The organism is Streptomyces sp. NPDC004435 (assembly GCF_042873895.1).
Taxonomy (GTDB): Bacteria; Actinomycetota; Actinomycetes; order Streptomycetales; family Streptomycetaceae; genus Streptomyces.
The window spans coordinates 1-54,416 of record NZ_JBIAMB010000022.1 but is presented as its reverse complement, the minus strand read 5'-3'; the positions used below and the strand labels follow the sequence as shown (position 1 = coordinate 54,416).

Annotated in this window: 59 protein-coding genes and 1 rRNA gene (1 of these 60 running past the window's edge); 33 read left to right on the top strand and 27 right to left on the bottom strand. The window is 72.4% G+C overall.

The window, feature by feature from the left end; genetic code table 11:
* Positions 1 to 33 carry the start of a TetR/AcrR family transcriptional regulator gene (locus ACFYT9_RS31805; protein ID WP_389169229.1) on the bottom strand. 750 nt of this gene lie to the left of the window's left edge, so only the first 33 of its 783 coding nucleotides appear in the window; its start codon is at positions 31 to 33; its stop codon lies beyond the left edge, outside the window.
* Between the two features lie 115 nt (positions 34 to 148).
* On the opposite strand from ACFYT9_RS31805, the gene ACFYT9_RS31800 reads away from it, so the two are divergent.
* Both ACFYT9_RS31800 and ACFYT9_RS31795 read left to right on the top strand, forming a co-directional pair.
* Positions 149 to 1,090, top strand: coding sequence for an ATP-binding cassette domain-containing protein (locus ACFYT9_RS31800; RefSeq protein WP_389169227.1), 942 nt, complete (start codon positions 149 to 151; stop codon positions 1,088 to 1,090).
* A complete protein-coding gene (locus tag ACFYT9_RS31795; RefSeq protein ID WP_387272517.1) occupies positions 1,083 to 1,853 on the top strand; it encodes an ABC transporter permease in 771 nt (256 codons plus the stop codon). Before ACFYT9_RS31800 ends, ACFYT9_RS31795 begins: the two co-directional genes overlap by 8 nt.
* Positions 1,854 to 1,887: 34 nt before the next feature.
* On the opposite strand, the gene ACFYT9_RS31790 is transcribed toward ACFYT9_RS31795, so the two are convergent.
* Together ACFYT9_RS31790 and ACFYT9_RS31785 are read right to left on the bottom strand one after the other, a co-directional pair.
* Positions 1,888 to 3,144: a GNAT family N-acetyltransferase gene (locus tag ACFYT9_RS31790; protein WP_389169225.1), complete on the bottom strand. Its 1,257-nt coding sequence runs from the start codon at positions 3,142 to 3,144 to the stop codon at positions 1,888 to 1,890.
* Positions 3,145 to 3,204: 60 nt separating this feature from the next.
* The gene (locus ACFYT9_RS31785) at positions 3,205 to 3,819 is read right to left on the bottom strand and encodes an ABC transporter substrate-binding protein (protein WP_387272521.1); all 615 of its coding nucleotides are present in this window, start codon (positions 3,817 to 3,819) and stop codon (positions 3,205 to 3,207) included.
* 128 nt (positions 3,820 to 3,947) lie between these two features.
* Here ACFYT9_RS31785 and dtd point away from each other — a divergent pair, with 128 nt between their 5' ends.
* Positions 3,948 to 4,373, top strand: a complete 426-nt coding sequence (gene dtd / locus ACFYT9_RS31780) for a D-aminoacyl-tRNA deacylase (protein ID WP_376598076.1) — start codon at positions 3,948 to 3,950, stop codon at positions 4,371 to 4,373.
* An 18-nt stretch (positions 4,374 to 4,391) separates the two neighbouring features.
* Here the strand turns inward: dtd and ACFYT9_RS31775 are convergent, their stop codons facing one another.
* The 6 genes from ACFYT9_RS31775 to ACFYT9_RS31750 all read right to left on the bottom strand — a co-directional run bounded on the left by ACFYT9_RS31775 (position 4,392) and on the right by ACFYT9_RS31750 (position 9,162).
* Positions 4,392 to 5,357, bottom strand: a complete 966-nt coding sequence (locus ACFYT9_RS31775; protein WP_387272523.1) for a YgfZ/GcvT domain-containing protein — start codon at positions 5,355 to 5,357, stop codon at positions 4,392 to 4,394.
* A gap of 9 nt (positions 5,358 to 5,366) precedes the next feature.
* Positions 5,367 to 5,804, bottom strand: a complete 438-nt coding sequence (locus tag ACFYT9_RS31770) for a Fur family transcriptional regulator (protein WP_387272525.1) — start codon at positions 5,802 to 5,804, stop codon at positions 5,367 to 5,369.
* Positions 5,805 to 5,844: 40 nt separating this feature from the next.
* The gene (locus tag ACFYT9_RS31765; RefSeq protein WP_376598072.1) at positions 5,845 to 6,417 is read right to left on the bottom strand and encodes an FABP family protein; all 573 of its coding nucleotides are present in this window, start codon (positions 6,415 to 6,417) and stop codon (positions 5,845 to 5,847) included.
* Positions 6,418 to 6,671: 254 nt separating this feature from the next.
* Positions 6,672 to 7,535, bottom strand: coding sequence for a hypothetical protein (locus ACFYT9_RS31760; protein ID WP_389169222.1), 864 nt, complete (start codon positions 7,533 to 7,535; stop codon positions 6,672 to 6,674).
* Positions 7,532 to 8,329: a hypothetical protein gene (locus ACFYT9_RS31755; protein ID WP_389169220.1), complete on the bottom strand. Its 798-nt coding sequence runs from the start codon at positions 8,327 to 8,329 to the stop codon at positions 7,532 to 7,534. The genes ACFYT9_RS31760 and ACFYT9_RS31755 overlap by 4 nt, the downstream gene beginning before the upstream one ends.
* 17 nt (positions 8,330 to 8,346) lie before the next feature.
* On the bottom strand, positions 8,347 to 9,162 hold the full coding sequence (locus tag ACFYT9_RS31750) for a hypothetical protein (protein ID WP_389169218.1): 816 nt from the start codon (positions 9,160 to 9,162) through the stop codon (positions 8,347 to 8,349).
* Positions 9,163 to 9,267: 105 nt separating this feature from the next.
* On the opposite strand from ACFYT9_RS31750, the gene ACFYT9_RS31745 reads away from it, so the two are divergent.
* Complete coding sequence (locus ACFYT9_RS31745; protein WP_389169216.1) at positions 9,268 to 9,630, top strand: DsrE family protein; 363 nt, start codon at positions 9,268 to 9,270, stop codon at positions 9,628 to 9,630.
* Between the two features lie 27 nt (positions 9,631 to 9,657).
* On the opposite strand, the gene ACFYT9_RS31740 is transcribed toward ACFYT9_RS31745, so the two are convergent.
* The 8 genes from ACFYT9_RS31740 to ACFYT9_RS31705 form a co-directional block, all read right to left on the bottom strand.
* A complete protein-coding gene (locus ACFYT9_RS31740) occupies positions 9,658 to 9,921 on the bottom strand; it encodes a DUF3099 domain-containing protein (RefSeq protein ID WP_376598064.1) in 264 nt (87 codons plus the stop codon).
* 131 nt (positions 9,922 to 10,052) lie between these two features.
* On the bottom strand, positions 10,053 to 10,343 hold the full coding sequence (locus ACFYT9_RS31735) for a DUF1416 domain-containing protein (RefSeq protein ID WP_030750551.1): 291 nt from the start codon (positions 10,341 to 10,343) through the stop codon (positions 10,053 to 10,055).
* 34 nt (positions 10,344 to 10,377) lie between these two features.
* Entirely contained in the window at positions 10,378 to 11,223 is an 846-nt protein-coding gene (locus ACFYT9_RS31730; protein ID WP_376598062.1) for a sulfurtransferase, read from the bottom strand.
* Between the two features lie 164 nt (positions 11,224 to 11,387).
* Entirely contained in the window at positions 11,388 to 11,468 is an 81-nt protein-coding gene (locus tag ACFYT9_RS31725) for an Ms5788A family Cys-rich leader peptide (RefSeq protein ID WP_351102991.1), read from the bottom strand.
* A gap of 205 nt (positions 11,469 to 11,673) precedes the next feature.
* Positions 11,674 to 12,360, bottom strand: coding sequence for a DUF2993 domain-containing protein (locus ACFYT9_RS31720; RefSeq protein WP_376598060.1), 687 nt, complete (start codon positions 12,358 to 12,360; stop codon positions 11,674 to 11,676).
* 163 nt (positions 12,361 to 12,523) lie between these two features.
* Complete coding sequence (locus ACFYT9_RS31715; RefSeq protein ID WP_389169213.1) at positions 12,524 to 13,843, bottom strand: hypothetical protein; 1,320 nt, start codon at positions 13,841 to 13,843, stop codon at positions 12,524 to 12,526.
* A 10-nt stretch (positions 13,844 to 13,853) separates the two neighbouring features.
* Positions 13,854 to 14,108 carry a MoaD/ThiS family protein gene (locus tag ACFYT9_RS31710; RefSeq protein ID WP_376599518.1) on the bottom strand — a complete coding sequence of 85 codons (255 nt, stop codon included), beginning with the start codon at positions 14,106 to 14,108 and terminating at the stop codon, positions 13,854 to 13,856.
* A gap of 45 nt (positions 14,109 to 14,153) precedes the next feature.
* Entirely contained in the window at positions 14,154 to 15,014 is an 861-nt protein-coding gene (locus tag ACFYT9_RS31705) for an alpha/beta hydrolase (RefSeq protein WP_387272538.1), read from the bottom strand.
* A gap of 246 nt (positions 15,015 to 15,260) precedes the next feature.
* Between ACFYT9_RS31705 and ACFYT9_RS31700 the strand changes: the two genes are divergently transcribed.
* The 5 genes from ACFYT9_RS31700 (at position 15,261) to ACFYT9_RS31680 (ending at position 20,685) form a co-directional block, all read left to right on the top strand.
* Positions 15,261 to 16,094 carry a response regulator transcription factor gene (locus ACFYT9_RS31700; protein ID WP_389169210.1) on the top strand — a complete coding sequence of 278 codons (834 nt, stop codon included), beginning with the start codon at positions 15,261 to 15,263 and terminating at the stop codon, positions 16,092 to 16,094.
* Positions 16,095 to 16,166: 72 nt separating this feature from the next.
* Positions 16,167 to 17,189 carry a LacI family DNA-binding transcriptional regulator gene (locus ACFYT9_RS31695; protein WP_376599524.1) on the top strand — a complete coding sequence of 341 codons (1,023 nt, stop codon included), beginning with the start codon at positions 16,167 to 16,169 and terminating at the stop codon, positions 17,187 to 17,189.
* A gap of 246 nt (positions 17,190 to 17,435) precedes the next feature.
* Positions 17,436 to 18,530, top strand: a complete 1,095-nt coding sequence (locus ACFYT9_RS31690; RefSeq protein ID WP_389169208.1) for a S1C family serine protease — start codon at positions 17,436 to 17,438, stop codon at positions 18,528 to 18,530.
* Positions 18,531 to 18,550: 20 nt separating this feature from the next.
* A complete protein-coding gene (locus tag ACFYT9_RS31685; RefSeq protein WP_376599528.1) occupies positions 18,551 to 19,285 on the top strand; it encodes a response regulator transcription factor in 735 nt (244 codons plus the stop codon).
* Positions 19,282 to 20,685 carry a sensor histidine kinase gene (locus ACFYT9_RS31680; RefSeq protein WP_387272544.1) on the top strand — a complete coding sequence of 468 codons (1,404 nt, stop codon included), beginning with the start codon at positions 19,282 to 19,284 and terminating at the stop codon, positions 20,683 to 20,685. Before ACFYT9_RS31685 ends, ACFYT9_RS31680 begins: the two co-directional genes overlap by 4 nt.
* A 16-nt stretch (positions 20,686 to 20,701) precedes the next feature.
* Here ACFYT9_RS31680 and ACFYT9_RS31675 read toward each other — a convergent pair whose 3' ends face one another.
* On the bottom strand, positions 20,702 to 21,277 hold the full coding sequence (locus tag ACFYT9_RS31675) for a DinB family protein (protein ID WP_389169206.1): 576 nt from the start codon (positions 21,275 to 21,277) through the stop codon (positions 20,702 to 20,704).
* A gap of 142 nt (positions 21,278 to 21,419) precedes the next feature.
* Entirely contained in the window at positions 21,420 to 23,228 is a 1,809-nt protein-coding gene (locus tag ACFYT9_RS31670) for a bifunctional metallophosphatase/5'-nucleotidase (protein ID WP_389169204.1), read from the bottom strand.
* Positions 23,229 to 23,754: 526 nt separating this feature from the next.
* Here ACFYT9_RS31670 and ACFYT9_RS31665 point away from each other — a divergent pair.
* From ACFYT9_RS31665 to pstB, 12 genes are all read left to right on the top strand, one after another.
* Positions 23,755 to 25,254: a hypothetical protein gene (locus tag ACFYT9_RS31665; RefSeq protein WP_389169203.1), complete on the top strand. Its 1,500-nt coding sequence runs from the start codon at positions 23,755 to 23,757 to the stop codon at positions 25,252 to 25,254.
* A 9-nt stretch (positions 25,255 to 25,263) separates the two neighbouring features.
* Positions 25,264 to 26,193, top strand: a complete 930-nt coding sequence (gene mshD / locus ACFYT9_RS31660) for a mycothiol synthase (RefSeq protein WP_389169201.1) — start codon at positions 25,264 to 25,266, stop codon at positions 26,191 to 26,193.
* A 96-nt stretch (positions 26,194 to 26,289) separates the two neighbouring features.
* A complete protein-coding gene (locus ACFYT9_RS31655) occupies positions 26,290 to 26,682 on the top strand; it encodes a GntR family transcriptional regulator (RefSeq protein WP_376599539.1) in 393 nt (130 codons plus the stop codon).
* Positions 26,679 to 27,521, top strand: coding sequence for an ATP-binding cassette domain-containing protein (locus ACFYT9_RS31650; RefSeq protein ID WP_389169199.1), 843 nt, complete (start codon positions 26,679 to 26,681; stop codon positions 27,519 to 27,521). The genes ACFYT9_RS31655 and ACFYT9_RS31650 overlap by 4 nt, the downstream gene beginning before the upstream one ends.
* On the top strand, positions 27,518 to 28,459 hold the full coding sequence (locus ACFYT9_RS31645) for an ABC transporter permease (RefSeq protein WP_389169197.1): 942 nt from the start codon (positions 27,518 to 27,520) through the stop codon (positions 28,457 to 28,459). The genes ACFYT9_RS31650 and ACFYT9_RS31645 overlap by 4 nt, the downstream gene beginning before the upstream one ends.
* Before the next feature lie 278 nt (positions 28,460 to 28,737).
* Positions 28,738 to 30,996 carry an RNA degradosome polyphosphate kinase gene (locus ACFYT9_RS31640; protein ID WP_387277889.1) on the top strand — a complete coding sequence of 753 codons (2,259 nt, stop codon included), beginning with the start codon at positions 28,738 to 28,740 and terminating at the stop codon, positions 30,994 to 30,996.
* Positions 30,983 to 31,999, top strand: a complete 1,017-nt coding sequence (locus tag ACFYT9_RS31635) for a CHAD domain-containing protein (RefSeq protein ID WP_387277887.1) — start codon at positions 30,983 to 30,985, stop codon at positions 31,997 to 31,999. The genes ACFYT9_RS31640 and ACFYT9_RS31635 overlap by 14 nt, the downstream gene beginning before the upstream one ends.
* Entirely contained in the window at positions 31,996 to 32,442 is a 447-nt protein-coding gene (locus tag ACFYT9_RS31630; protein ID WP_389169195.1) for an NUDIX hydrolase, read from the top strand. The genes ACFYT9_RS31635 and ACFYT9_RS31630 overlap by 4 nt, the downstream gene beginning before the upstream one ends.
* 244 nt (positions 32,443 to 32,686) lie before the next feature.
* Positions 32,687 to 33,826 (top strand): phosphate ABC transporter substrate-binding protein PstS, encoded by a 1,140-nt coding sequence (gene pstS, locus ACFYT9_RS31625; protein WP_389169193.1) that lies wholly within the window; start codon positions 32,687 to 32,689, stop codon positions 33,824 to 33,826.
* A gap of 109 nt (positions 33,827 to 33,935) precedes the next feature.
* Entirely contained in the window at positions 33,936 to 34,916 is a 981-nt protein-coding gene (pstC, locus tag ACFYT9_RS31620) for a phosphate ABC transporter permease subunit PstC (RefSeq protein ID WP_376602700.1), read from the top strand.
* Entirely contained in the window at positions 34,913 to 35,986 is a 1,074-nt protein-coding gene (gene pstA, locus ACFYT9_RS31615) for a phosphate ABC transporter permease PstA (RefSeq protein WP_387277881.1), read from the top strand. The genes pstC and pstA overlap by 4 nt, the downstream gene beginning before the upstream one ends.
* Positions 35,987 to 36,011: 25 nt before the next feature.
* On the top strand, positions 36,012 to 36,788 hold the full coding sequence (gene pstB / locus ACFYT9_RS31610; protein WP_376602702.1) for a phosphate ABC transporter ATP-binding protein PstB: 777 nt from the start codon (positions 36,012 to 36,014) through the stop codon (positions 36,786 to 36,788).
* A 125-nt stretch (positions 36,789 to 36,913) separates the two neighbouring features.
* Here pstB and ACFYT9_RS31605 read toward each other — a convergent pair whose 3' ends face one another.
* Together ACFYT9_RS31605 and ACFYT9_RS31600 are read right to left on the bottom strand one after the other, a co-directional pair.
* Complete coding sequence (locus tag ACFYT9_RS31605; RefSeq protein ID WP_189853120.1) at positions 36,914 to 37,912, bottom strand: inorganic phosphate transporter; 999 nt, start codon at positions 37,910 to 37,912, stop codon at positions 36,914 to 36,916.
* Positions 37,913 to 37,918: 6 nt separating this feature from the next.
* Positions 37,919 to 38,539 (bottom strand): DUF47 domain-containing protein, encoded by a 621-nt coding sequence (locus ACFYT9_RS31600; RefSeq protein WP_030495503.1) that lies wholly within the window; start codon positions 38,537 to 38,539, stop codon positions 37,919 to 37,921.
* Positions 38,540 to 38,735: 196 nt separating this feature from the next.
* On the opposite strand from ACFYT9_RS31600, the gene ACFYT9_RS31595 reads away from it, so the two are divergent.
* Entirely contained in the window at positions 38,736 to 39,089 is a 354-nt protein-coding gene (locus tag ACFYT9_RS31595) for a metal-sensitive transcriptional regulator (protein WP_229883913.1), read from the top strand.
* Between the two features lie 18 nt (positions 39,090 to 39,107).
* Here the strand turns inward: ACFYT9_RS31595 and ACFYT9_RS31590 are convergent, their stop codons facing one another.
* Together ACFYT9_RS31590 and ACFYT9_RS31585 are read right to left on the bottom strand one after the other, a co-directional pair.
* Positions 39,108 to 39,281 carry a hypothetical protein gene (locus ACFYT9_RS31590; RefSeq protein WP_389169190.1) on the bottom strand — a complete coding sequence of 58 codons (174 nt, stop codon included), beginning with the start codon at positions 39,279 to 39,281 and terminating at the stop codon, positions 39,108 to 39,110.
* A 114-nt stretch (positions 39,282 to 39,395) separates the two neighbouring features.
* A complete protein-coding gene (locus ACFYT9_RS31585; RefSeq protein ID WP_387277876.1) occupies positions 39,396 to 40,223 on the bottom strand; it encodes a hypothetical protein in 828 nt (275 codons plus the stop codon).
* Positions 40,224 to 40,255: 32 nt separating this feature from the next.
* Between ACFYT9_RS31585 and ACFYT9_RS31580 the strand changes: the two genes are divergently transcribed.
* Entirely contained in the window at positions 40,256 to 40,483 is a 228-nt protein-coding gene (locus ACFYT9_RS31580) for a hypothetical protein (RefSeq protein WP_387277874.1), read from the top strand.
* An 11-nt stretch (positions 40,484 to 40,494) separates the two neighbouring features.
* On the opposite strand, the gene ACFYT9_RS31575 is transcribed toward ACFYT9_RS31580, so the two are convergent.
* Both ACFYT9_RS31575 and ACFYT9_RS31570 read right to left on the bottom strand, forming a co-directional pair.
* Entirely contained in the window at positions 40,495 to 41,226 is a 732-nt protein-coding gene (locus ACFYT9_RS31575) for a phosphatase PAP2 family protein (protein WP_389169188.1), read from the bottom strand.
* A gap of 201 nt (positions 41,227 to 41,427) precedes the next feature.
* Positions 41,428 to 42,468, bottom strand: coding sequence for an NlpC/P60 family protein (locus ACFYT9_RS31570; RefSeq protein ID WP_376598880.1), 1,041 nt, complete (start codon positions 42,466 to 42,468; stop codon positions 41,428 to 41,430).
* Between the two features lie 338 nt (positions 42,469 to 42,806).
* Between ACFYT9_RS31570 and ACFYT9_RS31565 the strand changes: the two genes are divergently transcribed.
* The 6 genes from ACFYT9_RS31565 to ACFYT9_RS31540 all read left to right on the top strand — a co-directional run bounded on the left by ACFYT9_RS31565 (position 42,807) and on the right by ACFYT9_RS31540 (position 49,914).
* The gene (locus tag ACFYT9_RS31565) at positions 42,807 to 43,115 is read left to right on the top strand and encodes a hypothetical protein (RefSeq protein WP_376598881.1); all 309 of its coding nucleotides are present in this window, start codon (positions 42,807 to 42,809) and stop codon (positions 43,113 to 43,115) included.
* Positions 43,116 to 43,188: 73 nt separating this feature from the next.
* Complete coding sequence (locus ACFYT9_RS31560) at positions 43,189 to 44,013, top strand: hypothetical protein (protein ID WP_387277869.1); 825 nt, start codon at positions 43,189 to 43,191, stop codon at positions 44,011 to 44,013.
* The gene (locus ACFYT9_RS31555) at positions 44,003 to 45,340 is read left to right on the top strand and encodes a hypothetical protein (protein WP_389169186.1); all 1,338 of its coding nucleotides are present in this window, start codon (positions 44,003 to 44,005) and stop codon (positions 45,338 to 45,340) included. Before ACFYT9_RS31560 ends, ACFYT9_RS31555 begins: the two co-directional genes overlap by 11 nt.
* Positions 45,337 to 46,890, top strand: a complete 1,554-nt coding sequence (locus ACFYT9_RS31550) for an SCO6880 family protein (protein WP_389169184.1) — start codon at positions 45,337 to 45,339, stop codon at positions 46,888 to 46,890. Before ACFYT9_RS31555 ends, ACFYT9_RS31550 begins: the two co-directional genes overlap by 4 nt.
* A gap of 20 nt (positions 46,891 to 46,910) precedes the next feature.
* A complete protein-coding gene (locus ACFYT9_RS31545) occupies positions 46,911 to 48,308 on the top strand; it encodes an ATP-binding protein (protein WP_376598888.1) in 1,398 nt (465 codons plus the stop codon).
* Between the two features lies 1 nt (position 48,309).
* Positions 48,310 to 49,914, top strand: a complete 1,605-nt coding sequence (locus ACFYT9_RS31540; RefSeq protein WP_389169182.1) for a type VI secretion protein — start codon at positions 48,310 to 48,312, stop codon at positions 49,912 to 49,914.
* A 10-nt stretch (positions 49,915 to 49,924) separates the two neighbouring features.
* Here the strand turns inward: ACFYT9_RS31540 and ACFYT9_RS31535 are convergent, their stop codons facing one another.
* Positions 49,925 to 50,479 (bottom strand): GNAT family N-acetyltransferase, encoded by a 555-nt coding sequence (locus tag ACFYT9_RS31535; RefSeq protein ID WP_389169180.1) that lies wholly within the window; start codon positions 50,477 to 50,479, stop codon positions 49,925 to 49,927.
* Positions 50,480 to 50,626: 147 nt separating this feature from the next.
* Between ACFYT9_RS31535 and ACFYT9_RS31530 the strand changes: the two genes are divergently transcribed.
* Genes ACFYT9_RS31530 through ACFYT9_RS31515 form a run of 4 tightly spaced genes read left to right on the top strand, consistent with a single transcriptional unit; the run spans position 50,627 to position 54,255 of the window.
* Positions 50,627 to 51,532, top strand: a complete 906-nt coding sequence (locus ACFYT9_RS31530; RefSeq protein ID WP_389169178.1) for an ABC transporter ATP-binding protein — start codon at positions 50,627 to 50,629, stop codon at positions 51,530 to 51,532.
* A complete protein-coding gene (locus ACFYT9_RS31525) occupies positions 51,529 to 52,329 on the top strand; it encodes an ABC transporter permease (protein ID WP_389169176.1) in 801 nt (266 codons plus the stop codon). The genes ACFYT9_RS31530 and ACFYT9_RS31525 overlap by 4 nt, the downstream gene beginning before the upstream one ends.
* 7 nt (positions 52,330 to 52,336) lie before the next feature.
* Positions 52,337 to 53,584 carry a sensor histidine kinase gene (locus ACFYT9_RS31520; RefSeq protein WP_389169174.1) on the top strand — a complete coding sequence of 416 codons (1,248 nt, stop codon included), beginning with the start codon at positions 52,337 to 52,339 and terminating at the stop codon, positions 53,582 to 53,584.
* Positions 53,581 to 54,255 carry a response regulator gene (locus ACFYT9_RS31515; protein WP_389169172.1) on the top strand — a complete coding sequence of 225 codons (675 nt, stop codon included), beginning with the start codon at positions 53,581 to 53,583 and terminating at the stop codon, positions 54,253 to 54,255. Before ACFYT9_RS31520 ends, ACFYT9_RS31515 begins: the two co-directional genes overlap by 4 nt.
* Positions 54,256 to 54,324: 69 nt before the next feature.
* Here the strand turns inward: ACFYT9_RS31515 and rrf are convergent.
* Positions 54,325 to 54,416: ribosomal RNA gene (gene rrf, locus ACFYT9_RS31510) — 5S ribosomal RNA — on the bottom strand; the annotation flags it as partial.

Sequence of the window (54,416 nt, the reverse complement as noted above, 5' to 3'; positions counted from 1 at the left end):
CGGGGCCGCCCGTCCGTCCTTGTCGCCCGCCATCCGCGCCGCCTCCCGACCTCGCTCGCTTGACGCCCATCCTAGTAATGCGTAACCCTTACACAGTAACGCGTAGGGCATACGCAGTACGCCGCGAGCGCGGCAGAAGGGGACAGCCATGCCTCCCGCCATCGAAACCACCGGCCTGACCAAGACCTACGGAACCGTCCGCGTCCTCGACGCCCTCGACCTCAGCGTCGAGACCGGCACCGTCTTCGCCCTCCTCGGGCCCAACGGCGCCGGCAAGACCACCACCGTCCGCATCCTCACCACCCTCACCGCCCCCGACGGCGGGCACGCGCGCGTGGCGGGCCACGACGTCGTCACCGAACGCCGGGCCGTCCGCCGCGCCATCAGCCTCACCGGCCAGTACGCGGCCGTCGACGAGACCCTGACCGGCGCCGAGAACCTCCGCCTCGCCGCCCGCCTCTCCGGCCTCTCCCGCAAGGCCGCCGCCCGCCGCGCCGACGAACTCCTCGAACGCTTCCGGCTCACCGACGCCCGCGACCGGCAGTCCAAGACGTACTCCGGAGGCATGCGCCGCCGCCTCGACCTCGCCGCCGGCCTCGTCCGCGACCCCGGCACCACCAAGGTCGTCTTCCTCGACGAACCCACCACCGGCCTCGACCCGCGCAGCCGGCAGGAGCTCTGGGACGTCGTCCGCGAGCTCTCCGCCCACGGCACCACCGTCTTCCTCACCACCCAGTACCTGGAGGAGGCCGACCGGCTCGCCCACCGCATCGCCGTCCTCGGCGGCGGCCGCACCCTCGCCGAAGGCACCGCCCAGGAACTGAAGAACCGTTACGCGGGCCACCGCCTCGACCTCGTCGCCCGCGACCGCGAGGCGTACCTCCGGCTCACCCCGCACGCCACCGCCCACACCCCGGAGACCCTCACCCTCGGCGTCCCCACCGACGGCACCGCCGCCCACGTCCGCGCCCTGCTCGACACCCTCGACCCGCACCGCACCGACATCGAGCGCTTCACCCTGCACAGCGCCACCCTCGACGACGTCTTCCTGCACCTGACCAGCACCCCGAAGGAGCCGAGCCATGTCTGACCGGGCCGCCGGACCGCTCGCCACCACCACCGCGCTCGTCGGGCGCGGTGTCCTCCTCAGCCGGCGCAACCTCGACGCCGTCATCACCTCGCTGATGATGCCGGTGCTCCTGATGCTGGTCTTCGTCTACTTCTTCGGCGGGGCCATCGACACCGGCCACGACCAGTACGTCACCTACGTCGTCCCCGGCGTGATCGTCCTGTGCGCCGGCTTCGGCTCCGCCGGCGCCGCCGTCACCGTCAGCGACGACATGCGGCGCGGCACCGTCGACCGGCTCCGCACCCTCGACGTCGGCGGCATCCCCTTCCTCACCGGACACGTCGCCGCCACCGTCGCCCGCAACCTCCTGGCCACCACGCTCGTCCTCGGCGTCGCCGCCCTCATCGGCTTCCGCCCCGCCGCCACCCCCGCCGGCTGGCTCGCCGCGATCGCCCTGCTCCTCGCCTACATCACGGTGATCTCCTGGCTCTCCGCCGCGGCCGGCCTCCTCGCCCGCACCCCCGAAGCGGCCAACGCCTTCACCTTCTTCATGATGTTCCTGCCCTACCCGAGCAGCGCCTTCGTGCCCATCGACACCATGCCGACCTGGCTGCACGGCTTCGCCGAGCACCAGCCCGTCACCCCGCTCATCGAGTCCATGCGCGGTCTCCTCCTCGACCAGCCGGTCGGCGACGCGCCCTGGGTCGCCCTCACCTGGCTCGGCGGCCTCATGATCCTGGCCGTCACCGCCTCCGGCGCCCTCTTCCGCCTCCGTACCCGGTGACGGACCCGCGGGCACCGGAGCGGCGGACGACGGCTCAGAAGATGTCCGGGGAGAACGGCAGCAGCGGCGTGCGGAAGAGCAGCTCGGCCCGCGCCGCCGCACCCGGCACCGCCTCCTCGATCCGTCCGAGCAGCGCGAGGCGCACCGCCGACTCGTCCCCGAGGACCAGCCGGGACAGCTCGGCCACGTCCAGGACCAGATCCGCCGAGGCGGTCGTCGGGGCACAGGACGCGCCCTTCGGGGAGGCGTCGAGCCGGTACCGCCCGCCCGCGAACCCGCCCGCGTCCCGCACGTCGAGCACCAGACCGTCCGCCACCGGATACGTCCGCTCCTCCAGCACCCGCACCACGTCCAGGATCCGCAGCCACAGCATGTCCGCGTGCGAGACGATCCGCGCGGCACGCGGATCCGGCAGCAGCAGCGGCAGCGGGTCGTCCGGCGGCCGGTGACCGGTCCGGACCGTCACCACCCAGTCCACCGAGCACACGAACCGCCACAGCGCCCGCTCCGCGGCCGGCGTCACCGCGATCAGGTCCCGCACGGTCAGCGTGTTCTCCGGCTGCTTCGCGTCGCTCCACCGGTCGTCGCAGCGGTACGACACGAACCCCTCGGGCTCGCCCGAGGCCGAACGGTAGACCGCGTAGTACGGCTCCTTCCACGGCTCCAGCTGGTGCCCGAGGCCCGTACCGATGTCCCATTCGCGCCGGCCCCGGTCGGTGACACCGGCCCTGAGCGCGGCGAGCCCCCGGTGCAGGTCCGGGCCGATGCGGCGGATCTCCGCCCCGTCGGCCAGGTCGATCCGGCCGCCGTCCTCGGGGCCGCCGTCCTCGGGGCCGCCGCGGCGCGGATCGAGCCCCGCCCGGCGCAGGTCCACGCTCCACTCGGTCAGCCGGCTCGCGGGCCCGAAGCCGTACCGGCCGTAGATCGGGTACTCGGCGGCGATCAGGGTCGCGACCGCGTCGCCCCGCTCCCGCGCGGCGGCGAGGTCCCGCTCCATCAGCCGGCTCAGCAGCCCGCGCCGCCGGTGCGTCGGCGCCACCGTCACCTGGGTGATCGCGTCCGCGGTGAGACCACCGCCGCCGACCGTGCTCACCCGCTGCCGGAAGGAACGGAAGGTGGCGACCACCCGACCGCCCTCCACGGCGCCGAGGGTCCGGTCGAGATCGACATGGGCCAGCCGGTCGGCCACCAACTCGTCCGGGACCACCGGCTCGTTCAGAAAGCCCGTACGCAACGCCCGCAGCCACTCGGGGAATTCGGACTCGCTCACCGTGCGCAGTTCGACAGACATCCTCCGACCCTACGCACGCCCCGCCCTCCCGGCGCGGCAATATCCGGCGGCCCCGGCCGGTCAGGCGAGCAGGTCGTCGACCTGCGCCTCGCCCTCCCGGTAGCGGCGGGCGATCTCCGCCCCGCAGTCGTCGGCGGTCCGCTGGAGCGTCTGCCGGCGCCGCGAGATCTGCTGCTCGTAACCGGCCAGCCGCCCCATCGCGGTGTGCAGCTCGTCGTCCGTCCGGGCCGTCAGGTCCGACAGCTCGACCTCCGACAGCATCTCGGCCGCCAGCCGCCGGTACTCCTCCGCCCGGGGCGTGGACAGCGTCACGTGCCGGGCCGAGGTCCGCAGCCGGGACGGCACGTCGGCGAGGATCTCGGAGAGCCGGTCGAGCACCGGCGCCTCGGGATCGGTCCGGCGCGCCAGCTCGGCCCGCAGGATGTCGATCCGGCCCTGGAGCATCCGTCGCACATAGCTGAGATCGGCCTCGTCGCTCTGCGCGTCCCGCCGCAGCGTCCGCAGCTCGGAGAGGCGCAGCCCGCCGAGCTCCTGACCCGTGCGCCCGGAAGGAACCGCCTCGGCGGCCGTCCGCTGCACGGGCGGCCGCGCGACCGGACCGCCGGGCACCGCGCCCGCGGAGCGGATCAGCGGTACGGGGCCGGACGGCGTCGGCCCGGTGCTGGAAGCACTCATGAGAATCGTCCCCTCGACCGGTGCGGAGCCGCACCGCCTCCAGGCATGGTGCCACTCCCGCACACGCGCGTGCAGGCGCTCTGCACCCGTTCGGCCCCCAGAAATCCCCGATCGGTAGGTTGGGACGCATGCGAGCTGTGGTGCAGAGGGTGGACGGCGCGAAGGTCGTCGTCGCAGGGGAGACGGTCGGCGAGATCACCGGCGAGGGACTGTGCGTCCTGGTGGGCGTCACCCACGACGACACACCGGAGAAGGCCGCCCGATTGGCCGGAAAACTCTGGTCCGTCCGGGTGCTGGAGGACGAGAAGTCCTGCTCGGACCTGGGCGCCCCGCTCCTGGTGATCTCCCAGTTCACGCTCTACGGCGACGCCCGCAAGGGCCGCCGCCCCACCTGGAACGCCGCGGCCCCCGGCCCCGTCGCCGAACCCCTCGTCGACGAGGTCGTCGCGCAGCTGCGGAAGCTCGGCGCCCACGTGGAGACGGGCCGCTTCGGCGCCGACATGCGCGTCAGCCTCACCAACCACGGCCCCTTCACGGTGATCATCGAGGTCTGACGACCACCGCCGCCACGACTACGGCTCGACGACGGTCTCCTGCGCGGCGGCCGTCGTCCCCGCCACCAGCGGCGCGTCCACCGGAACGTTCCGCTTCACCAGCGCCAGGGCGATCGGCCCCAGCTCGTGGTGGCGCACCGCGGTCGTCACGAAGCCCAGCTGACGCCCGTCGGGACCGTCCGAGGCGAGCCGCAGCGGAGTGCCGTGCCCCGGCAGGACCACCTCGCTGCCGTCCAGGTGCAGGAAGACCAGCCGGCGCGGCGGCTTGCCCAGGTTCTGCACCCGGGCGACCGTCTCCTGCCCCCGGTAGCACCCCTTCTGCAGGTGCACCGCGGTGCCGATCAGGCCGACCTCGTGCGGGATCGTCCGGTGGTCGGTCTCGAAGCCGAGCCGCGGCCTGTGCCCCTCCACCCGCAGCGCCTCGTACGCGAGGACACCGGCGGCCGGCCCGTGCGCGGCGGCGAAGGACTCCAGCTCCGCGCGCGGCAGGAACAGATCACGGCCGTGCGCCGTCTCCCGTACGACGACGCCCTCCGGCGTCCCGGCGGTGGACCCGGCCGGCAGGTGCACGACGGCGAACGCGTCCGTCCGGTCGGCGACCTCGACCCGGTAGAAGAACTTCATCGACTCCAGGTAGGCGATCAACTCGCCCTGCGTCCCCGGCTCGACGTGCGCCCAGACCGTCTCGCCGTCGTCGACGAGGGAGAGCGCGTGCTCGATGTGCCCGTTCGCGGAGAGGATCAGCGCCTCGGTCGCCCGGCCGACGGGCAGGTCGCTGACGTGCTGGGTGAGGAGCAGGTGCAGCCAGCTCAGCCGGTCGTCGCCGGTGACGGTGACGACGCCCCGGTGCGACAGATCGACGAAACCGGAGCCGTCGGCGAGGGCGCGCTGCTCGCGGAACAGGTCACCGTAGTGGGCGGCGACGCCTTCGTCCCGCCCTTCGGCGGGAACGGCGCCGGGCAGGGACAGCAGGGAGCTCTTCATGGGAAAAGCCTACGACTCCCCGGCCGCGGCCTTCCGGGTGCAGCCCCCGCACCGCCCGAAGATCGCGAAGTGCTTCATGTCCGTGTCGAAGCCGAAGGTCTCGCGCAGCTTCCCGGTGAACTCGGCGGCCACCTCCACGTCCGCCTCGATCACCTCCGAGCAGTCCCGGCAGACCAGGTGCAGATGGTGGTGCCGGTCCGCGAGGTGGTACGTCGGCGCCCCGTGCCCCAGATGCGCGTGACTGACGAGCCCGAGCTCCTCCAGGAGCTCCAGGGTCCGGTACACGGTCGAGATGTTCACCCCGGAAGCCGTCTTCCGCACCTCGACGAGGATGTCGTCGGGCGTGGCGTGCTCCAGGGCGTCCACCGCCTCCAGCACGAGCTGGCGCTGCGGCGTCAGCCGGTACCCCCGCCGCCGCAGGTCGCTCTTCCAGTCGGTGCTCACCACGCCCCCCAGTCTAGGAGGGCGCGGCGCGACACCGAAGGCCCTACTTGAAGAAGGCGATGCCGTCGTCGGGCATGTCGGGGAGGTTGCGCGCCATCTCCGCGACCTCTTCCGGAGTGACGACCTTCTTCAGGTGCGCCGACATGTAGGGGCGGAGCGGGACCTCGGGGGTCGCCTTCTCGCCGACCCACATGAGGTCGCTCTTCACGTAGCCGTAGAGACGCTTGCCGCCCGAGTACGGGCCGGAGGCGGCGGTACGGGCCACGGCGTCGGTCGCCAGGTCGATCTGCGGCTTCTGGTCGGCGAGCTCGCCGTACCAGACCTCGACGACGCCGTCGTCGCGGACCATCACGACCTCGACCTTGCGGTCCTTGTCGATCCGCCAGAAGCCGCTCTCGCTCTCCAGCGGGCGGACCTTCTCGCCCTTCTCGTCGAGGACCCAGGAGTGCGAGTGGTACTCCAGGAAGTCCCGGCCGTCGTGGCTGAAGGTCACGGACTGGCCGAAGTTGCACTTCTCGGCGCCCGGGAAGTCGGAGACGCCGGCGCCCTCCCAGGTTCCGAGGAGGAACGCGAGCGGGACGAGGTCCGGGTTGAGGTCGGACGGGATCTGGATCATGGGCGGCTCAGACGATCTGTGAAGGGGGCCGGTGAACGAGGAGGGACCGGAAGGTCAGCGCTGACCCTGGTACAGCTTCTTCACGGCCAGGCCGGTGAAGGCGAGCACGCCGACGGCGACCAGGACCAGCAGGGTCTCGAAGAAAATGATCACAGGGTGCTCCTCGGCTGAGCGGTGAAGGCGGAACGGGCCGGACCCCAGCTTAGTGGGCGGGGGCCCGGCCCACTCGGTGAGGTGGGTCTCCCGTGATCGCGTCAGCCGAGCAGCTGCGCCTGGAGCGCGACCGTCTGCTGGAACGGCACCGTCGGCACCCCGTCCTTCCTGCTCAGCGTGATCACCGCGAGGGTGTCACCGGCCTGGACGAAGGACCAGCGGGTCTGCTCGGGGCCGTACGGCTCCTCCTCCTGGTACGCGTAGGGCGCGACGTTCGGCACGTCGATGTCCTCCGTGGACTGGTCGAGCACCGCCGACTCCACCCCGGCCGGCAGCCGCTCGCCCCGGAACAGCCCGCCGGTGACCTCGTCCCGGTACGCCTCCGAGAACGCCACCGACGAGAACCTCAGCAGGTGGATCCGGGTCGTGGTGCCGTCCGGCGTGGTCCAGCCGCGCGCGGCGACGTGCCGGAGCGCCGAGTCGGCCAGGTACTCCTTCACCTCGCGCCGGTCCTGCTCAGCCAGCATCGCCAGGTGCGAGTCGACCCCCACCCAGCCGCCGTCCAGCTTCGGGTCGGCCGTCGCCCCGGCCGGCGCGGGCAGCAGCAGCTTCCGCAGGTCGGCGTGGTGGACCTCGCCGTCGTTGCCGTCGGTGAACGGACGCGGGGCCCCGGCGGGCAGTGCCGGCAGGCTGAGCTCCGGGTAGTCCCACCGCCCGTCGGACTCGGTCGCGAGCCCCGGCACCTCGGTCCGCTCCATGGCGGTGATGCCCAGGGCGGCACCGGCCCCCGCACCACCGCAGACGAGCAGGGCGGCGGTCCAGCGGACGACCCCCCACAGCACCCGCCGCGGCTTCCGCGGCGCGGGGACGGGGGCGGGGACGGGGGGCTCGGCCGCCGGTTCCGGTTCCGGCTCCGCCGGAACCTCGGTCAGCGTCTGCGTCTGCGTCTGCACCTGCTCGCTCATACGTACTCCCCCGGGGATGCGATGTGGTCCATCTGCCGCTTCAGCAGCTTGGCCACGCGCGCCTTGTCGAACGGCTCGGCGCCGACCGCGGTCATGGTGACCACGACCTCGGAGTCGTACGCGAGGCAGATCATCGTCTCCAGTGCGCCGTCCTTCTCCGCCTCGTCCAGCGAGTCGTCCTCGGGCGCCAGGTAGCAGTCGGCCTTCTCGTGGCCCTCGACCTTCGGGCCCTTCGGGAACTTCAGCTGCTCGAAGAGCTCCGTGCGGATCCGGTGGCCGCTCCGGACCCGCTTCTCGTCCTCGATCCGCGCGACCTCGAACGTCACGACGACGGTGCTGTCCCAGTCGGCGAAGGACCGCACGGCCACGCCCCGGACACCGAGCCGGTCGACCTCCTTCTCGAAGGCCCTGCGCTTCTTCCCGGAAAGCCCCTTGCCCGACCGCTTGATCAGCGCGACGGCCTCCGCCGCACCGAGCTCGCCGTCGTTCCCGTACAGCCCCACATCGGGGCCGAACACGTACCCGTCGGGCAGCGGCAGCAGGAGCTTGCTCAGCGGCGTGTCGGCCCTGCCGCGCGCCCCGGCGGCCGCCGGGTCCTCGTCCTGCGGCTCCAGGTCGTCCCACAGCCGGGTCGGCGCGGCCCGGTCGGCGGAGTCCACGGTCACGGCGGTGTAGGCGACGCCGCCACCGATCAGGCCGAGCACGAGCACGGAGGGCAGGACGACGCCGAGCAGGATCCGCCCGACACCCCGCTTCCGCCGCTTCGGCTGCTCCTGCGCGACGGTCTCGGTCACGTCGTTCCGGTCCTCACTCACAGGCGCCCCAACTGTCGCTCGGCCAGCGAAGCGATCTCCTTCTCGGAGATCTTCTTCGAGTCGACGATGAAGATCTCCACCGCGATGTCACCGCGGTGGAACACGGCCCTGGCCTCGTACAGGTCCAGGTAGCCGGGCTTCCGGTCGACGGGGAACACGTAGGAGCGGCCCTCGGCGGACCCCTTGATCGGGCTCCCCTCCCCGTCCGCGTAGTCCTCGCCCGGCAGATAGGCGTGCTGGTCCTCGGCGAACCACTCCGCGCCGCGGGAGACGCCGCCCCGGTACTGGATCAACCGGATGTGGGTCCGTCTGTGCTTGCCGTCGGTCCAGGAGGTCGCCGCGATGCGGCGGATCTCGTTGCCGAGCTCACCCTTGAGGAGCCCGCCCGGATTCGTGAACATCCCGGCGAAGGTGTCCACCGACATCCAGCCGTCGACGTCCTCGGCGTACGGGTCCTTCTTCGCCCCGGCCGGCTTCGGCAGCAGCAGCTTGCGCAGGTCGCCCTGGGCCTTGGCCTGGCGGTCCTGGGAGGCCGGCAGGGGCGTCCGCTTCTGGCCCTTCGGGAGCGGCTTCGGGTACGCGAGGCCGGGCTGGTTCAGCGGCGGGAGCGGGGTCGGCTCGCGATCGGCCTGCACGCCGTAGCCGACGGCCGTGCCGCCGACGAGGCCGATGACGGCGGCGACGGCGATCAGCGCGAGCGTACGGACGGTCCCGCGGCGGCGCGGAGCCGGACGGGCGGGCGGTTCCGGCCCGGGGTCCGGCACGGGCGCCGGGGTGTTCTGAGCGGGTTCCACCGCTTCCGTGGCTTCCAAGAAAGTCCCCCCACGAGACTTGAAGGGCGGATTCCGTCATCCGCGCATCCAGCTGACCCGTGAGCCACGCATGAAGTTGCAGGCCGTCGCATTACAGTTCGGTATATGGCGAAGAAGCTCGTGATCAAGGTGACCGCCGGGGCCGACGCCCCGGAACGCTGCTCCCAGGCCTTCACCGTGGCCGCCGTAGCCGTCGCGAGCGGCGTCGAGGTGTCGCTGTGGCTGACCGGCGAGTCCTCGTGGTTCGCCCTGCCGGGCAGGGCCGCCGAGTTCGAACTGCCGCACGCGGCCCCGCTGCCGGACCTCGTCGACTCGATCCTGGCCACCGGGCGGATCACCCTCTGCACCCAGTGCGCGGCCCGCCGCGAGATCACCGAGAAGGACGTCCTGGACGGCGTCCGCATCGCCGGCGCCCAGGTCTTCGTCCAGGAGGCCACGGCCGACGACACCCAGGCGCTCGTCTACTGACCCTGCCGTGACCGGTCCCTACCGGTCCTACCGGTCCCGGCGCTTCTTGCCGTCGAGCTCGTCCCACCACTCGTCCGACTGCGGGTCGCCGGACGGATCGTCCCACCACCGGTCCTCCGGCCCCCGCCGGTTCGCCACCATCGCGGCCACGGGCGGAATCACCATGGCCACGACGCACATCCCGATGGCCACCGGCATGGAGAACAGCCGCACGACGGCCCAGGCCCCCACGAAGAGGACCAGGCAGGCCCCCATCATCCAGAAGTAGACGTGCCGACGCTTCGCGTACACCCCTTCAGCGTACGTCCGCACCGGCACGGGAGGCTCCTGGAAAAGCACAGACCGGAGGGCCGTGCCTCAAGTCCTGGTGTGGCGTCCAACCCCCCAGGAGGCACGGCCCTCCGGCCGTTCTGATGCGCGGGCTACACCGCGATGGCGACGTCCGTCAGGCTGCCCGTCTCGGTGACGACGACCTTGCGGTCGGCCTGGGCGCCGGGGACGAGGGCGCGGAGGGTCCACTCGCCGGTGGCCGCGTAGAAGCGGAACTGGCCGGTGGCGGAGGTGGGGACCTCGGCCGTGAACTCGCCGGAGGCGTCCAGCAGGCGCACGTAGCCCGTGACGGGCTCGCCGTCCTTGGTCACCTGGCCCTGGATGGCCGTCTCACCGGGCTTGAGGGTGCTGACGTCGGGGCCGCCGACCTGTGCTCCACACATGTTGTTACGTCCTGTCCTGTCGCGAGGGGGAGTCTTACTTGTTGGCGCCGAGCTCGATCGGCACGCCCACGAGGGAGCCGTACTCGGTCCAGGAGCCGTCGTAGTTCTTGACGTTCGGGACCTCGAGCAGCTCGTGCAGGACGAACCAGGTCAGCGCGGAACGCTCACCGATGCGGCAGTAGGCGACGGTGTCCTTCGCCAGGTCGACCTGCTCGGCCTCGTAGAGGGCCTTGAGCTCGTCGTCCGACTTGAAGGTGCCGTCGTCGTTGGCGTTCTTCGACCACGGGATGTTGCGGGCGGACGGGACGTGGCCCGGGCGCTGCGACTGCTCCTGCGGGAGGTGGGCGGGGGCGAGCAGCTTGCCGGAGAACTCGTCGGGCGAACGGACGTCGACCAGGTTCTGGGTGCCGATCGCGGCCACGACGTCGTCGCGGAAGGCGCGGATGGAGACGTCCTGGGCCTGGGCCTTGTACGCGGTGGCCGGGCGGGCCGGGACCTCGGAGCCGTCGACCAGGTCGCGGGAGTCGAGCTCCCACTTCTTGCGGCCGCCGTCGAGGAGCTTGACGTCCTGGTGGCCGTAGAGCTTGAAGTACCAGTAGGCGTACGAGGCGAACCAGTTGTTGTTGCCGCCGTAGAGGACGACCGTGGTGTCGTTGCCGATGCCCTTGGCCGAGAGGAGCTTCTCGAAGCCCTCCTGGTCGATGAAGTCGCGGCGGACCGGGTCCTGGAGGTCCTTGGTCCAGTCGATCCGGATCGCGTTCTTGATGTGGTTCTTGTCGTAGGCGGCGGTGTCCTCGTCGACCTCGACGATCGCGACGGCCGGGTTGTCGAGGTTGGCCTCGACCCAGTCGGCGTCGACCAGTACGTCGCTGCGAGCCATGCTGTTCTCCTCCGGGGCAGTGTGCGGCGGTGTGGTGCGGGGGTGGTGCGGCATGTGCGGGTACGCGTCGTGGCGTCCGCCCGACGGCGTGGTGCTGCGCGGTCCGGCCGCGGCCGAAAGGGGCCGGCGGGCCGTGGGGAATACGGGCGCGGAGCGCGTCCCGCTCAGACGGGGCGACAGAGCATGGCGGCGATGCGGCACAGGTCTACTGCCCGCCGCTTCGTGAGTTCCGCCTGTCGCTTCATGCCGTCGATCGTAGGGACGGACAGGCGACCGTGTCACCGACGTGTCGTATGGTGAGACGCTATCGTCCGAAAAGTGAGATACGAAAGGGGTCGGAGCGCGCTCCGACCCCTCGTCGACCGCCGTCCCGGCCCGTGTTTCTGCGGATCGGACGAGGCTGTCTCAGTATGTGAAAGTGAGCGGGGAAGCGGGTGCCTCCCGGGTGTCTCAGCCCGCCACGGCGACGTCCTTGCCGGTCACCGTGACCGCGAGCCCCTCCGGGCGCGGCTCCACCTCGGTCACCCGCATCCCGGCGACGCGGCCGAGCGGGCGCTCGAAGTCGGTGCGCTCGCGGATCATGTCCTCCACGAGCGGGATGCCCTCGCCGGGCACCTCATCGGCGCGGACCTTGATGGTGTCGCCGTCGACCAGCGTGACCGAGGAGACGACGGTCCGGGTCACCTTGCGGCCCAGGACCTCCGCGCTGCCCGTCACCTTCACCTTGCCGGGGCCGCCGTACTCCATGGCGGTGGCCCGCTCGGAGGCGGCGACCAGGTCCGCGTACGAGATGAGCGCCGTGCCGGTCGCGGAGGCGGCCCGGGCGCCGCTCCAGTCGCCGGTCACGGTCACGTCCCGCAGGTCGACGGTGAGCTCGCCGATCCGGACGGGCTTGCCTCCGGCCTGGGTGTGGACGCCCCGGGCGACCACCTCGACCTCGCCGAAGCGCTTGTCGGCGGCCTGGGTGAGGAAGGGGAAGCCCTTGATGTCCACCTCGACCGATTCGGTCCGGCCGCCCGCGAGCGAGGCGCGTCCCGCCACCTCGGACTCGGCCCAGGCGGCGGCGAGCCGGTCGGCCCCGACCAGGATCCCGCCCAGCACGACGGCCACCACCAGCAGGATCCGCAGTGCTCGCATGGCTGACTTTCCCCCATTGCCGAAGATGACGATGTACCGGAGTCGCCGCCGGACACATCGCCGGAGACGTGTGCCGGCCCCCCGACACGTGATCGACGTGTCGGGGGGCCGAGTGGTTCCCGGGTGCCCCGGCCGGTGCGGCCGGACCGGGGTCCGGATCCGCTCAGACCAGGGCGCGGCCGAGAAGGTACACGGCGGGGGCGGCCGCCGTCAGCGGCAGGGCCACGCCGGCCGTCATGTGCACGAAGCGGGACGGGTAGTCGTAGCTGGCCGCACGCAGGCCGACGAGGGCGCAGACGCCTGCGGCGAGGCCGAGCAGCGCGCCGGAGGTGCCCATGCCGCTCAGGGTGCCGGCGGCGATGCCCGCGCCGGCGGCGGCGAGCAGCGAGGCGACGAGGGAGACGGGGCCGGGCAGCGGGAGGGCGCGGGCGAGGACGGTCGCGGCGACGGCGGCCGAGCCGGCCACCACCGCGTCCGGTTCGGCGCCGAGGTGCCCGGCGGCGAGGACGGTGAGCGCGGCCGAGGCGACGGTGGCCATGAGGCCGTACATCCGCTCGTCGGGGTCGGCGTGGCTGCGGAGCTGGAGGACCAGGGTGAGCAGGACCCAGACGCCGAGGGTGCCGAGGATGGCGGGGGCGGCGTGTTCGCGGCCCGCGGCGAGGAGGGCGGCGTCGGCGACGAGACCGCCGAGGAAGGCGAGGGCGATGCCCTGGCGGGCGGGCCACATGCCGTTGAGCCGGAACCAGCCGGCGGCGGTGAGTCCCTGGAGCGCGACCAGCGGCAGGAGGAGCCCGTAGGTGCCGAGCGCGGCGCCCCCGGCGAGCAGCAGTCCGAGGACGGCGGTGAGGAGGGCGGGCTTCATGCCGGGCTCGATGATCGGCGACCGGCCCTCGGCACGCGCGCGCTGGGCGTCGGTGATGCGGGTGTTCCCGGAGGTCGTCGGCGAGGAGTACGCGGGCCCGGCGCCGGCCACCGCGCCGGCCTCCTGGGCGGGGGCGGGCGCGGGGGCGGGCGCGGCCTCGGGGGCCGGGTGCGCGAAGGGGGCCGGCGCGGTGGCCGGGGCGTGGGTCGCGGGCTGCGGCTGGGCGTACGCCTGTGGGTAGGGCTCCTGGGGGTAGGGCTCCTGGGCGTACGCCTGCGGGTGTCCGCCCTGGGGGTACGTCTCCGGGGCGTACGCCTGCTGCGGGTGGGCCTCGGGGGCGTACCCCTGAGGGGCATGAGCGGCATGGGGGTCCTGGGGCGCGTAGGGCGCCTGCGGGGCCGGGGCCGCCTGCCGGGGGTCCGTGTACGCGTACCCGGACCCGGTCCCGTCCCCGTACCCCTGCGCCTGCGCCTGCTGGTGCGCCTGCGCCTGCTCATGCGCCGGCCGGACCGCGGGCTGGTACGTGGTGTCCCAGGTCTGGCCCTCCCAGGTCTGGGTGACCGAGGGGTCGTACGCGTTCGGGTCGTACGACTGCCCGCCGTACTGCTGGTCATTGCTCATGCTCTGGGGTTCACCCTCCTGCGAACGGGGGGAGCACCTCGACCGTGCCGCCCTCGGCAAGCCGTACGGTCTCATGGCTCCGGGTGCCGACCGGGTCACCGTCGACGAGGAACGAGCACCGCTGGAGGACCCGGACGAGCTCGCCCGGGTGGTTCGCGCGGACGGCGTCCAGGGCCTCGGCGAGGGTCTCGGCGGTGTACGGCTCCTCGGCGATCCCCGCGGCGGCCTTGGCCGCGGCCCAGTAGCGGATGGTTCCCGCTGCCATAGCGGCGCTCCCTTCGTTCGTGTGCGCGCCGCCCCCCATGATGGGCTATCGGGGGACGAGCCAGGCGCCGAGCCGGTCGAGCAGCTCCTCCCCGGCGGCGTTCTCGGCGTGGCCCATGCCGGGCTCCAGCCACAGTTCGGCGCCGCCCGCGGCGGCCAGGGTGCGCGGATGGTCGAGGGGGAAGTAGGCGTCGCGGTCGCCGTGGACGACGAGCAGCGGGGTCGGGGCGATCCGCGCGGCGGCCTCGACCGGGGAGAGCGGGACGGGGTCCCAGGCGCGCCGGTCGATGCGGACGCGGAGCCCGTACCGGCCGACGAGCCGGCCGACCGGGCGGGTGACCACCCAGTGGAGGCGGCGCATCGGGGCCGTCCCCCGGTAGTACCAGCGGGCGGGGGCGGAGACGGCGGCGACCGCGTCGGGCGCGGCGTCCGTGCCGCGGTCGAGGGCGGCCTGCCGGAGGACGACGGAGCCGCCCATGGAGAAGCCGACGGTCACCACGCGCGCGTGGCCCAGCTCGCGGGCCCAGCGGACGGCGGCGGCGAGGTCCAGGACCTCGCGGTCGCCGACGGTGGAGAGACCGCCGGAGCCGCCGTGGCCGCGGAAGGAGAAGGTGACGACGGCCGCCGCGTGCCGGCCCAGGACCTCGGCGGCGCGCCGGACGGCGGGCCGGTCGAGGGAGCCGGTGAAGCCGTGCGCGACGACGACGGCCGTGTCGGCGGACGCCTGTGCGGCGGCGGACCCGGACGCGGTGGCGCTGCCGGACGGGTCGGTGACGGCGGCCGGGAAGGGCTCGTGCAACGCCTCGATGGGAACGCCGTCGGCCGTCCGCAGGATTGCGCGGCGAGGTCCGGAAGTGAGCGAGGAAACATCCATGATGTGAAATCGACCCTCTGCCTCGGAACTCATGTGGGCTATTCTCCTTGGCAGAGGATCCGGGCGACGTCGCCACCGGGTCCTTTTGCGTTTTCCGACCGTTGTTACGGACGGATGAACAAAAGCTCTCAGGGCGCGAGAGCCACAGGTGAGACCCGCACCACCCGAGCAGTACCGCAGCTGTCCTCGCAGGGACCGAGGAGGAACCGACGTCATGGACGAGCGTACGAAGCACGACCGACCGACGAGCCGGCCGACCCTGGCAGGGGGAGAGGCCCGATGAGCTCGCTGCTGCTGCTGACCAACGCACTTCAGCCGTCGACCGAGGTGCTCCCCGCCCTCGGCCTGCTGCTGCACAACGTGCGGGTGGCCCCGGCCGAGGGCCCGGCGCTGGTGGACACGCCCGGAGCGGACGTGATCCTCGTGGACGGCCGGCGCGACCTGCCGCAGGTCCGCTCGCTCTGCCAGCTGCTGCGCTCCACCGGACCGGGCTGTCCGCTGGTCCTGGTGGTCACGGAGGGCGGTCTGGCGGCCGTCACCGCGGACTGGGGCATCGACGACGTGCTGCTCGACACCGCGGGCCCCGCCGAGGTCGAGGCGCGGCTGCGGCTCGCGCTGGGCCGGCAGCAGATCGTCGCGGACGACTCCCCGATGGAGATCCGCAACGGCGACCTGTCGGTGGACGAGGCCACGTACAGCGCCAAGCTGAAGGGCCGGGTCCTGGACCTGACCTTCAAGGAGTTCGAGCTGCTGAAGTACCTGGCGCAGCACCCCGGCCGGGTCTTCACCCGCGCGCAGCTGCTCCAGGAGGTGTGGGGGTACGACTACTTCGGCGGCACCCGGACGGTCGACGTGCACGTGCGGCGGCTGCGGGCGAAGCTAGGCCCCGAGCACGAGTCGCTGATCGGCACCGTGCGGAACGTGGGCTACCGCTTCGTGACGCCCGAGAAGGTCGAGCGGGCCGCCGAGGAGGCCCGTGCCAAGGAGGCGAAGGAAGCGAAGCAGTCCGACGACTCCGCGGGGACGAAGGGGGCGGAAGCGGGACAGGACTCCCGGCAGGCGGCTCGTTCCGGCGCCGGAGTCAAGGACGCCACGGCCGATTCCACCCGTTAGGCGGACGGTAACGTGGCGTATGCCACAGTGCGACCTGCCGGTAGGTAGGTCACCCCGCGTAGACTTCCGCGCGTGGCCAAGGTGACGCGGGATGACGTAGCGCGACTGGCGGGTACTTCGACCGCGGTCGTGAGTTACGTCATCAACAACGGACCCCGGCCGGTCGCCCCGGCCACGCGCGAGCGTGTCCTCGCCGCCATCAAGGAGCTGGGCTACCGGCCCGACCGGGTGGCCCAGGCGATGGCGTCCCGCCGCACGGACCTCATAGGCATGATCGTGCCGGACGCGCGCCAGCCCTTCTTCGCGGAGATGGCGCACGCGGTCGAGCAGGCCGCGGCCGAGCGCGGGAAGATGGTCCTGGTCGGCAACTCGGACTACCGCACCGAGCGCGAGATCCACTACCTGCGGGCCTTCCTCGGCATGCGGGTCTCTGGGCTGATCCTCGTCAGCCAGGGCATGAGCGAACAGGCCGCGAGCGAGATCGAGGCGTGGGACGCGCGCGTGGTGCTGCTGCACGAGCGGCCCGAGGCGATCGACGACGTCGCCGTCGTGACCGACGACATCGGCGGCGCCCAGCTCGCCACCCGGCACCTCCTGGAGCACGGCCACCCGTACGTGGCGTGCCTCGGCGGCGTCCCCAACACCCCCGCCGTCGGCGACCCGGTCGCCGACCACGTCGAGGGGTGGCGGCGCGCCATGCTGGAGGCCGGCCGGTCCGTCGAGGGCCGGCTCTTCGAGGCCCCGTACAACCGCTACGACGCCTACCAGGTGGCCCTCAAGCTGCTGGCGGGCCCGGACAGGCCGCCGGCGATCTTCTGCTCCACCGACGACCAGGCCTTCGGCGTGCTGCGGGCCGCCCGCGAGCTGCGCATAGACGTACCGACCGAGCTGGCGGTGGCGGGCTTCGACGACGTGAAGGAGGCGGCACTCACCGATCCGCCGCTGACCACCGTCTACTCCGACCGCCCGGCGATGGCCCGGGCGGCCGTCGATCTGGTGCTCGACGACGCGGTCCGCGTGGCCGGCTCCCGCCGCGAGCGCGTCAAGCAGTTCCCGTCCGCCCTGGTGGTCCGCCGCTCCTGCGGCTGCCACTGACGGCCCCGGCCCGCCGCCCGGACCTCCCACCCACCACGTCCGGGCCTCTCGCCCGACCCCCGGTCTCCGGCCCCCGGGCCCCCGCCGACGCCTCCCGGGCGCCCCGGCGGACCGGGCCTCGCCCTGAGCGACCGGAATCGCCTGACGGACCAGGGGCTCCACCCTTATTTCGGGCATACAGGGTTCTGTCGGGCTTCTCAGCCGGTCCTCAGGCGGTTCTCATCTCCCGGACCGAGAGTCTGAGCCATGACGGACCACACGCAGCCCCAGCAGCCGTACTACCCGCCGCGCCCGCCGTACGAGCCGGTGCGGCCGATCACGACCGAGCCGGGCACCACCGTGTGGCCGTCCGGAGCAGGCGGCGGGCACACCCCTCCCCCGGCCGGGCCGTCGTACGCGACGGCCGGCCCGGCGCCCGCCGCCGCGCCCGTCTCCCGGCGCCGTGCCAAGCGCGGCGTCGGCCTGATGGCCGCCGTGGCCATCGCGGCCGCGGCGATCGGCGGCGGCACCGCGACCCTGGTGCAGCAGCTGACCGCGGACTCCCCCGCCACCACCGCGTCCTCCTCCGCGGTGAGCGGCACCAACGTCTCCGCGAGCAGCACCGGCACGGTCGCCGGGGTCGCCGAGGCCGTCTCCCCGTCGATCGTGGAGATCTCCGCGAGCTCCACCTCCGGCAAGTCCACCGGCTCCGGCGTGATCATCACCGGCGACGGCGAGATCGTCACCAACAACCACGTGATCTCGGGAGCCTCCGAGATCACCGTGCGGACCAGCGACGGCAAGACCTACCGGGCCGACGTCGTCGGCAAGGACCCCGACAAGGACCTCGCCCTCATCAAGCTCCGGGACGCCTCCGGCCTGAAGGCCGCCACCCTCGGCGACTCCTCCCGGGTGAAGGTCGGCGAGGAGGTCGTCGCCATCGGCTCCCCCGAGGGCCTCACCGGCACCGTCACCAGCGGCATCGTCTCCGCCCTCGACCGGGACGTCACCGTCGCCAAGGACCCCGAGGACTCGGCGGGCGGCGGCGGCCAGGACGGACAGCAGCAGTGGGACCCGCGACAGGGCTGGCCGTTCGAGTTCGGCGGACAGCAGTTCAACGGCGACACCGGCTCCTCGAAGACCACGTACAAGGCGATCCAGACCGACGCCTCGCTCAACCCGGGGAATTCCGGCGGCGCGCTGATCAATATGAACGGCGAGATCATCGGGATCAATTCGGCCATGTATTCGCCCAGTTCTTCGAGCGGTTCCACGGCCGGCAGCGTCGGCCTCGGATTCGCCATCCCGGTGAACACCCTCAAGGCCGATCTGGACGCCCTCCGCTCGGGCGGCGAGAGCTGAACGCATGGCACGCTGACCCCATGACCAGCGGGCAGCCGAACGCATCCGAACGCATCCTCATCGTCGACGACGAACCCGCCGTCCGGGAGGCCCTGCGCCGCTCCCTCGCCTTCGAGGGGTACGCGACCCGGGAGGCCGTCGACGGTGTCGACGCGCTCGCCGCCATGGAGTCGTACGCCCCCGACCTCGTCGTCCTCGACGTGCAGATGCCCCGGATGGACGGGCTCACGGCGGCCCGCCGGATCCGGGCCGCCGGCTCGACCGTGCCCATCCTCATGCTCACCGCCCGCGACACCGTCGGCGACCGGGTCACCGGCCTCGACGCCGGCGCCGACGACTACCTCGTGAAGCCCTTCGAGCTCGACGAGCTCTTCGCCCGCATCCGCGCCCTGCTGCGCCGCAGCTCCTACGCCGTCCCTTCGGCGGCCGCCGCCGGACCGGCGGACCTGCTCTCCTTCGAGGACCTGCGCATGGACCTGGCGACCCGCGAGGTCACCCGCGCCGGGCGCCCCGTCGAACTGACCCGCACCGAGTTCACGCTCCTGGAGATGTTCCTGGCGCACCCCCGGCAGGTCCTCACCCGCGAACAGATCCTCAAGGCCGTCTGGGGCTTCGACTTCGAACCCAGCTCGAACTCCCTGGACGTGTACGTGATGTACCTGCGGCGCAAGACCGAGGCGGGCGGCGAACCGCGCCTCGTCCACACCGTGCGCGGGGTCGGCTACGTGCTCCGCGGCGGAGGCGGCACCGAATGACCCGGCCCCGCACCCCCCTGGCCTGGTTCCGCTCCCGCCCGCTGCGCTCCCGCCTCGCCCTGCTCACCGCCTTCGCGGTGGCCGTCGCGGTCGCCGCCGTCTCCGCGGCCTGCTGGTTCGTCACGCGGGCCCAGCTGGAGAGCGAGATGGACAGGGCGCTGACCTCCACCCGGCTCGACCTGGGGGCGGTGCGGACCCTGTTCGACGCGTGCGTGCAGGACAAGGAGCCGCCGCCGGTCGCCGGTTTCACCATCCAGATCACCGACGCGGCCGGCGGCGTCTGCACCGCCGGCACGGCCCTCCCGGTCGGCGCGGGCGACCTGGCGGTGGCCCGGGGCACGCTCCCCGACGTCCTGCACACGGTGAAGGACGCCGACGGGCACGAGATGCGCGTCCACACCTACCCCCAGCGGCTCGGTCCCGCCACGGTCGCCGTCTCCGTCGCCCGCCCGCTCGCCGAGATCGACAACTCGCTCTCGACCCTGGGCTGGGTCCTGCTGCTGGTCTCCGGCATCGGGGTGGTCGGCGCGGGCGCCGCCGGCCTGTGGGTGGCGCGGACCGGCCTGGAGCCGGTGCACCGGCTGACCGGGGCGGTCGAGCACGTGGCCGCGACGGAGGACCTGACCGTACGGATCCCGGCCGAGGGCGACGACGAGATCGCCCGGCTGTCGCGGTCCTTCAACCAGATGACGGCGGCGCTCGCGAGCTCGCGGGACCGGCAGGCCCGCCTGATCGCGGACGCCGGGCACGAACTCCGCACCCCGCTGACCTCGCTGCGCACCAACATCGAGCTGCTCGCCCGCAGCGAGGAGACCGGCCGGGCGATCCCGCCGGAGGACCGGCGGGCGCTGATGGCCTCGGTCAAGGCCCAGATGACGGAGCTGGCCGCGCTCATCGGCGACCTCCAGGAGCTGGCCCGCCCCGACGCGGTGCGCCCGGGACCCCTGGAGGTCGTCCCCCTGCACACGGCGCTCCGCTCGGCCCTCGACCGGGCGCGGCTGCGCGGACCGGAGCTGACCTTCGAGACCGACCTCGCGCCCTGGTACGTGAGGGCGGAGCCGTCCGCTCTCGAACGCGCACTGGTCAACGTCCTGGACAACGCGGTGAAGTTCTCGCCGCCGCGCGGCACGGTCGAGGTGACGCTGATGCGGGGCGAACTGACCGTCCGGGACCACGGTCCCGGCATCGCGCCCGAGGAGCTGCCGCACGTCTTCGACCGCTTCTGGCGCTCCCCGTCGGCGCGCAGCCTCCCCGGCTCGGGCCTGGGCCTCTCGATCGTCGCCCGCACGGTCAAGCAGACCGGCGGCTCGGTCACCCTCGCCCCCGCCGAGGGCGGCGGGACCCTCGCCCGCCTCCGCTTCCCGGGCGCCCCGACCCCGCCACCGGAGCTGACGCCGTGACGGAGGACCCGCGTCGCTACTGTCCGACGCGGCCGTCGACGCGTTCGCGGAGGAGGTCGGCGTGGCCGCAGTGGCGGGCGTACTCGGTGATCTGCATGGTGAGGAGTTCGCGGAGCTGACCGCCGTCCGCGACCGGGGCGCCGAGGTCCGGCGCCGCCGCGACGAAGCGGTCCGTCGCCTCCGCCTCCTCCTTCCACCGCCGCCGCGCGTCCTCGACGACGGCCGGGTCGGCGACGGCGCCGGTCCAGTCGGCCTCGCGGTCGTCCGGGGTGCGGTAGATCCGGGGCGAGGGCTCTCCGGCGAGCCGGCGGAAGTGGCGTTCGTCCTCGGCCATGTGCCGGAGGAGGCCGAGCAGGGACATGGTGGAGGGCGGTACGGAGCGGCGGGCGAGCTGTTCGGCGTCGAGGCCCTCGCACTTCAGCTCCAGGGTGAGCCGGAAGTGGCGCAGGGCGTCGAGGAGCGCGCCGCGTTCGTCGGACACCTCCGTGCCGCTGTCCTCGCGGGGGTCGTCGTCGGGGTCGGCCCACATGTCGGGGTGGACGGTGGAGGTGGTCCACCGCTTCACGGTCGGGTCCGTCTCGCTCGTACTCATGCGGGCATGGTCGTACGGAAGGCCGTACGGCGCCAGGGAATTGCCCCCGCCCCGGGGTCGCGGGCGCACGAAAGGGGCCGCCCCGAACCGAACGGCTCGGGACGGCCCCCGTCTCCCCGTGGGGGCTCGAAGCCCCCGAGGACTACTGGATGACCGTGATGCGGCCGGTGGCCGGGGCCGAAAGCGGCTGGGCCGCCGAGGAGTTGGCCGTCAGGTAGGCGATGAAGATGTCGAGGTCCGAGGCGCCGACCAGCTTGTTCGCGCCGGTGGCCAGGACCGGGAAGCCGTCGCCGCCGCCCGTGAGGAACTCGTTCATCGCGACCCGGTAGCTCTTCGACGGGTCGATCGGCTCACCGTTCAGCCGCACCGAGTCGACCACGATCCGGTCGGCGCCCGCCTTCGTCATGTCCAGCGTGTAGGCGAAGTTCTTCGACACCTGGAGGATCTTCGGGGCGGCCAGGTTGGCACCGCTGACCTGCTGCTGGAGCGCGGTGACGAGCTGGGCGCCGGTCAGGTCGACCGTCGTCATCATGTTGGTGAAGGGCTGGACGGTGTACGCCGCGCCGTAGGTCACCACGCCGGTCTCGCCCTTGGTCAGCGGCGCGCGGACACCGCCCGGGTTCATCAGCGCGAGCTGGGCGCCGCCCTTGTCGGCCGGGGAGAGGCCCGCCAGCTGCGCGTCGGCGATCAGGTTGCCCATCGGCCTCTCGACCGCGTCGAGAGGGTTCTCGATGTTCTCGCCGATGTAGCCGACGGGCCGGTTCGCGATCGGCGCGGCCAGCGCCTTCCAGCGGTTGATCAGGCTGGTGATCTTCCAGTGCGCGGGCACGTCACGGGTCACGACGTGGTTCGCGGAGGAGACGGCGGTGCGGACGATGTCCTTCGTGCGCCGGTCGAAGGTGAGCGTCGTGTCGGTGTAGAGCCGGCCGAAGGAGGCCGCCGACGTCACCGTGCGCGGCTTGCCCGAGGGGTCCGGGATGGTGCACGCGTACGCCTGGTGGGTGTGGCCGGTGACCAGGGCGTCGACCTGCGGGGTGACGTTCTTGGCGATGTCGACGATCGGGCCGGAGATGCCGGCGCCGGCGCCCGGGGTGTCGCAGTCGTAGTTGTACGCGCCCGAGGCGGGCAGGCCGCCCTCGTGGAGCAGCGCGACGATCGACTTCACGCCCTTGCGCTCCAGCACCTTGGCGTACTTGTTGATCGCCTCGACCTCGTCGCCGAACTTCAGGCCCTTGACGCCCTCGGCGGAGACGATGTTCCCGGTGCCTTCGAGCGTGACGCCGATGAAGCCGATCCTGACGCCGTCCTTCTCCCAGATGAAGTACGGGTCGAGCAGCGGCCGGCCGCTCTTCTCGTCCGTCACGTTGGCCGTGAGGTAGGGGAACTTCGCGCCCTTGAAGCGCTTGCCCTTCTCGTAGCAGCCCTCGGTCGGGTGACAGCCGCCGTTCTGGATGCGGCTCAGCTCGCGGGCGCCCTCGTCGAACTCGTGGTTGCCCACCGAGCTGACGTCGAGCTTCATCGCGTTCAGGGCCTCGATGGTCGGCTCGTCGTGGAAGAGGCCGGAGAGCAGGGGCGAGGCGCCGATCATGTCGCCCGCGGCGGCCGTGATGGAGTAACGATTCCCCTCACGGGCCTGCGCCAGGTGCGTGGCCAGGTACTCGGCACCGCCGACGCCCTTGATCTCCTCGGTGGTGCCGTCCTCCTTCACCCGCTTGAGGTTGCCCGAGGAACCGGTCGGCGGCTCCAGGTGCCCGTGGAGGTCGTTGAAGGACAGCAGCTGCACGTCGACCATGCGCCCCCACCCGTGGCCGTGGCCGCCGTGACGCCCGTCCCCGCGGTCCTGACCGGCACCGGCCGGCATCGCCGCGACGAGCGCCCCGACCGTCGCCAGCCCCGCACCGGCGGCCAGAATCCGCCGCCCTGCCTTGCTCTTCCTGCGGTTCACAGCCATCTCTCCCGTGGTCCCCTTTTCCCCTTGCCCCGATTCGCGGCTTTGATCGTTCCCGCGTCTGCGCACGCAGCCTAGAGTCAACGCGCGTAGCGCAACAGGGGGGTGAGGACGATCGATTCCCTTTCGCGACCTCCCCGCGCGTGCCTGGCCGTGCCGCATGACCACGGCATTGCGTGCGCGCGGCGGACGCGTGACCTTCCCGTTCGCCGTTCGTTCATCCGTACGAGAATCACCCTCGACGGGTGCGGGCGCACGAGAGGACCGGGGGAGGTGACGGCCCGTGGCGCGCAGACGTGCCGGGCAGCGTGAGCCGCGACCGATCGCCGCCCCTTTCACGGTGGCCGCTCCCGCCGGGGCCCGGATCCGGGACCGCCTGCGTGTGACCGGAGGCGAGGCGGAGGTGGTGCGGCGGGTCGGCGAACACCTGGGCCGCCTCCACCGGGTCGATCTCGCGACGCGCGTCGGGATCGGGCGAGTGCCTGCCAGGGAGAACGGGCGGGCGGTTCGGAAACGCCGGCTCACGTCCGTGTCCTCCTCGCGGTGGGCGGGTGCGCTGACCCGTGCGTCGGAGGACCAGTACCAGCTGTCCTTGCGCTGTCTGCACGACGAACGGGCCTCGCTGCGCCGGGCCGTGCGCGCCCTGGAGACGCGGCTGGCGGTGCCGTGCGGGCGGCGCGAGGGCCGGGTGCGGGGGTACGCGGACCAGGCGGAGCGGTGGGCCAAGCAGCGCCGCCTCTCCGTGCTCAAGGCCCGTCTCACCCGGGTCGAGGCCAGGATCGAGTCCGGTCGGCCGGGCATCGTCGTCGGTGGCAGGCGGCTGGCCAGGGTGCGCCACCGCCTCGCCGATGCCGGGCTCACGGAGGAACGGTGGCGGAGGCGGTGGGAGGCTGCGCGCCTGTTCCTGACAGCCGACGGCGAGTCCGGTGCCCCGTACGGCAACTACACGATCACCGTCGCCCCGGACACGGGCGAGGTGACGCTGGTGCTGCCCGGACCGCTGCGTCATCTGGCGAACGCCCCCCGGGGCCGCTACCGGCTCGCCTGCGCGGTCGGCTTCTCGCACCGGCGCGAGGAGTGGCTGGACCGGGTGACCGCGAACCGGGCGGTCCGCTACGACATCGTCCACGACCCGCAGCGCGACCGGTGGTACCTCGACGCGTCCTGGGCCACCGACGCCACCACCCTGCCCACCCCGGCCGAGATCCGGGCCCACGGCGCACGCCTGCTCGGCGTGGACCTCAACGCCGACCACCTCGCCGCATACGCCCTCGACCCGTACGGCAACCCGGTCGGCGAACCCGTCACCGTGCCGATCGACCTCACCGGTCCCGCGTCCCGGCGGGACGGCCGTCTGCGCGCCGCGATCACCCGGCTTCTCGCCATCGCCAGGCAGCACGGATGCGCGGGGATCGCGATCGAGAACCTCGGCTTCGACGACGCCCGCGCCACCTGCCGCGAGACCATGGGCCGCGGCCGTCGCGGCAAGACGTTCCGCCGTACCGTGGCCGGAATCCCCACCGCCCGCTTCCGTGAGCGCCTGCGATCGATGGCCTTCCACTCCGGCTTCGTGGTCATCGCGGTCGACCCGGCGTACACCAGCGCCTGGGGCGGAAAGTACTGGAAGACCCCGCTCCGGCAGAACAACCCGCAGACCACCGTCACCCGCCATCACGGCGCCGCGGTGGCCATCGCACGACGCGCCCTCGGACACCGGGCACGGCGTCGGCCAGGTGTGACCGCCCACGACCGGAGGATCGTGACGCGGAGAGCTGCCGGCCAGGCCGTCCCCGCCCCCGGGGCACGTGGGACCGCGAGCCCGCCCAGGACGGCGAGCACACCCGCACCGGGTGGCGAGACTCGACCGGGCCGAGGTGACCAGCTCGCGCTGTTCCCCGACCTCGAAGACCGTTCGCGAGGTCACCGGGCCACCGCCTGGCCCGGTCGCGACAGTCCGGCCGGGCACGGCCGACCACGCCAAGAGCGGTTACAAGACAGTTGCCTCCGGTCGGCGGAAGGTTCGCCGTAGGCTCGCACCATGACTTCCGACGCGGCGCCCGCCCTCGAACCGGGACGGCAGATCCAGACGTACGACGAGCTCAGCCCCGAGCAGGTCCAGGAGGTCATGGACCTGCTCGTGGCCGCGGACCGCGCCGACGGCGTGCACGCGGTGTCCGAACAGGGGCGCCTCTACCTCCGCCACGGCCGGCGGGAGGGGGTGCGGCACTTCCTCCTCACCGTCGGCGCCCGCCTCCAGGGTTACGCCCAGCTGGAGGAGACCGACCCGGTCGAGGCGCCCGCCGCGGAACTGGTCATCCACCCCGACCAGCGCGGCCGCGGTCACGGCCGCGCCCTCGGCAGCGCCCTCCTCGCCGCCTCCGGCAAGCGGCTGCGGGTCTGGGCGCACGGCGGCAAGCCGTCCGCCCGTCACCTCGCCCAGGTCCTGGGCCTCACGCTCTTCCGCGAACTGCGCCAGCTGCGACGGTCCCTGACGCCCCTGGACATCCCCGAGCCGGTCCTCCCCGAGGGGATCACCCTCCGCACCTTCGTCCCCGGCCGGGACGACGCGGCCTGGCTCGCGGTCAACGCCGCCGCCTTCGCCCACCATCCGGAGCAGGGCTCGCTCACCCAGCGCGACCTGGACGACCGGATCGCGGAGCCGTGGTTCGACCCGAAGGGCTTCTTCCTCGCGGAGGACGCCGACGGCCGGCTCGTCGGCTTCCACTGGACCAAGACCCACGCCGAGGAGCGGATCGGCGAGGTGTACGTCGTCGGGATCCTGCCGCAGGCGCAGGGCGGCGGCCTCGGCAAGGCGCTCACCGCGGCGGGCCTGCGGCACCTGGCGGCGGAGGGGCTGCCGACGGCGATGCTGTACGTCGACGCCGACAACTCGGCGGCGGTGCGGGTCTACGAGGGGCTGGGCTTCCGGACGCACGAGGTGGACCTGATGTACCGCTCGGAGTCGTAACAGCCACAACACGCGTCACGGAGGGGGCGGTTGACACCGCCCCCTTCTTTGCACCACCCTTTCACTACTTGATTAGTGAAAGGGTGGTGGAAGGACATGGTCGAGTACCGCATCGACCGGCGCAGCGGTGTCGCCACCTACCTCCAGATCGTCCAGCAGACGAAACAGGCCCTCCGGATGGGCCTCCTGGAGCCCGGCGACCGACTGCCCACCGCACGCGAGGTCGTCGAAGCGACGGCCATCAACCCGAACACGGTCCTCAAGGCCTACCGCGAGCTCGAACGCGAGGGCCTCGTCGAGGCCCGGCGCGGCCTCGGCACCTTCGTCCGCGCCACGCTCGGCGCCGGCGCCCCCGCCGACTCCCCCCTCCGGGGCGAGCTCGACGCCTGGGCCCGCCGGGCACGCGCGGAGGGAATGGACCGCGAGGACATGGCGGCGCTCTTCACCGCCGTACTGACACAGCACTACGAGGGGGACGACGAGAAGTGACCGCGAACGTGGCCCTGGGAGCAGAGCTCCTGGGCAAGAAGTACGGCGGACGGAGGGGCGGTTGGGCCCTCAGGGAATGCGACTTCGCCCTCCCCGCCGGCCGGATCTGCGCCCTCGTCGGACCCAACGGCGCCGGCAAGTCCACCCTCCTCGCCCTCGCCGCCGGGCTCCTGCGCCCCACCGAGGGCACGCTCACCGCCCCGGCCCGCGAGGACCTCGCCTACGTCGCCCAGGCGAAGCCGCTCCACCCCCGGCTCACCGTCGCCGACACCCTCCGGATGGGCCGCGAGCTCAACCCCGGCCGCTGGGACGACGCCGCCGCGCGCCGCGTCGTCGAGGGCGGCGGCTTCTCCTCCGACACCCTCGTCCACCACCTCTCCGGCGGCCAGCGCACCCGCGTCGCCCTCGCGCTCGCCCTCGGCAAGCGCGCCGGACTCCTGCTCCTGGACGAGCCGATGGCCGACCTCGACCCGCTCGCCCGCCACCAGCTCATGGGCCTGCTGATGTCCGACGCGGCCGAGCACGGCACGACGGTCGTCATGTCCTCGCACATCCTCACCGAACTGGAGGGCTCCTGCGACCACCTGATGCTGCTCTCCGGCGGCCGCGTCCGCCTCGACGGCGCCGTCGACGACCTGCTCGCCGCGCACACCCTGCTCCGGGGCCCGGTCGCCGACCTCGCCCCGCACACGGTGGTCGACACCCGCACGACGGGCCGTCAGCTCACCGCCCTCGTCCGCCGCGAGGGCCCGGTCGAAGGCCCCTGGGAAACCTCGGAGCCGTCCCTGGAGGAGCTCCTCCTCGCCCACCTCCGCAACCCCGAAGGAGCCGCCGCATGAGCACCCTCGCCCTGAAGGGCTCCACCTGGGTGACGGTCCGCCAGTACCGGCGGACGCTGTGGCTGGTGACGGCGGCGGCCGTCGGCGCCCTCGCCGTGATCGGCGTGCTGCGGATCTGGGACGCGCAGTACCCGGACGTGCGCACGGAGGACGGGTACCTGCAACTGGACCCGTTCAACAGCGGGAACCCCTGGCTGCGCGGCGCGATGCACTCCTTCTCCGAGGGCATCCTGGGGATCCCGTTCCTCGTCGCGCTCTTCGTCGCCGGGCCGATGGTGGCGCGCGAGTTCGAGTCGGGGACGTACCAGCTCTCGCTCACCCAGTCGGTGAGCCCGGTCTCCTGGCTCCGCTCCAAGCTGACCGTCGCCACCGCCACCACCCTCGGCGCGGTCCTGGTCCTGACCGGCGCGTACGCGCTCGGCTGGGCACGGGTCGGGGACTCGTACAGCCTGCTGCGGACGGACGCCGGACCGTACCTGGTCCTCGGCACCGTCCTCGTCTCCTACACGCTCCTCGCCGTCGCCGTCGGCGCGCTCGCCGGACTGCTGATCCACCGCACCCTGGTCGCCATGTCCGCCGCCGGCCTCTTCGTCGGCGTCACCCTGCTCACCCTCCACGCCTTCCGCTGGGACTTCCTGACGCCGGTCACGATCACCGGCGAGGCGGTGGAGGACGCTTCGACCCTGATGGCCCCCGACGGCGCCCTGATCCTGGATCAGGGGCTCATCATGGCCGACGGACGGCGCGAGGCGGGCTGGTTCTGCGGCGACTCCGGCGGCGCCTGCCGTCCCGACGAGCCCGTCACCGCCCAGTACCTCGACTACCACCCCGTCTCCCACGTCCTGCCCACCCAGCTCATCGAGACCGGCATCGTCCTCGCGATCGCCGCCCTCGCGGCCCTCGCCGCCTTCCGGGTGCTCCGCGCCCGCCACCCGTAGCGCCGGCGCACCCGCAGGAAACCGGCACCCGTGGCGACCCCTCACCCGGACGGGTGAAAATGGGGGCGGGGCCCGACACAGGCCCCGCCCCCGATTCCCGCACGACATGTCGTCGTCACCCGCCATTCAGACGCGCTTGCGACGCTCACGCAATGAAGCGATCCGTGACCACGCCCGGCGGGGTGATCTCCCCGGGAAGGCTTCCCAAGGGAAGACTGCCCTCCCCCACGGCCCGCTCCGACGCGCCCGAGGACCCCTTCGCGCGGAAGAATGGGTCCATGAGCCAGCAGCCCGCCGAGGTCCCGGTCCAGACCTCCGCCACCGCGTCCCCGCAGCCGTCCCTGGGTTCCATAGCGGCCCACCGCCCGCGCACCGTGAACGGCGGCGGAGGCGGGAGCGACCTGGAGCCCGACCTCGACTCCGACCTCGACGCGTATGAGACGTACGCCGAGGACGGCGACGGCACCGACGGCGAGCTGCCGCACGGCCGCTTCCTCGACCGCGAGCGCAGCTGGCTCGCCTTCAACGAGCGCGTCCTCGAACTCGCCGAGGACCCGACGACCCCCCTCCTCGAACGGGCGAACTTCCTCGCGATCTTCGCCTCGAACCTCGACGAGTTCTTCATGGTCCGGGTCGCCGGCCTCAAGCGCCGCATCGCCACCGGCGTGGCCACCCGCTCCGCCTCCGGCCTCCAGCCGCGCGAGGTCCTCGACCTCATCTGGACCCGCTCGCGCGAGCTCATGGCCCGGCACGCCGCCTGCTACCAGCAGGACGTCGCCCCCGCCCTGGCCGACGAGGGCATCCACCTGATCCGCTGGCCCGAACTCACGGAGAAGGAGCAGGCGCGGCTCTTCACCCTCTTCCGCCAGCAGATCTTCCCCGTCCTCACCCCGCTCGCCGTGGACCCGGCGCACCCCTTCCCCTACATCTCCGGACTCAGCCTCAACCTCGCCGTGGTCGTGCGGAACCCGGTCAGCGGCCACCGCCACTTCGCCCGCGTCAAGGTGCCGCCGCTGCTCTCCCGCTTCCTGGAGGCGTCCCCGCAGCGGTACGTGCCGCTGGAGGACGTCATCGCGGCGCACCTGGAGGAGCTGTTCCCCGGCATGGAGGTGCTGGCGCACCACATGTTCCGGGTGACCAGGAACGAGGACCTGGAGGTCGAGGAGGACGACGCCGAGAACCTGCTCCAGGCCCTGGAGAAGGAGCTCATGCGGCGCCGCTTCGGCCCGCCGGTCCGCCTGGAGGTCGAGGAGTCCATCGACCCGTACGTGCTCGACCTGCTCGTCCGCGAGCTGAAGGTCTCCGACGCCGAGGTCTACCCGCTGCCCGGCCCGCTCGACCTGACCGGGCTCTTCGGGGTCGCCTCGCAGGACCGGCCCGAGCTGAAGTACCCCAAGTTCGTCGCCGGCACCCACCGGGACCTCGCCGAGGTCGAGTCCGCGTCCGCGCCCGACATCTTCGCGGCGCTGCGCGAGCGGGACGTGCTGCTGCACCACCCGTACGACTCCTTCTCCACCTCCGTCCAGGCCTTCCTGGAGCAGGCGGCGGCCGACCCGGACGTCCTGGCGATCAAGCAGACGCTGTACCGGACCTCCGGCGACTCCCCCATAGTCGACGCGCTCATCGACGCCGCCGAGTCGGGCAAGCAGGTCCTGGTCCTCGTCGAGATCAAGGCCCGCTTCGACGAGCAGGCCAACATCAAGTGGGCGCGGAAGCTGGAGGAGGCCGGCTGCCACGTCGTGTACGGCCTCGTCGGCCTCAAGACCCACTGCAAGCTCTCCCTGGTGGTCCGCCAGGAGGGCGAACTGCTGCGCCGGTACTCGCACGTGGGCACCGGCAACTACCACCCGAAGACGGCCCGGCTCTACGAGGACCTCGGCCTGCTCACCGCCGACCCTCAGGTCGGCGCGGACCTCTCCGACCTCTTCAACCGGCTCTCCGGCTACTCCCGCCGCGAGACCTACCGGCGCCTGCTGACCGCACCGAAGTCGCTCCGGGACGGCCTGGTCTCCCGGATCACCAAGGAGATCGCCCACCACCGGGCGGGCCGGCCCGCGTACGTGAAGATCAAGGTCAACTCGATGGTCGACGAGGCCGTCATCGACGCCTGCTACCGGGCCTCCCAGGCCGGCGTCCCGGTCGACATCTGGGTCCGCGGCATCTGCGCGGTACGGCCCGGCGTCCCCGGCCTCTCGGAGAACATCCGGGTCCGTTCCGTCCTGGGCCGCTTCCTGGAGCACTCGCGGGTCTTCGCCTTCGGCAACGGCGGCGAGCCCGAGGTCTGGCTCGGCAGCGCCGACATGATGCACCGCAACCTGGACCGGCGCATCGAGGCCCTGGTCCGGGTCTCCGACCCCGCCCACCGGGCGGCACTCACCCGGCTCCTGGAGACCGGGATGTCCGACACCACCTCCTCCTGGCACCTCGGCCCGGACGGGAACTGGACGCGCCATGCGACCGACCCCGAGGGCAAGCCGCTGCGGCACGTGCAGGAGATGCTCATCGACGCGCGGAGGCGCCGGCGTGCACAACCTTGACCCCACGCAGTCCGCGCAGTCCCCGTCCGCGCACTCCCTCCAGGACGTGACCGCGGGCGAGGTCCTGGCCCCCTACCTGCACGCCCGGGCCGCGGACTTCCTCCGCGGCCTGCGGCAGCACGGCGAGAGCGGCGCGGACACCTCCGGTGCGGAGGAGGCCGCCGGTACGCTGCGGGCGGCCGCCCGCCGGATCAGCGGCAGCCTGCACACCTTCCGGCCGCTGCTCGACACGGCCTGGGCCGACCAGCTCCGCACCGAGCTGGCCTGGCTCTCCGGCACCCTCGCCCTGGAGCAGGCGTGCACCTCCCGGCTGGTACGGCTCATGGACGCGCTGAACCGGCTGGCCGGCGGCGCGGGACCGGTGCCGGCCGCCCGCGGCTCCGAGAGCGCCGGGCTCACCGTCGGCGCCGCCCGGGCCGGCGCCCTCCTGGAGCGGCAGCTCACCCTGGCCAGGACCAGGGCGCACTCGGCCGCCCTCCAGGCCCTGGGCTCCTCCCGCTTCCACGCCCTCGCCGACTCCGTCGCCCTCCTCGCCTCCGAGGTGCCGCTCGGCCCGGCCGGATCCGCGCCCGCGCCGGAGGTCCTCGACGCCTCCGCGTCGGTCGCCCGCCGCCGCCTCCTCGACGCGGTCGGCACCCTGCCGCTGACCCGCGCCGCGCACCCGTACAACGCGGAGGCGCTGGCCCTGGCCGCCGGCGAGAACCAGGACGCGCCCTGGCACCACACCCGGCTGCTGCTCCGGCTCCACCGGTACGCGACCGAGGTGACGGCCCTCGGCGCCGCACCGGACCCGCCCCTGTACGAGGCGGCCCGGGCCCTCGACCGGCACCGCGACGCCGCCGAGGCGGCGGGGGCCGCCTCCGCGGCGGCCCGTACCCCCCGCATCGCCCCGGCCACCGCGTACGCCCTCGGCGTCCTCCACGCCGACCAGCGCCACGAGGTCGAAGCCGCCCGCTTCGCCTTCCAGCACGCCTGGCACACGGTCGCCGTCCCGGTCCCATGACCTCCCCCGATCCGAAGCCGATCCTGGCGGCGGGCTGCGTCCTGTGGCGCCCGCCGCCGTCCGGACACGGCATCGAGATCGCCCTCGTCCACCGGCCGAAGTGGGACGACTGGTCCCACCCCAAGGGCAAGCGCAAGCGCGGCGAGAGCGCGGAGGCGTGCGCGCTGCGCGAGGTCCTGGAGGAGACCGGGCAGCACTGCGAGCTCGGCGCCCGGCTCCCCACCGTCCACTACCCGGTCGACGGGCGCCCCAAGGAGGTCGTCTACTGGGCGGCCCGCGCCCTCGGCGGCGCCTTCGTCCCCGGCCACGAGATCGACCGGCTGCTCTGGCTGCCGCCCGCCGCGGCCCGTACCCGCCTGACCCGGCCACGCGACCGCGAGCTGCTCGACGCCCTCCTGGCGACGGCGGCGCCCCCGGGACGACAGCCGGACGACGCCTCCTAGCCCCCGGCGTCGCGTGCCGTGCGGGCGCGCCGGACCGGCACCCCGTGCCGAGCCGCACCGTGGCTTACGGCACGGTTCACCTCGCGTTCACTCTCCACGGCTGACCGCTTCACCTGATCTGCCTAATTTCGGCCTTACGCGGTGCACGGAGCCTGACGATGCACCCACAACCCGACACGCGCCGCCCTCGAAGCGACGGACACCCGGTCCGGAACACGGCGGCTTCTGGAAGGAACCTCCGAAAGTGAAGCTTTCGCGCAAGAACGGGCTTCGCGCCTCCGCGATCGGTGCCCTCGTCGTCTCCGGTGCGCTGGTCCTGTCGGCGTGTGGCTCCGACGACAACACCGAGCCCACCAAGGGCGGCGGCGGGCAGACCTCGGCCGCGGCGTCGAACATCAAGTGCGACGGCGCCAAGGGCCAGCTGCTCGCCGCGGGCTCCAGCGCGCAGAAGGGCGCGATGGACCTGTGGGTGAAGAACTTCCAGGCCGCCTGTGAGGGTGTCGAGGTCAACTACCAGGCCATCGGGTCCGGTGGTGGCATCACCAAGTTCAACCAGGGCCAGGTCGCCTTCGCGGGCTCCGACTCCGCCCTGAAGGACGAAGAGGTCGCCGAGTCGAAGAAGATCTGCAAGGGCGGCACCGGCGTCAACCTGCCCATGGTCGGCGGCCCCATCGCCATCGGCTACAAGCTGGAGGGCGTGGACAACCTCGTCCTGGACGCCTCCACCCTCGCCAAGATCTTCGACAACAAGATCACCAAGTGGAACGACCCGGCGATCGCCAAGCTGAACCCGGGCGCCAAGCTCCCGGACAGCAACATCCAGGCCTTCCACCGCTCGGACGAGTCCGGCACCACCCAGAACCTGGGCAAGTACCTCTCCACCGCCGCACCGGCCGACTGGAAGCACGACCCGAAGACCAAGTCGTGGCCCGCCCAGGGCGGCCAGGCCGCCAACGGCTCCTCCGGCGTCGCGACCGCCGTCAAGGACGCCGAGGGCTCCATCGGCTACTTCGAGCTCTCGTACGCCACCGCGAACAAGATCTCCACCGTCAGCCTGAACACCGGCGCCTCCGCCCCGGTCGCGGCCACCTCGGAGAACGCCTCCAAGGCCATCGCCGCCGCCAAGGTCAAGGGCACCGGCAACGACGTCGCCCTCTCCCTCGACTACGCCACCAAGGCCGAGGGCGCCTACCCGCTGATCCTCGTCACCTACGAGATCGCCTGCGACAAGGGCAACAAGGCGGAGACCCTGCCGACCCTGAAGGCCTTCCTCAACTACACCGTCAGCGAGGAGGGCCAGAAGGTCCTCGCCGACGCCGGCTACGCCCCGCTCCCGGCCGAGATCGCGGCCAAGGTCCGCTCGATCGTCCCCACCCTGTCCTGAACCCCGGCCGGGGGCGGCCCCTCACCTCCCGTGGGGAGGCCGCCCCCGGCATCCGGTGCACCGCCGCCAGGAGCCGTACCCCGTACGGCTCCGCAGACCGGAGAAACCGATGGTTACCACGACACCACCCATAGACCCGAACAGGAGCAGGCGCGCCACGAGCGCGGCCCGCCCCGGGGACCGCATCTTCAGCGGCCTCTCCCGCGGCTCCGGCATCACCCTGCTCGTCATCATGGCCGCGATCGCGGGCTTCCTGACCTACCGCGCGGTCCTCGCCATCTCGAAGGACAGCACCAACTTCTTCACCACCTTCGAGTGGAACCCGGCCGGCACCCCGCCGGTCTTCGGCATCGCCGTCCTCGCCTTCGGCACGATCGTCTCCTCGATCATCGCCATGCTCATCGCCGTGCCGGTCGCCATCGGCATCGCGCTCTTCATCTCGCACTACGCCCCGCGCAAGCTGGCCAAGCCGCTCGCGTACGTCGTCGACCTGCTCGCCGCCGTGCCCAGCATCATCTACGGCCTCTGGGGCGCGATCTTCCTGGTCCCGTACCTGGACGGCCTCAACAAGTGGCTCGACCAGTACCTGGGCTGGACGTACATCTTCGACAAGTCCAGCGACGGCGTCGCCCGCAACATGTTCACCGTGGGCATCCTGCTGGCGATCATGATCCTCCCGATCATCACCAACGTGACCCGCGAGGTCTTCCTCCAGGCCCCGAAGATGCACGAGGAGGCCGCGCTCGCCCTCGGCGCCACGCGCTGGGAGGTCGTCCGCATGGCCGTCCTGCCCTTCGGCCGCTCCGGCATCATCTCCGCCTCGATGCTGGGCCTCGGCCGCGCGCTCGGCGAGACGATGGCCGTCGCCGTCGTCCTCTCGCCCAGCTTCGTCCTCTCGGGCCACCTGCTCGACCCGGGCGGCGGCACCTTCGCCCAGAACATCGCCGCGAAGTTCAACGAGGCCAACGAGTTCGGCCGGGACGCGCTGATCGCCTCCGGCCTCGTCCTCTTCGTCATCACCCTGCTGGTCAACGGCGCCGCGCGCATGATCATCGCCCGCCGCAAGGAGTACTCGGGGGCCAACGCATGAGCCACGCCGTCCAGGATCGCCCCGTGGCGGTCGCCAAGCCCCGCGGCCCCCTCTCCCACGCCCGCCTCCCGCGCTGGACCCCGCTCGCCGTCGCGGCCGGCTCCATCGCCGCGGGCGTCGGCATCGGCGTCGCCGCCGGCTGGCACAGCAAGGTGCAGTGGGGCCTGGTCTCCGCGCTCCTCTTCGTCCTGGTCACCTACGCCGTCACCACCAAGGTGGAGGGCTCCCGCCAGGCCAAGGACCGCGTCGCCACCAGCCTCGTCTGGGTCTGCTTCGTCCTCGCCGTCGTCCCGCTTCTCTCGCTCGCCTGGGTGACGATCAGCAAGGGCATGGAAGTCCTCGACGGCTACTTCCTCACCCACTCGATGAACGGCGTCCTCGACGCCGAGGCCGGCGGCGGCGTCTACCACGCCCTCCTCGGCACCATCGAGCAGGTCGGCATCGCGACCCTCATCGCCGCGCCGATCGGTCTGCTCACCGCGGTCTACCTGGTCGAGTACGGCACGGGGAAGCTCGCCAAGGCCGTCACCTTCTTCGTCGACGTCATGACGGGCATCCCGTCGATCGTCGCCGGCCTCTTCATCCTCGCCACCTGGAACCTGATGCTGGGCTTCGGCCCCTCCGGTTTCGCCGGCGCGATGGCCCTCGCCATCCTGATGATGCCGGTCGTCGTCCGCTCCACCGAGGAGATGCTCAAGCTCGTCCCGAACGAGCTCCGCGAGGCCAGCCTCGCCCTCGGTGTCCCGAAGTGGCGCACGATCCTGAAGGTGGTCCTCCCCACCGCGATCGGCGGCATCACCACGGGCGTCATGCTCGCGGTCGCCCGCATCACCGGTGAGACGGCCCCCGTCCTGCTCCTCGTGTTCGGTACGAAGCTCATCAACCCGAACCCCTTCGAAGGCGCCCAGTCCTCGCTGCCGCTCTACGTGTACGAGCAGTACGCGGTCGGCACCGACGCCGCCGTGGCCCGCGCCTGGGCCGCCGCGCTCGTCCTGATCGCCTTCGTCATGATCCTCAACCTGGTGGCCCGCGGCATCGCCCGCTGGAAGGCCCCGAAGACCGGCCGCTGACCGCGGCGACTGGATGTGAACTGATATGGCCAAGCGAATCGACGTCAGCGGCCTCTCCGCGTACTACGGCAGCCACAAGGCGATCGACGACATCTCCATGACCGTCGAGCCCCGCTCGGTGACGGCCTTCATCGGCCCCTCCGGCTGCGGCAAGTCCACCTTCCTGCGCACCCTGAACCGCATGCACGAGGTCACCCCCGGCGGCCGCGTCGAGGGCAAGGTGATGCTGGACGACGAGAACCTGTACGGCTCCGGTGTCGACCCGGTCGCGGTCCGCCGCACCGTCGGCATGGTGTTCCAGCGCCCCAACCCCTTCCCCACCATGTCGATCTTCGACAACGTGGCGGCGGGCCTGCGGCTGAACGGCAAGTACAAGAAGGCCGAGCTCGCGGAGATCGTGGAGCGCTCCCTCAAGGGCGCGAACCTGTGGAACGAGGTCAAGGACCGCCTCAACAAGCCGGGCTCCGGCCTCTCCGGCGGTCAGCAGCAGCGCCTGTGCATCGCCCGCGCCATCGCGGTCGAGCCGGACGTCCTGCTCATGGACGAGCCCTGCTCGGCCCTCGACCCGATCTCGACCCTCGCGATCGAGGACCTGATCGGCGAGCTGAAGGAGCGCTTCACGATCGTCATCGTGACGCACAACATGCAGCAGGCCGCCCGCGTCTCGGACCGCACCGCCTTCTTCAACCTGGCGGCCGTCGGCCAGCCCGGCAAGCTCATCGAGCTGGACGACACCGAGCGCATCTTCTCCAACCCGAGCGTCCAGGCGACCGAGGACTACATCTCGGGCCGCTTCGGATAAGACTCGTCTGCGGTGCTGCATGGCGGTGCCACCGCAAGACGAAGGGCCCGGCTCCCCCGAGGGGAGCCGGGCCCGACCATTTCCAGCCACCTACCGCCTCGGCCAGGGCGACCGAGGCGGCCACCTCAGCCGAAGAACAGCTGCACCACGTAGAAGCTCAGCGCCGCGACGATCGCCGCCGCCGGCATCGTGATGAACCAGCCGAGGATGATGTTCTTCGCGACGCCCCAGCGCACCGCGTTCACCCGCTTCGTCGCGCCCACGCCCATGATCGCGGAGGTGATGACGTGGGTGGTGGAGATCGGCGCGTGGAAGAGGAACGCCGAGCCGAACATGATCGACGCGCCGGTCGTCTCCGCCGCGAAGCCCTGCGGCGGGTCCAGCTCGATGATCTTGCGGCCGAGGGTCCGCATGATGCGCCAGCCACCCGCGTACGTACCGAGCGAGAGCATCACGGCACAGGCGATCTTCACCCAGACCGGGATGTCGTCGCCGGCCTGCTGCACATCGGCGATGACCAGGGCCATCACCACGATGCCCATGGTCTTCTGCGCGTCCTGGAGGCCGTGGCCGAGCGCCATGCCCGCCGCCGAGACCGTCTGCGCGATGCGGAAACCGCGCTTGGCCTTGTGCGGGTTGGCCCGGCGGAACATCCACATGATCGCGCACATCACCAGGTAACCGGCGACGAGGCCGACGACCGGCGAGATGAACATCGGGATGACGACCTTGTCGAGGACGCCGCCCCAGATGACCTCGGTGCCGCCGGCGAGCGCCGCGCCCACCATGCCGCCGAAGAGCGCGTGCGAGGAGGAGGACGGCAGACCGAAGTACCAGGTGACCAGGTTCCAGATGATCGCGCCGACGAGCGCGGCGAAGAGGATGCCCATCCCCTTGTCGCCGTGCGGCGTCTCGATCAGGCCCTCACTGACCGTCTTGGCGACCCCGCTGCCCATGAAGGCACCGGCGAGGTTCATGACCGCGGCCATCGCGAGCGCGGCGCGCGGCGTCAGCGCCCGCGTCGACACCGAGGTGGCGATCGCGTTGGCCGAATCGTGGAAGCCGTTCGTATACGTGAAGCCGAGCGCGACACCGATGGTCACGATCAGGGCGAAGGTGTCCACGAAGCCTCAGGACTCCTTGACCGCGATGGTCTCCACCGTGTTCGCCACGTGCTCGAAGGCGTCGGCCGCCTCCTCCAGCACATCCACGACCTGCTTCAGCTTGAGCACCTCGATGGCGTCGTACTTGCCGTTGAAGAGGTGGGCGAGCAGCTTGCGGTGGATCTGGTCGGCCTGGTTCTCCAGCCGGTTGACCTCGATCCAGTACTCGGTGAGGTTGTCCATCGTCCGCAGGTTCGGCATCGCCTCGGCGGTCAGCTCCGCCGCCCGGGCCAGGACCTCGATCTGCTGCTCGACGCCCTTGGGCAGTTCCTCGATGTTGTAGAGGACGACCAGGTCGACGGCCTCCTCCATGAAGTCCATGATGTCGTCGAGGGACGAGGCGAGGGAGTAGATGTCCTCACGGTCGAACGGCGTGATGAAGGAGGAGTTCAGCTGGTGGAAGATCGCGTGGGTGGCGTCGTCGCCGGCGTGCTCCGCTGCCCGCATCCGCTCCGCGATCTCGGCCCGGGCGGAAGGCTCCGCCCCGAGCAGTTCCATCAGGAGCTTGGAGCCCGTGACGATGTTGTCCGCGGACGCGGCGAACATGTCGTAGAAGCTCGTCTCCCTGGGGGTCAGACGAAATCGCACGTGAGGTCCTCGGGGTGCTGGGTTTCGGTCAGGCTGATGCTAGGTGCATCATCCGGCCACGGCTAACCGGCGTCCTCTCAGTGTCGCCCATCAGGCACAGTGATCTGCACGAGGCCCCCGCCCTCTATCGGCGGGGATCGGTACCATATACCCACGAGGGGTATACACCCCCTTTTCTGGACAACGGGAGGACGCGATGACGACCACCGAGGCGGACCAGGTCACCCCCGAGGCCGTCGAATCCGTCGAGCCGGCCGACCACGCCCACGGGGTGCACGGCTACCACAAGCAGAAGGACGAGCACCTCAAGCGGCTGCGGCGGATCGAGGGCCAGATCCGCGGTCTCCAGCGGATGGTCGACGAGGACGTCTACTGCATCGACATACTCACCCAGGTCTCGGCCTCGACGAAGGCGCTGCAGTCCTTCGCGCTCCAGCTCCTGGAGGAGCACCTGCGGCACTGCGTGGCCGACGCGGCCGCCCACGGCGGCGACCTCGACGCGAAGGTCGAGGAGGCCACCAAGGCCATCGGCCGGATGCTCCGCACCTGAGCGGACCGCTGCCGGCGGCTAGCCGCCGGCCGGTTCGACGCGGAGGACCTCGTCGATCAGGTCGGCGCTGAGCCGTTCCCCGTCCGCGGCCGAGGCGGCGATCATCAGTTCGCCGCACAGCTCTATCTCGGCAAGGGCGACGCGGTCGGGGTCAGCGGTCGCGGTTGCGGTACCGGGCGGAGCCACGCGCATTCACCTCTTCCTGCCGGAGTCGGTGTCCCAGCGTAGGGATCGCGCCACGGATGGCGCATGACACGGACGGACCATTTGGCGATGGTCCGAACCCGCGCGCCGGTCCGGCGGGCCTCAGACCTCGACCTTGCCCGCGTAGATGTCGCGCCCGTCCGGCAGGGTGACCGCGACCCGCGCCCCGAAGCCGTACAGCAGCGTCGTCGACGCGACGGCGACCGTGCGCCCCTGGTTGCTGAAGCTGAACTGGTGGCGGACCTTCCGCAGCCGGCCGGCGCCGTCGAGGTACGCGTCGAAGGGCACGGCGTCGGTGGTGAACCCTTTCGCCGCCGCGGCGAGCGCGCCCCTCAGCTGCGGGGCGGCGACCTTCGCGGCCGCGCCGATGTCGGCGACCCCCCGGTAGTGCCGGACCCTCACCCCCGCGAGCTCGGTCTCCCCCGCGTAGGTCACGTCCCGCGCCCCGCGCAGCAGCTCGGCCGCCGCGCCCGGGTCGGTGGCCCCGCCGGTGACCAGGTTGCCGTCGTCGAGGGCGGTGGTGTCGACCCGTACCCACTTGTCGGCGGGGACGCCGGCGCCGCGGTTCTTCATGTAGAGGGCGCCGGGCGTGAGCAGCTCGGTGATCGGCCGGTGCCCGCTGGTGCCGGCCGGGTCCTTGGGGAGCACCACCTGGAGGTGGCCGGTGCGGCGGCGGAAGTCGTAGCCGCCCTCGCCGCGGATGGTGACGCGGGTCCCGCCGGCGGCCATCTCCATCGCGGTCGACGCCTTGGAGGTGCCGGCCCTGACCAGGGCGTCGGCGGCACCCAGTACGGCGCCGGTGGGGTCGGGCAGCGGCTCGGGCTCCTCGCCGGCGGCGCAGCCGGTGACCGCCGCGGCGACCAGGGACGCGGTGACGGCGAGCGCCCCGCCGCCGAGCCCGCGCGGACGCGCGTACCGCTGCACCACCATCGCCCGTCGACCCCCAAAGACCTGGATTCCCGATGCGGATAACGACGGCACGGGCGAGCCGTCACGCGCAGTACGGTGGGGGCGTGCATGAGCAGCCCGCGACCGGTCCGCATCACACGACGACGCAGGAGCGGGGCTCCTTCGCCCTGGCCCGCTGCAGCTGCGGCTGGTCCGGCCCGGCCCGCCGCTCCCGGGACCGCGCCCGCACCGACGCCGCCGAACACGCGGACACCGCGCGCCACGAGGGAGTACGCCCCTAGGGCCTGTCGGACTAGGCCGCGAGGCCCTTGCCGTCCTGGCCGTCCTCGGCGGCTCCGCCGAGGCGGGGTTCGGGGATCCCGAAGGTCTCGGTCCGGGCGGCGGTGGGGGTGTCGGCCCGGCGGGAGCGGACCAGCCAGGCGCCGCGGCGCGACCGTGCGACGGCGGAGACCAGCGGGGTGAGCAGCGCCAGGGTCAGCGGCGCGAGGAGCAGGGCGACGGCGGTGCCGAGGGCGAAGCCGCCGATGACGTCGGTGGGGTAGTGGACCCCCATGTAGACGCGGGCGAAGCCCTCGGCGAGGGCGAGGCCGATCGCGGCGATACCGAAGCGGCGGTGGGCGACGAAGAGGGCGACGGCGATCGCCATCGCCATGGTGGCGTGGTCGCTGACGAAGGAGTAGTCGGTCTTCCCGTCGACCAGGACCTCCAGGCCGTCGTGGTCCTCGAAGGGGCGGGGCCGCTCGACGAAGCCGCGGATGGGGATGTTGACGAGGAGCGCGACGCCGGCCGCGAGCGGGGCCCAGACGATGCCGGCGACGGCGGAGACGGAGTCCGCGAGGGTGTCGCGCCGGCGGACGCTCCACCAGCACCAGAGCACGACGAGGACCATCGCCAGCATGATCCCGTACTCGCCGGTGAACTCCATGACCCGGTCGAACCACGGGGGAGCGTCCTTCGCCAGCCCGTTGATGTCGTACAGCAGGCCGACATCGGGACTCGAACCGTCCGATGCGAGTTCAGCCATCTGCCGCGGCCCCTTGCTCTCGTGTCTGGTTGCCAACCCCCGTGGTCAGACGTGGTCGGAGTCTTCGGTGGAGGAACGAACCCGCTGAGGCACGCGTTCCGTCCCCGCCCGTGGATCATGATGACGTTACCTAAGAGTGACGCTCCCCCGCAGCTCAGGGCCTACGCCTGACGGAGAGTTCCGGACAGGCGGTCCGTCAGTTCACGCCCGGGCACCGGGAGGACGGGTGGGCAGCGCGGCGGCGCCGTCCTTGGTGACCCGGGTCGCCCCGAAGTAGTCGGGCGTGTCGATCCGGGTGAAGCGGATCACCGCACCCGTCCGCGGCGCGTCGATCATGTAGCCGCCGCCCACGTAGATGCCGACGTGACGGATCGCCCGCGAGTTCGTCAGGTCGTCGGAGAAGAAGACCAGGTCACCGGGGAGCAGCTCGTCGCGGCGCGGGTGCGGACCCGCGTTGTACTGGTCGTTCGCCACCCGCGGCAGCTCGATCCCCACCTCGCGGTACGCCGCCTGCGTCAGGCCCGAGCAGTCGAACCGCCCGCCCTGCGCCGCCGTTCCCGTCCCGCCCCACAGGTACGGGGTGCCCAGCTTGCCCTGGGCGAAGTGGATCGCGCCGGCCGCCTGCTGCGAGGGCGCCACCCGGCCCTGCGGGCGGGCGAAGCTCTTCTCCAGGGACCGGATGATCCGTACGTAGTTCCGCGTCTCGTTGTACGGCGGAACGCCCCGGTACTTGATGACGGCGTAGGCGCCCGCGTTGTACGCGGCCAGCATGTTGCTCGCCGGATCGCCCGGCACCTTCTTCACGTAGCCGGCCAGCGCGCAGTCGTACGAGGCGGCCGAGGGGATCGCGTCCTGCGGGTCCCAGATGTCCTTGTCGCCGTCGCCGTCGCCGTCGATGCCGTGGCTCGCCCAGGTCCCGGGGATGAACTGCGCGATGCCCCGCGCGTCCGCCGGCGACACCGCCCGCGGGTTCCAGCCGCTCTCCTGGTAGAGCTGCGCGGCGAGGAGCGCGGGGTTGATGGCCGGGCAGAGGTTGCCCCAGCGCTGCACGAGCCCCTGGTACATGGTCGGCACCGCGCCCTTGGCGAGCGCCACCGTGCCGGTCGCCGCCGTACCCGCGCCGCCGAGGAACCCGGCCGCCGCCGCGTACGTACCGACCAGCAGCAGGGCCAGGAACCCGGCACAGAGCCCGAAGGCCCCGCCGGCCAGCAGCCACGCCTTGCCCGCCCTACGCACCGTCAACCACCCCTCGGTCCCTGGCAGTACGCCCCGGACGCCAGTCTAGGCGGGGCGCCCCCTCCTGGGGACGGCGCGTGGACGACGCGGCCCCAAGAGTGCAACAACGACAATCATTGCCCGGAGTCACCCTCCGTGATACACAGAGTGACCATACGCTTCTTCGTATCGAATCCGGCCGAACCACCGCAGGTCAAGACGGTCAGACCGGTCAAGTGTGCGGGGATCGGGTAAAGAGAGCCGTCAAGCCGTCACACGCGAGCGGTTTCATCAGCGAAGATAGTGGCGATGCCCCATGCCGTCCGGCAGGGGTGACCAACGACCCGACAGGGGCGGTGAGTTCTATGAACCTGGCGGCCGAGAAGGGCGACATCACCACCATCATCGGTGGAATCGCCCCGAACTGGGGCCCTTTCGGGGGCATCGGCGCCGAGGCCAAGATCATGATCGAGGTCGTGATGGCGGTGGCCATCCTCCTCTGCCTCGGCATCGCCATCTGGGGTGCGGCCAAACAGCGCATCGGCGCGACCGCGCTCCGCGACACGTTCAGCGCCGAGCAGGGCAAGGGCCTGATCGTCGCCGGCCTCACCGGCGTCTTCATCATCGGCTCCCTCGGAACCCTCTTCACCATCGTCTACGGAATGGCGATCTGACCGGACGTCTCCTGACGCACGGTCATCCAGCACCACTGTCGTACCCGCGAACGAACGAGGGGGCGTACCCGGCATGAGTCCCGGCGACGAGCACGACGGCTACGGCGGCTCGGGCCAGACCCGTACCCGCCTGCCCGAGGGCAACACCGGTGACGTCCACGGCGGCACCCGACGCCCCGCCCGCGGCTCCCGCTCCCTGCTCACGGGCGTGGGCGTGGTGGTGCTGCTCGTCGCCGCCATCGCCTTCGCCAACCGCGGCGGCGGCGACCCGGCCGGCTCGTCCCCCTCCTCCGGCACCCCCGGCAAGACCGGCGCCACCGCCCCCACCGGCACCCGCCCGGTCACCGGCACCGACGGCACCGTCCCCACCGGCTACGCCCACGACGAACAAGGCGCCCAGAGCGCAGCCGCCAACTACGCGACGGCCCTCGGCTCCACCGACATGTACCAGAAGGGCCCCCGCGAGGCCCTGATCCGCGCGGTCTACGCCCCGGCGGTCGTCGACGACCTCCTGAAGCGCCTCGACGACTCGTACTCCCCCGCCCTCATGGCGAGCGCGGGACTGGAGCCGAACGGCACCGCGCCGACCGGACTCACCTTCGTCGCCCGCACCGTACCGATCGGCACCAAGGTCACCGGCTACTCCAGCGACAAGGCCACCGTCGAGGTCTGGTACGTCAACCTCACCGGCCTCGCGGGCGAGGGCTCCACGAAGCCGGTCACCTCCGCCTGGTTCACCAGCACCCAGAACCTCACCTGGACCGCGCAGGGCTGGAGGCTCACCTCGACCTCCGAGCACGAGGGCCCGACCCCGGTCAACGGGGACAGCCGGGCCTCCGTCGCCGAAGAGATCGCCGAGGCCGTCGAGCAGTACGGAGGGTTCACCTATGCCCGCTAACCACAGCCGGGCAGGACGCGTGAGGGCGACGCTCGCCACCACGCTCCTCACCCTCCCCGTCCTGCTCGCCTCCCCCGCCCAGGCGGCACCCACCCCCACGCCCTCGGCACCCACGCCGTCCCCCACCCCCACCAACGACGACTGCAGCCTCCTCTTCGGCCAGGCCCGCCAGATCTGCGAACGCGGCCAGGCCGGCACCGGCACGGGCGGCACCGGCGGCGGCACCGGGGACGCCCCCGCCTCCGCCCTCGACCCCCTCTCCTCCCTCGCCCGCGGCTGCGCCGACGCCGCCGTCGCCGTCGTCGACTACCTCTCCAAGGCCGTGAAGGAGACCGCCGAGGTCGACTTCACCAACACCGAGTTCCTCTCCCGCTACGCCGTCGTCTTCGCCGCCGCCACCTTCCTCACCGTCCTCCTCTGGCTGCTCGCCGTCGCCAAGCGCGCCATGCGCGGCGTCCCGCTCACCACCGCGCTCTCCGAGGCCGTCGGCTTCCTCTGGCTGACCGTCCTCGCCTCCGCCTTCACCCCGCTGGTCCTCTACACCGTCGTCAACGCCACCGACGCCATCACCGAGGTCATCGCCTCCGGCACCGGCCAGCAGACCGACGTGTTCTTCGGCGCCTTCAAACAGGCCCTCCAGAAGGGCGACAGCATCAGCGGCGGACCCATCATGCTGATCATCGTCAGCCTGGTCACCGTCCTCGCCGCCGGCGTGCTCTACCTGGAGCTCTTCCTCCGCGCCGTCCTCCTCTACGTCGGCGCCCTCCTCGGCGTCGTCGTCTACTCCGGCCTCGTCGACAAGAACATGTGGGGCCACGTCCGCCGCTGGGCCGGCATCATGATCGCCGTCATCCTGGTCAAGCCGATCATCGTCATCGTCCTCGGCCTCGCCGGCGCCCTCTCCTCCGGCACCGGACCCGACTCCTTCTCCGCCGTCGTCTCCGGCCTCGCGATCATCCTGCTCGCCATCTTCGCCTCCGCGATGATCTACCGCTTCGTGCCCGGCTTCGGCGACGAGATCGTCGCCTCCCGCAACAACCGCATCCACCGCGCCGGGGAGAACGCGGCCGCCGCCGTCATCTCCTCCCCCGCCTCCCTCGTCTCCCAGGGCATCAAGACCCACAGCACCCGCGACAGCGGCTCCGGCGGCGGGCAGGCCACCTCCTCCGCCGCCCCCCGCCCCGCGAACCAGCTCTCCGGCGGCGTCGCCGCCCACAGCAGCCGCACCCCCCAGGGCAACGGCGCCACGCCCCCGCCCCGCAGCAGCAGCCCCACCGCGGGAACCCCGCACAGCAACCGCAAGAACTCTGGAGGTGCAGGGCGTTGACGACCCAGTCCCAGCCGGTCACGCCCCGCCGCACGTATCTCATCGGCCGCGCCCGGCCGAACGCGATCGTCGGCAAGAACCGCGAGACCGGCGAGATCGCCCTGATCGTCGCCGGCGCCTTCCTCGGCATGATGAGCGGGCTCCTCATCCCCCTCCTCCCCCTGCGGATCGCACTCCTCGCCGGCCTGCCCATGCTCGCGATCGCCGCCGTGTACCTCCCGTACAAGCAGCGCACCTTCTACAAGTGGTTCGAGATCAACCGCAGCTACAAGCGGATGCTCAAGCGCGGCACCGCCTACCGCTCCGCCGCCGCCGAGTCCGGCACCCGCCTCGACGGCCGCGAGGTCGAGGTCGGCCCGCCGCCCGGCATCGGCCGCGTCAGCTGGCTCTCCGCCCCCTTCGGCCCCGACGAGATCGCCGTCCTCCTCCACGCCGACCGCCGCACCGTCACCGCCGCCATCGAGATCGAGGGCCCCGGCGTCGGCCTGCGCGACAGCGAGGACCAGGAAGCCCTCGTCGACCGCTTCGGCACCCTCCTCAAGCACGTCGCCAACGGAGACGGCTTCGTCACCCGCCTCCAGATGCTCGCCCGCACCCTCCCCGCCGACCCCGACGCCCACGCCAAGGACGTCGCCCAGCGCGGCGACGCGGGCGCCCCCGGCTGGCTCCAGGAGTCGTACGACCAGCTCCAGTCCATGGTCTCCACCTCCAGCGAGCAGCACCGCGCCTACCTCGTCGCCTGCATGCACTACACGCGCGACCTCGCCGCCGAGGCCAACGCCATGGCCCACGCCACCCGGCACGCCACCGGCACCCGCCGCCTCGACCGCGACGGCGGCCTCGCCATCGTCATGGCCCGCGAGCTCACCGACATCTGCGCCCGCCTCACCGAGGCCGACATCCGCGTCCGCCAGCCCCTCGGCCAGTCCCGGCTCGCCTCCCTGGTCCACTCCATGTACGACCCGGACCACCCGATCGACCACATCCAGGCCATGACGAAACGAAACGCTTGGCCCGCCGAACTCGACGCCATGGAAGCCACCTACCTCCAGGCCAAGACCCGCGAGTCCTCCACCCGCGCCCCCTGGTGCCACGCCACCGCCTGGGTCAAGGAGTGGCCGATGACCCCGGTCGGCGTCAACTTCCTCGCCCCGCTCCTCGTCCACACCCCCGACGTCATCCGCACCGTCGCCGTCACCATGGACCTGGAACCCACCGAGGTAGCGATCGAGCGCATGCTCACCGAGAAGACCAACGACGAGGCCGAGGCCTCCCGCCAGGCCAAGATGAACCGCACCGTCGACCCGCGCGACATCGCCGCCCACGGCCGGCTCGACCAGCGGGGTGAAGATCTCGCCAGCGGCGCGGCAGGCGTCAACCTCGTCGGGTACATCACCGTATCGGCGCGCTCGCCCGAGGCCCTGGCCCGCGACAAGCGCACGATCAGGGCCTCCGCCGGCAAGTCGTACCTCAAGCTGGAGTGGTGCGACCGCGAGCACCACCGGGCCTTCGTGAACACCCTCCCGTTCGCTACCGGCATCCGCCGCTAAGGCCGAAGGGGCACCGACCGATGCGAGACCCGCTGTCCGTCCTCACCGACGCCTTCACCTCCTTCGTCCTCGGCAAGGTGGAGACCACCCGCCTGCCCGTCCGCACCTCCACCGGACAGGCCCAGGCCGTCTACCTGCCGACCGCGGCCCCCGGCCTCGGCGACTCCGGCGTGATCATCGGCCGCGAGGTCTACAGCGGCAAGGGCTACGTCTACGACCCCTTCCAGCTGTACGGCCAGCAGCTCCCCGCCCCCCACTGGCTCGTCCTCGGCGAGTCCGGCAACGGCAAGTCCGCGCTGGAGAAGACGTACGTGCTCCGCCAGCTCCGCTTCCGCGACCGGCAGGTCGTCGTCCTCGACGCCCAGGGCGAGGACGGCGTCGGCGAGTGGAACCTCATCGCCCAGGAGCTGGGGATAACCCCCATCCGCCTGGACCCCATGGTCGCCAACGACTCCGGGATCCGCCTCAACCCGCTCGACCCCGCCATCACCACCACCGGCCAGCTCGCCCTGCTGCGCACCATCATCGAGGTGGCCATGGGCCACGGCCTCGACGAGCGGTCCGGCTTCGCGCTGAAGGTCGCCCACGCCCACGTCAACGAGCACATCAGCGAACGCCAGCCGATCCTCACCGACATCGTCGAGCGACTGCGCCACCCCGAGGCCGAATCGGCCGAGGCGATGAACGTCGACATAGACGACGTACGGGCCTGGGGCCTCGACGTCGCCCTGGTGCTCGACCGGCTGGTCGACGGCGACCTGCGCGGCATGTTCGACGGGCCGACCACCGTCGGCATCGACCTCGACGCGCCCCTGATCGTCTTCGACCTCTCCCACATCGACCGCAACTCCATCGCCATGCCCATCCTCATGGCGATCGTCGGCGTGTGGCTGGAACACACCTGGATCCGCCCCGACCGGAAGAAGCGCATCTTCCTCGTCGAGGAGGCCTGGCACATCATCAACAGCCCCTTCGTGGCCCAGCTGTTCCAGCGCCTGCTCAAGTTCGGCCGCCGCCTCGGCCTCTCCTTCGTCGCCGTCGTCCACCACCTCTCCGACGTCGTCGACGGCGCCGCGGCCAAGGAGGCGGCGGCGATCCTCAAGATGGCCTCCACCCGGACCGTCTACGCCCAGAAGGCCGACGAGGCCCGCAACACCGGCCGCGTCCTCGGCCTGCCCCGCTGGGCCGTCGAGATCATCCCGACCCTCACCCCCGGCATCGCCGTCTGGGACGTCAACGGCAACGTGCAGGTGGTCAAACACCTCATCACCGAGCGGGAACGCCCGCTCGTCTACACCGACCGCGCCATGACCGAGTCCTCCGGACCCGCCGATCCGGAACTGGAGTGGGAGACCGAGCAGCGCGCCCTCCTGATGGAGCGGCAGATGGACGACAACCCCCGGTCGACGGTGGCGTGACGTGACGGAGGCACGGCAGAGGCAGGGCGGTGGCGGCGTCTCGGACGGGTTCCTGATCGGGCTGTTCGCCCTGATCCTCGGCCTGTCCCTGCTCGTCTGGTCCGCGACCGGACTGGCCGGGCTCCTCGCCCACGGCGCCTGGCCGGACGGGGTCGCGCTCACCCGCACCCCGCCGGCCCTCCGCTCCCTGGTCATCGCCCCCACCGACCTGGCGGCGGCCTGGCCGGCCACCCCGCCCGGCCAGCTCTCCGGCTACGGCCTCTTCTGGGGCCTGGTCATCGGCCAGGCGATGATCCTCGGCGTCCTCACGTTCTTCCTCCTCGGCACCTTCGTCCGCTGGCGCGCCGTCCGCGCCCACCGCAAGGCGGGCGCCTACCCCGGCCGGACGCACCCGGCACACCACCCGGCTCCGGCCCAGGGGCCGTCACACCACCCGGCTCCGGCTCCGGGGCACGACACCCCCGCCCACGCCCCGGAGCAGCCCGAACCCACCCCCGTACCGATACAGAAGACCGCTCCCCCACCGCGGCCCCCGGCCGCGGCCTCGACCCCGGCGCAGACACAGACTCCGCCGCACACCCCGGCCCCTGAACCGCACCCCGGACCCGACCCCGCCGCCGCCGGCCCCGACGTCGACGCGGTCCCCGCCCCGGTCCCCGCCCCCGCGCCCCGGCCGGAGGCCGGCCGCACCCTCTACGGCCCGCCCGAGACCCGCCGTCCCCTCGCCATACAGGCCGTCCGCGACGCCGAGGGCCCGGTGCTGGTGGTCACCTCAGACCCCACCGTCTGGACGGACACCAAGGACGTGCGCGGCAAGCTCGGCCCGGTCCTCGTCTACGACCCCGGCCACCTCTGCGACACCCCGGCCCGCCTCCACTGGTCCCCGGCCGAAGGCTGCGCCGACCCGGACACCGCCCAGGCCCGCGCCGCGGCCCTGCTCGCCCCGGTCCGCCCGCACGCCCGCCTCGACGCGGCCACCGCCACCACCGCCGAAACGCTCCTGCGCTGCTGGCTGCACGCCGCCGCCGTCGACGGCCGCCCCTTCCGCCAGGTCCACCGCTGGGCCCAGGGCACCGACGCCCACGAACCGGTACGCATCCTCCGCGGCCACCCCAAGGCCGCCTCCGGCCTCGCCGGACTCCTCGAAGCGGCGCTCACCGCCCACCCCGAGAGCCGCAGACTGGCACAGGAACTGACGGCCCGCGCCTTCTCCGCCTTCTCCTCGGTCCACATCCGCGAGGCGTGCACCCCGAATCGAACGGATTCGCTGGCCCTGGCATCTTTCCCCGCGGAAGGGGGCACCCTCTACGTGGTGGGCGAGCCGATCGAGGACCCGCGCACCCACCCGGGCGCGATGCCCCTCCTCACCGCGCTCGCGTCGCACGTGGTCGAGCACGGCCGCCGCATGGCCGCACGGTCATCCGACGGTCGGCTCGACCCACCACTCACGCTCGTCCTCGACGACGTCGCCGCCGTGGCCCCGCTCCCGGACCTCCCGGCCCTCCTCGCGGACGGCGCCGCCCGGGGACTCCCCACCCTGGCCCTGATGCGCTCCCCCGAGCAGTCCCGCACCCGCTGGCCCGAGCCCACCGGACGCTACCGCTAGGCCACCGCCCTCACACCGCCGGCAGCAGCTCGTACTCGTCCTCGTACGCGCCCGTGTCACCCGGCATCGGCACCCGCTCCCCCGTCGGCGCGAAGCCGAAGCGGCGGTAGAAGGCGACGGCCCGCGCGTTCTCCTCGTGGACGTACAGCCGGACCCGCCGGATCCCGTCCACCGCCCACGACCACTCCACGGCCGCCCGGAACAGCGCGTCGATCACCCCGCCGCCGCGCGCCTCGGGCCGGACGAAGACGCCCACCAGATGCGTCTGGTCGACCGTGGCCGCGCCACCGAACCCCGCCTCGTCCGCGGGCCGTTCGACGAGCACCGTCACCGTGCCCAGCCAGCGTCCGTCCGGCGCCTCGGCGACGAACTGCCGCACCCGGCCCTCGCCCGTCGCCGACGCGGCCGCGGTCCGCTCCCGCCAGAAGTCGTCCGGACGCGCCACCGCGTCCGCGTGGTTGTCCAGGAAGGCGAGGTGCGCGACGGGGTCCCGCAGCGCGGCGAGCCGCAGCTCGCGCGCCTTCTCCCACTCGTCGGCCAGGACGGAACGGATCTCGTAGTTCATGCCCGGCATCCTCGCCGCCCCCGCCCTCCGCCCACAAGGGGAATTCGCAGCTCAGCGCCGTGTGTCGTACCACGGTACGACGCCGTCCCGCCGGCTGCCGACCACGGTCGGACGCCCCCGCCCCGCCGTCTCCGTAGCGTCGACCGCATGATCCGAGCAGAGCGACTCATCAAGCGGTACGGCGACCGCACCGTCGTCCGGGACCTCTCGTTCACCGTCCGCCCCGGCACCGTCACCGGCTTCCTCGGCCCCAACGGCGCCGGGAAGTCCACCACTTTGCGCATGATCCTCGGCCTCGACGCCCCGACCCACGGCACCGCCACCGTCGACGGCCGCTCGTACTCCGCCCACCCGGCGCCCCTCACCCGGGTCGGCGCCCTCCTCGACGCCCGCTCCTTCCACCCGGGCCGCACCGCCTTCCACCACCTCATGGCCCTCGCCCACACCCACGGCATCCCGCGGACCCGCGTCGAGCACGTCCTCGGCCTCACCGGGCTCGCGGACGCCGCCGGCCGCCGGGTGAAGGGCTTCTCGCTCGGCATGGGCCAGCGCCTCGGCATCGCCGCCGCGCTCCTCGGCGATCCGGCCACCGTCGTCCTCGACGAACCCGTGAACGGCCTCGACCCCGAGGGCGTCCGCTGGGTCCGCACCCTCCTCACCTCCCTCGCCGACGAAGGCCGTACGGTCCTCGTCTCCTCCCACCTGATGAGCGAGATGGCGCTGACCGCCGACCGGCTCGTCGTCATCGGCAAGGGCCGGCTCCTCGCCGACACCACCGTCGCCGACCTGGTCCGCGACGCGGGCGCGGCCTCCGTCCTCGTCGTCACCCCCGACGCCGACCGCCTCCGCACCCTCCTCCCGGCACCGGCCCACATCACCGCCGAGGCCCCCGACACCCTCCGCGTCAACGGCCTCGACGCCCCCGCGATCGGCCGCCTCGCCGCCGCCCACGCCGTCGAACTCCACGCCCTCACCCCCGAGACCGCCTCCCTGGAGCAGGCGTTCATGGACCTCACCCACGACTCCGTCGAGTACCAGGGAGCAGCGGCATGACGACCACCACCGCAACCGCCCCGACCCCCTACGGGGTCACCCTGCCCCGCGTCCTGCGCTCCGAGTGGCACAAGCTGCGGACGCTCCGCTCCACCTGGATCAGCGCCCTGTCCGCGGTCGTCCTCGTCCTCGGCGTCGGCATCCTCATGGGCACCACATACACCTCCGACGGCGGCGACTCCGACGTCGACACCGTCGTCCTCACCCTCTACGGCTCGCAGCTGGCCGGCATCGCCCTCGCCGTCCTCGGCATCCTCGTCACCGCCGGCGAGTACTCCTCCGGCCTCGCCCGCGCCACCTTCACCGCCGTCCCCGCCCGCACGCCGGTGCTGTGGGCGAAGGCCGCGGTCCTCGGCACCACGGTCCTCGGGCTGAGCCTCCTCACCAACCTGACGACCTTCCTCACCGCCCAGGCGTTCCTCGACGACACCGACCAGGCCGCCGCCCTCACCGACGACGGCGTCCTCGCGGCCCTCGCCGGCAACGCCGCGGGCCTCTCCCTGCTCGCCCTCCTCGCCCTCGGTCTGGGCGCCGCCCTCCGCTCGGTGCCCGGCGCGCTGGGCGCGTTCATCGGCGGCGTCCTGGTCCTGCCCGAGGTCATCGGGATGCTCCCGTACGACGCCGTGGACACCGCGCTGCGGTACTTCCCCACCCAGGCCGCCGGCGTCCTCGGCTCCGCGACCCCGCTGCCCGGCGCCCCCTCGGCCGGCGCCGCCCTGCTCGCGCTCGTCCTGTGGGCGGCGGCGGCCCTGGCAGTCCCCGCGTTCCTCCTCCGCCGCCAGGACGTACGGGGATGATGACCGAGTGACGACGGAGACGACGGCGCCCAGCCGGTACGCGCACCAGCTGATCACCCGCGTCCGGGCGGCCGACGCGGCCCGCCCCTGGCTCTGGGACGGCGCGCTCACGCTGGGCTGGACGGCGGCGGCCCTGGTGGACGCGGCGGGCGGCTGGCGGAACGTGGCCCGGGACCCGTCCCTCCCCGCCGGTCTGGTCGTCGCCCTCAGCCTCGCCCTCGTGCTCCCCCTGTACGCGCGGCGCCGCCACCCGACCTCGGTCCTCGCCGTGATGACGGCGGCGGCCTTCGTCAGCGAGGTGTCCGGGGCCTTCCTCCAGGCCGCCTTCCTCCAGTTCCTCCCGCTGTTCCACATCGCCCTGACCCGCCCGCCGCGCCGCCTCCTGTGGGCTTTCGCCCTGCTCCTGGCGCCGATCCTGACGGGCGCGCTCCGCTTCGACGGCGACGACTGGGACCTGCACGTCGTCCCCACCCTGTGGGCGTACGCCCTCGTCGCCCTGGTCGGCATCACGGTCCGCTCCCGCCGGGACCACACCGCGAGCCTCGTGGACCGGGCCCGCCGGCTGGAGGTCGAGCGCGACCAGGAGGTCCGGCTGGCGGCCGCGGGCGAACGGGCCCGTATCGCCCGGGAGATGCACGACATCATCGGCCACAACCTGTCGGTCATCACCGGCCTCGCGGACGGCGGCCGGTACGCGGCGGCGAAGAGCCCCGAGCGCGCCGCCCAGGCTCTGGACGCCATCGGCACCACGAGCCGCCAGGCCCTCGACGAACTCCGCCGCCTGCTGGGCGTCCTGTCGGCCCCCGACGACGGCACCCCTGCCGCCGCCCGTACCCCCCAGCCGACCCTGGAGGATCTGGACTCCCTCCTGGAGGGTGTACGGAAGGCGGGCCTGCCGGTCGCCGCGGAGCTGCCGTCGCCGCTCCCGTCCCTGCCGCCCGGCGCTCAACTGACGGTCTACCGTGTGGTCCAGGAGTCCCTGACCAACACCCTCAAGCACGCGGGTCCTGCGGCCAGGGCCACCGTCCGGCTCGCGGCCGGCCCGGACGCCGTCCTGGTCACCGTCACCGACACGGGCCTCCCGTCCGCCACTCCCGGCCAGGGCCAGGGCCTCACCGGAATGCGCGAGCGCGCGGCGCTCTACGACGGCACACTCGACTGTGGTCCCCTGCCGTCCGGCACCGGCTGGCGGGTACGGCTCCGCATCCCCACCGCTCCCTCGCCCGCTCCCGCTCCGGAGGAATCCCACCCGTGACGACGGTTCTGATCGCCGACGACCAGCCGATGCAGCGCTTCGGTTTCCGCATGCTCCTGGAGAGCCAGGACGACATGACGGTCGTCGGAGAGGCCGCGAACGGCGCCGAGGCCGTCCGCCAGGTCGCCGACCACCACCCGGACGTGGTCCTGATGGACATCCGCATGCCCGGCCTGGACGGCATCGAGGCCACCCGCCGCATCATCGCCGCGGGCGCCCGCACCCGCGTCCTGATCATCACCACCTTCGACCTGGACGAGTACGCGTACGACGGTCTCCGCGCGGGTGCGAGCGGCTTCCTGGTGAAGGACGCCCAGCCGGAGGAGCTCCTCTCCGGCGTCCGCGCGGTGGCCGCCGGCGACGCGGTCGTCGCCCCCGGCCTCACCCGCCGTCTCCTGGACACCTACATCCACCACCTGCCTCCGACGCCCTCGTCCCCGTCCGCGCCCGTGCGGCAGGACCCCCGTCTGGCCTCCCTCACCGACCGGGAGCACGAGATCCTCACCGTCATCGGCCAGGGGTGGACCAACCTGGAGATCGCGGACCGTCTCCACCTCGCGGAGTCCACGGTGAAGACCCATGTGGGCCGCATCCTGGCGAAGACGGGAGCGAGGGACCGCGTCCAGGCGGTGATCCTGGCCTACGACACGGGCCTGGTGAAGCCGGCCTAGTCCGGGAGAACGTCCCGTGAACGCAGAAAAGCCCCGCACCAGAAGGTGCGGGGCTTTCCCACAATGATTGTTCGGCGGCGTCCTACTCTCCCACAGGGTCCCCCCTGCAGTACCATCGGCGCTGAAAGGCTTAGCTTCCGGGTTCGGAATGTAACCGGGCG

Excerpts from the sequence above, each read along its gene's own strand:
- ACFYT9_RS31800 (WP_389169227.1), top strand. The coding sequence starts at position 149 with ATGCCTCCCGCCATCGAAACCACCGGCCTGACCAAGACCTACGGAACC.
- ACFYT9_RS31795 (WP_387272517.1), top strand. The coding sequence starts at position 1,083 with ATGTCTGACCGGGCCGCCGGACCGCTCGCCACCACCACCGCGCTCGTC.
- ACFYT9_RS31790 (WP_389169225.1), bottom strand. The coding sequence starts at position 3,144 with ATGTCTGTCGAACTGCGCACGGTGAGCGAGTCCGAATTCCCCGAGTGG.
- ACFYT9_RS31785 (WP_387272521.1), bottom strand. The coding sequence starts at position 3,819 with ATGAGTGCTTCCAGCACCGGGCCGACGCCGTCCGGCCCCGTACCGCTG.
- dtd (WP_376598076.1), top strand. The coding sequence starts at position 3,948 with ATGCGAGCTGTGGTGCAGAGGGTGGACGGCGCGAAGGTCGTCGTCGCA.
- ACFYT9_RS31775 (WP_387272523.1), bottom strand. The coding sequence starts at position 5,357 with ATGAAGAGCTCCCTGCTGTCCCTGCCCGGCGCCGTTCCCGCCGAAGGG.
- ACFYT9_RS31765 (WP_376598072.1), bottom strand. The coding sequence starts at position 6,417 with ATGATCCAGATCCCGTCCGACCTCAACCCGGACCTCGTCCCGCTCGCG.
- ACFYT9_RS31760 (WP_389169222.1), bottom strand. The coding sequence starts at position 7,535 with ATGAGCGAGCAGGTGCAGACGCAGACGCAGACGCTGACCGAGGTTCCG.
- ACFYT9_RS31745 (WP_389169216.1), top strand. The coding sequence starts at position 9,268 with ATGGCGAAGAAGCTCGTGATCAAGGTGACCGCCGGGGCCGACGCCCCG.
- ACFYT9_RS31735 (WP_030750551.1), bottom strand. The coding sequence starts at position 10,343 with ATGTGTGGAGCACAGGTCGGCGGCCCCGACGTCAGCACCCTCAAGCCC.
- ACFYT9_RS31730 (WP_376598062.1), bottom strand. The coding sequence starts at position 11,223 with ATGGCTCGCAGCGACGTACTGGTCGACGCCGACTGGGTCGAGGCCAAC.
- ACFYT9_RS31725 (WP_351102991.1), bottom strand. The coding sequence starts at position 11,468 with ATGAAGCGACAGGCGGAACTCACGAAGCGGCGGGCAGTAGACCTGTGC.
- ACFYT9_RS31720 (WP_376598060.1), bottom strand. The coding sequence starts at position 12,360 with ATGCGAGCACTGCGGATCCTGCTGGTGGTGGCCGTCGTGCTGGGCGGG.
- ACFYT9_RS31715 (WP_389169213.1), bottom strand. The coding sequence starts at position 13,843 with ATGAGCAATGACCAGCAGTACGGCGGGCAGTCGTACGACCCGAACGCG.
- ACFYT9_RS31710 (WP_376599518.1), bottom strand. The coding sequence starts at position 14,108 with ATGGCAGCGGGAACCATCCGCTACTGGGCCGCGGCCAAGGCCGCCGCG.
- ACFYT9_RS31705 (WP_387272538.1), bottom strand. The coding sequence starts at position 15,014 with ATGAGTTCCGAGGCAGAGGGTCGATTTCACATCATGGATGTTTCCTCG.
- ACFYT9_RS31700 (WP_389169210.1), top strand. The coding sequence starts at position 15,261 with ATGAGCTCGCTGCTGCTGCTGACCAACGCACTTCAGCCGTCGACCGAG.
- ACFYT9_RS31690 (WP_389169208.1), top strand. The coding sequence starts at position 17,436 with ATGACGGACCACACGCAGCCCCAGCAGCCGTACTACCCGCCGCGCCCG.
- ACFYT9_RS31685 (WP_376599528.1), top strand. The coding sequence starts at position 18,551 with ATGACCAGCGGGCAGCCGAACGCATCCGAACGCATCCTCATCGTCGAC.
- ACFYT9_RS31680 (WP_387272544.1), top strand. The coding sequence starts at position 19,282 with ATGACCCGGCCCCGCACCCCCCTGGCCTGGTTCCGCTCCCGCCCGCTG.
- ACFYT9_RS31675 (WP_389169206.1), bottom strand. The coding sequence starts at position 21,277 with ATGAGTACGAGCGAGACGGACCCGACCGTGAAGCGGTGGACCACCTCC.
- ACFYT9_RS31670 (WP_389169204.1), bottom strand. The coding sequence starts at position 23,228 with ATGGCTGTGAACCGCAGGAAGAGCAAGGCAGGGCGGCGGATTCTGGCC.
- mshD (WP_389169201.1), top strand. The coding sequence starts at position 25,264 with ATGACTTCCGACGCGGCGCCCGCCCTCGAACCGGGACGGCAGATCCAG.
- ACFYT9_RS31655 (WP_376599539.1), top strand. The coding sequence starts at position 26,290 with ATGGTCGAGTACCGCATCGACCGGCGCAGCGGTGTCGCCACCTACCTC.
- ACFYT9_RS31645 (WP_389169197.1), top strand. The coding sequence starts at position 27,518 with ATGAGCACCCTCGCCCTGAAGGGCTCCACCTGGGTGACGGTCCGCCAG.
- ACFYT9_RS31640 (WP_387277889.1), top strand. The coding sequence starts at position 28,738 with ATGAGCCAGCAGCCCGCCGAGGTCCCGGTCCAGACCTCCGCCACCGCG.
- ACFYT9_RS31630 (WP_389169195.1), top strand. The coding sequence starts at position 31,996 with ATGACCTCCCCCGATCCGAAGCCGATCCTGGCGGCGGGCTGCGTCCTG.
- pstC (WP_376602700.1), top strand. The coding sequence starts at position 33,936 with ATGGTTACCACGACACCACCCATAGACCCGAACAGGAGCAGGCGCGCC.
- pstA (WP_387277881.1), top strand. The coding sequence starts at position 34,913 with ATGAGCCACGCCGTCCAGGATCGCCCCGTGGCGGTCGCCAAGCCCCGC.
- pstB (WP_376602702.1), top strand. The coding sequence starts at position 36,012 with ATGGCCAAGCGAATCGACGTCAGCGGCCTCTCCGCGTACTACGGCAGC.
- ACFYT9_RS31595 (WP_229883913.1), top strand. The coding sequence starts at position 38,736 with ATGACGACCACCGAGGCGGACCAGGTCACCCCCGAGGCCGTCGAATCC.
- ACFYT9_RS31590 (WP_389169190.1), bottom strand. The coding sequence starts at position 39,281 with ATGCGCGTGGCTCCGCCCGGTACCGCAACCGCGACCGCTGACCCCGAC.
- ACFYT9_RS31585 (WP_387277876.1), bottom strand. The coding sequence starts at position 40,223 with ATGGTGGTGCAGCGGTACGCGCGTCCGCGCGGGCTCGGCGGCGGGGCG.
- ACFYT9_RS31580 (WP_387277874.1), top strand. The coding sequence starts at position 40,256 with ATGCGGATAACGACGGCACGGGCGAGCCGTCACGCGCAGTACGGTGGG.
- ACFYT9_RS31575 (WP_389169188.1), bottom strand. The coding sequence starts at position 41,226 with ATGGCTGAACTCGCATCGGACGGTTCGAGTCCCGATGTCGGCCTGCTG.
- ACFYT9_RS31565 (WP_376598881.1), top strand. The coding sequence starts at position 42,807 with ATGAACCTGGCGGCCGAGAAGGGCGACATCACCACCATCATCGGTGGA.
- ACFYT9_RS31560 (WP_387277869.1), top strand. The coding sequence starts at position 43,189 with ATGAGTCCCGGCGACGAGCACGACGGCTACGGCGGCTCGGGCCAGACC.
- ACFYT9_RS31555 (WP_389169186.1), top strand. The coding sequence starts at position 44,003 with ATGCCCGCTAACCACAGCCGGGCAGGACGCGTGAGGGCGACGCTCGCC.
- ACFYT9_RS31545 (WP_376598888.1), top strand. The coding sequence starts at position 46,911 with ATGCGAGACCCGCTGTCCGTCCTCACCGACGCCTTCACCTCCTTCGTC.
- ACFYT9_RS31535 (WP_389169180.1), bottom strand. The coding sequence starts at position 50,479 with ATGAACTACGAGATCCGTTCCGTCCTGGCCGACGAGTGGGAGAAGGCG.
- ACFYT9_RS31530 (WP_389169178.1), top strand. The coding sequence starts at position 50,627 with ATGATCCGAGCAGAGCGACTCATCAAGCGGTACGGCGACCGCACCGTC.
- ACFYT9_RS31525 (WP_389169176.1), top strand. The coding sequence starts at position 51,529 with ATGACGACCACCACCGCAACCGCCCCGACCCCCTACGGGGTCACCCTG.